Raw genomic sequence first — 51,835 nt, forward strand, 5'->3', positions numbered from 1 at the left:
TTATTTGATTGAAGCCACCAATTCAATAATTCGCTATGATCCAGTCTTTAAGAAGTACTTTGATAACAAGATGTCCGAGATCAAAAATGCACCACGTAAACGAGCCTTGTCTTTAACCGCTCGAAAACTAATCAGGGTGATCTACTACCTACTAAGCAGACACCAAATTTATCAATCGGAAGAAGTGGTCTAGTTCAAAAATAACTGTTTCAAGCTTTTAGATACACCTGCTTTAACCTCAACTTTTTAAAAATTATTCTTTTGAGGGTTGTTAAAGTGCGCCTAAAATCTGATTTTTTTAGAAAATTAATTGCAATTATTCATCACTTCCTCTTGACTTAAAACCACATGTCTTTAACTCGCCTCTTTATCTCATTTCCTGCCAGTATTGAACCAGCTGCGAAGAAAACAGCGGTGTTTCCTGTAAAATAAACTCAGCCACCTGCGAGTTTTCTAATGAGAGCTTGATCTGATCCAACTCACTGGATGCTAATAAGAGCAGCCCGAAAAAAATTATCACATAAGTCGCCAAGAGCCAAATTAAACCGCCTGCCAACGCATTAAACTGTGAGATCACCGGTAGTTTTGTGATGGAGAGAACTGAACGGTTAAAAATCCGTAAGGCGATCCCAGCCAGCAAAGCAACTATCCAAAAGGCCAGGATCTTATAGAAGATCCCCGTAATACCTCCCCCAGTCGCTTGCTGGCCTTGGCTTTGTTCCAAAGAAGGCATATATTTCGCTAAAAAATCTCCCAGCGGGCTGGAAAAATAGAGCGCTACAAGCAAGACAAGCACATAGCCGATCAAACTCACCAAAGTTTGAGCTAAACCTCGCTTGAGACCATAACGAAATCCCAAGACTAATAGCAGCAAAATTATCAGTGAAACCAGCATCTTCTCACCTACTGTTCTTGGTTGTCATTTTTTTCTTTTAATTTATCCAATTCATTTTGCTTTTTGATCTGATCAGACACTGCATTTAATGCTAACAAGACAGCTGCATCTTCTCGCTTGATCTGCGGTAAGGAATGCATGATCTCTTTGAGCTGTTCGTCAGTTAACCGAGCCACTGTTTGCATGTGTTCCGGTATACTGTCGCCGATCACAACATAATTTTTTCCCGCAATATTTAATTTGAATCTTTTTTTATCTGCAGACATTCGTGCTCCTCCATTCACCGCTATGGTTCACAAATTATATTTTAGCATAAAAGCCCCATTCTTTATGATGCCCACCAGCTTTTTTAGACAATATTCAACTTCATTTGGAGATCAAAGCGTGTAATCTAACCGGCAAAAGAAAAACAGCAAGCGCAATATTTGGCTTGCTGTCCTCTAATAGTTATCTTGCTTACTGCATGTTTTCATCGTTTAAGAACGTATCTAGAACATCCTCGACCATTTGCCATTCGGCGTCATCATCGATCTCATTTAAGTCGAAATCCTCGCCCTCTTCGTCTTGGTTAGGATCATAGGAAAAGGCTAGCACATCAACTTGTTCTTCAGGTTCAGCATCCGCTGGTACTAACAAGATATAGGACTTGCCATAATCTTCTGAATCAAATGTAAACAATATATCATAGCTAGTTTCGTTGCCATCATCATCGACTAAGGTAATTTTATTTTCATCGTTCATATCTTTTTCGCTCATTTTGTGTGCCTCGTTTCTTAGAGTGTTTTGACCAGTTTTCCCTGCCGATCAAGGTAATTTTGTAAAATCAACCCTGCCGCCAGTTTATCGATCACTTTTTTGCGTTTACGTCGTGAAGTGTCTGCTTGCTCAACTAACATTCTCTCGGCTTCAACCGTAGTTAAGCGCTCATCTTGGTAATCAACCGGAAAGGCAAACTTTTTGCGCAAGAGTTCCCCGTATGCCTGACTCGCTTCGACCCGAGGACCAAGGGTATTATTCATGTTTTTCGGTAAACCAAGCACAAAACCTTGGACTTGATATTTTTCCACCAGCTCAGCTACCCTGTCTAAGCCAAATTCTCCAGCCTGTTCATCGATCGGAATGATCTCAATTCCTTGAGCTGTCCAACCAAGTTCATCACTGACTGCGACTCCGACAGTTTTCGAGCCGACATCCAAACCCATAATACGTCCCACTAATTGTGATCCTCCTTGTTAAGGTACGAGCGAACTAATTCCTCAATGATCTCATCACGTTCATGCTTGCGGATCAAATTACGTGCATCATTTAAACGTGGAATATACGCAGGATCTCCTGACAATAAGTACCCCACTATTTGATTAATGGGATTATATCCTTTTTCTTCCAATGAACGGTAAACAGTCTCCAAGGTATCATGAACATCTTTTGGACTTTTGTCATCAAAATCAAAGTATCTTGTTTTGTCCAACGAACTCATTTCCCTGCACCTCCACTTTTAAAGTTACTCTTACAGTAATTCTACTAGAACAATGTAATGGTAACAATGAAGTGTAAACTTTTGTAATAAAGACGTAATCATTTAGAGATAAAAATGAAATTTAGTTTTGGCGGGCAGCTCATTTTTTCACATTATCCTTGTGAAGCGACCCAGTCAATTCCTTGTTTCAAAGCAGCGTTGATCCCCGCAGGCTTCTTTCCGCCGGCTTGTGCCAAATCTGGCCGACCGCCTCCGCCGCCGCCAACGCTAGGAGCGATGTGTTTGATCAGATCACCGGCTTTAATACCCTGTTTGATCGCATCCTGTGTAACAGCGGTCAGCAAGTTGACCTTGCCCTCGCCTGTCTGAGTAGCTAAAATCAAAACTTCTGAATATTGTTTTGCTTTCCACTGGTCAGCCAATTGCCGTAATTGATCCATCCCCGAAACATTAACTTCAGCTGCAATCACCGTGTGTGCACCGGCTTCTTGAACATTCTGCCAAATATCAGCCGCCTGCTGGCTGGCAAACTTCGCTTCTAAACTTTGGACCTTGTTTTCCAAGGTCTTCAAGTTTTCATGCAGGGCTAAGGCCTTATTTGGTGCATCTTGAACGTTGGCAGCCTTCAAATCAGCTGCAGTTTTCTGTAAGAGTTGATTTCTTTTTTCCAAATATTCGAAGGCTTCCCGTGCAGTGACCGCTTCGATCCGGCGAGTTCCTGCGCCGATCCCGGATTCAGAGGTGATCTTAAATAGGCCGATCTCGCTCGTATTGTCAACGTGATTGCCTCCGCAGAATTCACGCGAGTAGTCACCGGCTGAAACAACTCGGACCACGTCACCGTATTTTTCTGAGAATAATGCGATTGCGCCCATTTTTTGTGCGGTCTCAATGTCCGTGACCGTCGTTGTAACAGAGATATTCTCCCAGATCTTGTTATTAACGATCTTTTCCACCTGAGCGAGCTGTTCTGGAGTGACATTGCCCATATTGGTAAAGTCAAAGCGTAAATAGGTCGGTTCAACCAATGAGCCCGCCTGATGAGTATGTTCCCCCAAAACATCACGTAATGCCTGGTCCAGCAAGTGAGTTGCGGTATGGTTCTTTTTGACCTTATTATGCCGTTTAACATCGACTGCCAAACGGTACTCAGTTTCGGCAGTCATTGGTGCCTGAACTTTAACAGTATGCAGATTCTGACCATTTGGTGCATGCTGTACATCAACGACTTGAGCAACAACTTGACCGTCTTGGTCCTTGATCACGCCTTGATCAGCAACCTGTCCACCCATTTCCGCATAAAACGGAGTCTGTGAGAAGATCATCTTCGCTGTCCCGGCTGCAACTTGTTGATTAAGCTGGTCATCGACAATAATATCTTTTAAAATCCCGTCTGCTGCGAGTTTTTCATAACCAACATATTCACTGTCTGTTTTAATATCGATCAGCAATGAGTCTTGAACTCCCATTGATTTAGCCTGACTGCGAGCGGCACGAGCCCGTTGCTTTTGAGCTTCCATTTCCTTTTCAAAGCCTGCCTGATCAACTTTCAATCCGTTATCGGCAGCATATTCCTGAGTCAGTTCTAGGGGGAATCCATAAGTGTCATAGAGCTTAAAAACAGGTTTGCCAGGCAAAGTATCTTGACCTTCTTTTTTGGTCGAAGAAACTAAATTATCCATCAATTCTAAACCGTCTTTTAAGGTCACATTAAAACGTTTTTCTTCGTCTTTGACAACTTTTTCGATATATTCAGCCTGATCTAAGACTTCAGGGTAAGCCGACTGCATGATCTGACCCACGACTGGAACTAACTGATACAAGAAAGGCCCTTCGATACCCAGCTTTTTACCGTGCATGACCGCGCGCCTGATCAGTCGGCGAATGACATAGCCCCGGCCATCGTTTGACGGCAGTGCGCCATCACCGATCGCAAATGTAATTGCACGAATATGGTCAGCAATCACCTTAAAAGAAACATCATCGTTCTCTTCTTTTCCATATTTCCGCTGTGCTGAAAATTCAGCGGTCTTTTCGATCAGCGGCATGAACAAGTCTGTCTCAAAGTTGGTTTTAGCATGTTGGAAAACTGAAACTACTCGTTCGAGTCCCATCCCCGTATCAATGTTTTTATGCGGCAATGGCTCGTAAGTGTTGTCTGGTTTGTGGTTAAACTCTGAAAAAACAATGTTCCAGATCTCTAGGTAGCGTTCATTTTCACCACCTGGATAACTTTCAGGATCATCTTCTGCTAAATTGTTCATTGCTTGCCCACGATCATAAAAAATCTCTGAATCTGGTCCGGAAGGTCCTTGACCAATGTCCCAGAAGTTGTCTTCCACTTCATAAATATGATCAGGAGCGACACCGACCTTTTCCCACAACTTTTTAGCATCTTGATCCTTAGGGTAAACTGTCACATACAACTTTTGCGGATCTAAAGCGTACCAGTCTGGGCTGGTCAAGAGTTCCCAAGCCCAAGCGATCGCTTCTTTTTTAAAGTAGTCGCCAACTGAGAAGTTGCCTAACATTTCAAAGAGCGTGTGGTGCCGGGCGGTGTGACCGACGTTTTCGATATCATTGGTCCGAATAGATTTCTGAGAACTAGTCAAACGGCGGTTCTTAGGTACAACTGAACCGTCAAAATATTTCTTCATTGTGGCAACACCGGAGTTGATCCAGAGCAGAGTCGGATCATCTTGCGGGACAAGCGGAGCACTCTTCAAGACATCATGACCCTTAGTCTTGAAAAAATCCAAATACATTTGCCGAATTTGGGCACTAGATAATTCTTTCATTTAAAATTTCCTTTCTAATAAGCACAATGTGGGACTGAAATGGTTTAGTCTTTCTTTGAGCTGACATTGACAAACAGCTGGAAAAAGAGCAGACAATATTAGGACAAAAAACACCGTTGCAAAACAAGGACGCGAAATGCGCGGTACCACCTTGCTTGCAACGATGTTTATCGTATGCCTCTTTATGAGCTGATATTTAAATTTATTCCGGGCAGCACTCATTCAACGCGCATAGCCCCTTCCAGCAGCCGGAGCCTCTCTTTAATGCCTAGTTCAACAAGCATATCCCAATATGCATTCACAAATACAAAGTATAGTTATTTCTTGGTTAAAAGTCAATCTTGAACTACCACCCTTTAAAAAGGGTGGATTCTGGGAACACAGCAAACTTGTCAGTTAGATTTCTCTAAAAAGATAGCGGTCACTGCTATTTACCAAGGCACGTTCCATGCCTTATTTTTTTACGATCACTAGTTTATGCTAGTGCTTTAATTGGTGTGATTTGTGCTAGTCCACGTTGGAGGATATTCTGACTAGCATTAATGTCACGGTCTAAGTGAGTGCCGCAAGTCGGGCATTGCCACTCACGGACGGCTAACCATTCATGCTGACTTAGACCGTCAAATTGGTGGTTTTTCTGACCACAAGCACTGCATATCCTGCTAGTGTATTTCGGGTCAACCATGATTAGTTGCTTGCCGTACCAGTCACACTTATATTGCAACATGGTAACTAATTTTCCCCAACCAGCGTTGGAAATTGCACGAGCAAGGTGGTGGTTTTTCAACATACCCTGCGTATTGAGTTTTTCCACGACAATCACGTCGAAATCTTGGACTAATTGCGTGGTCAGCTTTTGCAGTTTATCGTTTCGACGATCACTGACCTGCCGTTTGAGTTTTGCCACCGTTCGTCGTGCCTGCTGGTAACGTGGAAACTGACGCAAGCTAGTGCGTGGGAACAGCACTTTGTCGTGCTTATCAAAGGCAATTTCCTTGAGTGCATTTCGTCGGCGACGTGCCATCTTGCGTTCCCACACTCTAATCTGTTTCCTTGCATCAGTGTCAAAATGTACCATGTTGACTTTCTGACCGTTGGACAAAATCATGAGGCTATCTAAACCAAGGTCAATACCGACAGCCTGCTTTGTTTTTGGTTTGAGAGCTTATTTTTCGCCCTCAATCAAAATTGTGGCGTAATATTGACCTTGCGAGTTGATCCGGACGGTTGCCCGTCTAACTTTGCCGGTCAAAATACGCCCGGCACGGAAATAGACTTGACCTAATTTAGGCAGCTTCAAGTGGTGCTCGTCAATGACCTTGATATTCTGATTAACCGCTTTAGAAGTGTAGCTTTGTGCGTAGTTTTTCTTGCTTTTAAAGCGTGGAAAGCCATTACTTAGTTCCTTGTTGAAAAAACGCTGAAAAGCGTCGTGCAAATTGCCGTTGGCTGCTTGCAGGGCAGTAGCGTCCACGTCTTTTAACCACGGATATTCTGTCTTGAGTGCTTTCAGCAGGTTATTCATAGCAAACTCATTTTGATAACTAGCATGAGAGTTGTTTTTGTGGCGAGCACTTTGCATAGCTAACATTTGATTTCACACAAAACGAGTTGAACCAAAGGTCTGTTTAATTTGTTTAATTGGCTTTTGATTTGGATATAGACGCACTTTAAAAGCTTTCAAAGTCATTGATTTCACCACCTTTTAATTTAAGATAGCACACTGTCAGTTCAAAGCAAGTCCTGACTATTTTTTTGTGAAATTAGCGTGCAAGCACACTACGGCTATCCATCCCCCGACTAAAGTCGAGAGTCTTTCGCCAAAAACTAAATAAAACGAACTGTGACAATTATTTTGAATAAGTTGACAGTGTGCAAACGGACCATTTCGACGCTTACTTGCGTTTTGCCTCACGCCGCTTGGCGCGGGACTCGATCCGCCGTTTTTGTTGTTGATCCTTCTTGATGGCATACTTAATGCGTTTTTTATAGCCAGGCTTATGCTTGGTTTTTTCTTTTTTAGCCATCCCACGTAAAGACGGATCCATGGCATCATGGCGATGTTTGCGTTTGACACGCCGTTTTCTATCATAGGAATCAACGATCTCACCGTTGCGCAAAGCCTTAGGCGCAAAAGTGATCCCCATCTCTTCTAGTTCGGCTACCTTACTGTCATCATCCGGACCATATAAGGTAATTGCTGTGCCAGGCATATTATTTCTTCCTGTCCGCCCAACACGGTGAACAAAGAATTCTAAGTCGGTCGGCAGATCATCATTGATGACATGTGAGACTCCTTCAATATCGATCCCACGTGCTGCAAGGTCAGTCGCCACAACAAACTGATAGTCAAGGTTATGGATCTTTTTCATGACCCGTTTCCGTTCTCTGGGCTGCAAGCCGCCGTGGATCTTAGCAACTTCCAAACCATGCTGACGCAAGTAATCTGTCAAGACATCTGCTCGTTCTTTAGTATTGGTAAAAATCAGGACCAGATACGGTTCACCCAAGGTCAAAAGCTGATAGATCAACTGATTCCTATCACGGCCTTTAGTCGACAAGAGCCAATTATCAACTGTCGGACTGATAATTGCTTGATTCTCAACCACAACTGTCACCGGGTTGCTCATATATTTTCTTAAAAATGGCTGGAGTTTTTCCGGGATAGTTGCTGAAAAGACCAGCATCTGCAGATTTTCCGGCATGGCCGAAGCAATTGCGTCAGTATCTTTCAAAAAGCCCATATCCAAAGTCATATCGGCTTCATCAACGACAAAGTGGCGCGTCAAGTGAATATCAAGGTCTCCGTTCTTGATCAGATCTAAGATCCGCCCTGGTGTTCCGATCACGATTTGCGGCTGGTGCCGCTCCAACTTAGCTGCTTGTCTTTTCTTGTCGGTCCCACCGACGTAGTTAGCAAGGCTGATCTCTTCTGGTGCTTGCGTTGCGATTTGTTTTGCCGCTGCATAGATCTGATAAGCTAACTCGCGGCTCGGGGTGGTAATTACCGCTTGAACTTCATGCACTTTAGGGTCGAGCTCATTAAAAATCGGGAGCAAAAAGGCATGGGTCTTACCGCTGCCCGTTTGCGCCTGCCCGACAACATTTTTTTGGTGCATGATCGGCGAAAGCAGGCGTTGCTGTGCGATAGTCGGCTCAGTAAAGCCTAATTCTTCAATGGCCTGCTCAATAAATGGTTTGAAATGATAGTCAGTAAAATTATTGGTCATTTTGTTCTCCTATTTCAGTGGCAGCAATCTGGTCGAGTTTTTGGACGAATTCTTTGATCTTTGAGCCATCCTTCAAGGTTGCTCCACTGGCCAGCGGATGTCCGCCGCCGTCATATTCCTTGGCCAGCTCATTGATAATAGCTTTTTTAGAGCGGATCCGCAAACGATAAGACCCGTCTTTTTGCTGCACAAAAATCGTCCAGCATTTGACCGTTGAAACCTTGCCAAGTAACGGTACGATCCCAGCTGTTCCAGCATCTCCCAACTCAAATTTAGCCAAGATCTCATTGGTCAAAATAATGTAGGCAGCATCATGTTCAGTAATTTGCATATTTTCCCAGACATATGCGGAAAGCCGTGCAACAGCGGGTTCAATATCATCTAAGCGCCGATTGATCGCCGCTGCATCAAAATCTCGTTCCATTAATGCAGCCGCAACACGCATCGTGTGCGGTGTAGTCGCATCATACATGAAACGGCCAGTATCCCCAACGATCCCAGCATATAACATGCGCGCCGCAGCCGCCGAGACTTTTAACTCTCCGTGTGACGCTTCAGCCAGGTCGAAAATCAACTCAGAAGTACTCGATGCTTGTGGTTTGACCCACTTCAAGTCGCCAAAATCATCATCATTTGGGTGATGATCGATTTTGATCATCATCTTGCCCTTGGTATAGCGTGGATCATCGACCCGCGGTGTATTTGCAGTGTCGACCACGATCACCAACGCATCCTGATAGACTTGGTCCTCGACCTGTTCTTCAGGCGCGATCCAGGCTAGACCTTTAGCCGCTGAACCAACTTGGTAAACTTTTTTATTGGGAAAACTTTCCCGCAAAATCGTAGCTAAACCGCACTGCGAGCCGATCGCATCTGGATCTGGCCGCTGGTGACGGTGAATCAGGATCGTATCATACTGACGGATCTGTTCAATTATTTTCTCTTGGATGGACATAAAAGTGCTCCTTATATTATCTATTAATTACAATTTCGTTGTTCTCAGATCGGCTGGCCGACCTGATCAAAGTGCTTAACAGTTAACTATACATTTTTTATCCGGTATTTTCAAAACAATCTTGTTGATATCCTGCTTTTTATTTCCACAAAGGCAAAACAATATTTTCATACTCCAAAGGATCAAGGTTAGTCACGGTCAAGCCTAAAAGTCGAATGTCATAATGTTCAGGATCTTGGATCTGCTCCAGCAAGCTTTTACCGTAAAATTCAAAAGTTTCTGTCTCATTAGGCAAATAATCATCTAAGGTGATCCGTTTGGTAGTCGTCTCAAAGGCAGAATTTCTGACTTTGAGGACTAAAGTTTTGCCGTGTTTTTGCCGTTGCTCCAACTCCTGTGCCAATCGAGCAGCACTCTTTTTTAAAAAATTGTCTACTGCCAGACTATCAGTCAGGGGCTGGTCAAAGGTCCTCTCATTGCCCAGTGATTTTCGTTCACGCTGCCATTCTACCGGCCGTTCATCAATGCCGCGGACCCTGTGATAAAAAACATAGCCCATTTTGCCAAAGTGTCCGATCAGCTCCGAGGCAGTCAACTGGTAAAGGTCCTTGCCCGTGAAAACTCCGAGATCATGCATTTTGGGAACTGTCTTTTTTCCGACTCCCCGAAATTTTTCGATTGGTAAAGGAAATAAAAATTCTTTCGTTTCATCCTGCCGGACAACCGTGATTCCAACTGGCTTGCGGTAGTCAGAAGCCAATTTGGCCAAAAACTTATTATAAGAAATCCCAGCCGAGCAGGTTAAAGAAACCTTGCTGTAAATTTCTTGCTGCAGCATGCATGCCAAATCTATGGCAGAATTGAGCTGTTTTTTATTTTCAGTGACATCCAGGTATGCTTCATCGAAGGCGACCGGTTCAATTTTATCAGTATACTCATGAAAAATTTCATGGATCTGTGAAGAAACTGCCCGGTATTTTTTAAAATCTGGATCTTTAAAGTAGGCCTGAGAGCAGAGTTTCAATGCTTCCTGACTGCTCATAGCAGAATGGATCCCATAACTGCGAGCAACATAGTTCGCAGTTGCAACCACACCGTGTCCGCCGGTTTTGCGCGGATCACGGGCAATGACCAACGGACGCTTGACCAAGCTGGGATCATCGCGCATTTCAATTGAAGCATAAAAAGCATCCATATCGATATGAATTATTTTTCGCTCTTTCACAGCTTGGCCCCCCTTTACCTTGTCATATTTTGTTGCTTGCAAAAACAAAAAAACAGCAGCAATATTCGCTACTGTTATTTTAACATTATTTAGTCTAATCAGCCTTGATCTGGACGGAAATGCCATTGATTGCCGTCTGCAGCCAACAGATCATCGGCTCCCTTGGGCCCCATCGATCCAGCCGGATAAAGATCGATCTGGCCTTCTGCTTGTTTCTGCCAGCCTTGACGAATTGCATCGACAAACCGCCATGAATAGTAAACCTCATCCCAGTGTGAAAAGCTGGCTGTATCTCCTTGTAAAACATCATAGAGTAATTTCTCATATCCAACCGGCATCTTAGATTGGATCTCTTCTCCATGTTCATGTTTCAAGTGCATGCTTTGAATGCTGTATTGGTCAAAATCGACTTTCTTGCCGTTCAAACGCAATTCCATGCCTGGATTCGGGTCAACTTTAAAAGTTAAAATATTACGTTTCAACTGATCTTCGCCGAAAATATTGTACGGGGCATTTTTAAAGACCACATCGATCTGCGTGTTCTTAGTTGTTAGCCGCTTACCAGTTCGAACATAAATCGGCACCCCAGCCATACTCATGTTGTCCACAAAGATTTTCCCAGCTACGAAGGTTTCCGTTTTGGAATCTGGTGCAACTTGATTTTCTTCCCGATAGGCAGCCTGCCCATTGCCGGCTCCATATTGCCCAAAAACAAAGTTCTGCTTAACCCCTGCTTGATCGTAGACACGCAAAGCTTTCAAAGCGCTGATTTTTTCTTTACGAATATCAGCGTCTGTATACATGGTTGGCGCGTTCATGGTCAGCAAAGCAACTGTCTGCAGGATGTGATTTTGAACCATATCCCGTAATGCCCCAGCATTTTCATAGTAACCAGCCCGTTCTTCGACCCCGAGTGCTTCACTCAAGGTGATCTGAATGTTATCAATGTAGCGGTAATTCCACAGAGCATTGAAGATATTATTGCTGAACCTTAATGCTGGAATACTTTGGATCATTTCCTTGCCTAAGTAATGATCGATCCGGTAGACATCATCTTCTGGGAAATATTGATTGATACTGTCATTCAACTCAACAGCACTTTTGACATCGCGGCCAAATGGTTTTTCGATCACGACACGATTATAGCCGTTGTCAGTTACAAGTCCTTGCGTCTTAACATGCTCGCAGATCGTTGAGAAAAATTGCGGCGACATTGCCAAGTAAAAGACACGGTTCCCGTTGATCGCATACTTTTTATCTAACTCATCAGCTAACTGACGCAAAGTCTCATAATGCTGTGTGTCATTAACGTTATGTGACTGGTAATAAAAATGACTCGAGAATTCATTGGCCTGCCGTGCAGTAATTTCCATGCCTGAAATCGAATTGCGTACGATCTGCTGATAACGTTCATTGGTCCAAGGCCGCCGTGCCGTACCGATCACCGCGAAATTTTCCTTAAGGTAACCTTGTTTGTATAAGTTAAATAAAGATGGATATAATTTGCGCTGTGCTAAATCCCCAGTTCCTCCGAAGATAATAAACAACGACTTCTGTTCACTTGTCATTTTGTCGCGCACCGCTTTCCTAATTTTTTTATCGTATTTTCATTATAGCATTTTTTAATTTATTCGGACTAATTTGGGGCTTATCTAATTAAAACTTTTTTATTTATCTTAAGTTCTCGCTTTTCTGCCATAAGAAAAACGCCTCACACCCGCAAAAAAACGAGTATCAGGCGTGATAGTATTTTACTAGATCAAATGAACACCCTTATCGACGTAGATCGTATCTCCAACTACACCAGTAGAGAGGTCGCTCATTAAGAAAGCACATGCTCCACCGATTTCTTTGGTTGTAACTGAAGCACCATCAACTGTCCGGTCTTGAGATTCCTGCAAAAGATTGGAATGATCTTTCACGCCTGTCACAGCTAAAGTCTTGACTGCACCGGCAGAGATCGCATTGACGCGCACGCCGTATTTACCCATATCCCGGGCTAAGTAACGCACGTTGGCTTCCAAAGCCGCCTTAGCTACACCCATGACATTGTAATTTGGGATCGCTCTTTCTGAACCAAAGTAAGTCAAGGTAACGATGCTGGCAGGATCATTTAACAGCTCTTGCCCATAATGAGCCACGGCAAGCAATGAATATGATGAAATATTATTAGCTAAAGCGTAGCCTTCCCGACTTGTATTTTGAATATCGCCGGCTAGTTCTTCTTTATTGGCAAAAGCAATCGCGTGAACGATCCCATCTAACTTGCCGAAACGATTTTTGACCTCAGCAAAGGCCTGCTCGATACTTTCGTCTTGAGCAACATCGCATTCGATCAAACGCTCTTCATCAGTAACTAGTCTGCTGACACTTTTTTTCATACGTTCATTTTGATAAGTATAAATGACAGTAGCGCCCTGTTCTTCAAGCGCATTAGCGCAGCCCCAAGCAATCGAACGCTTATTAGCAACACCCATGACTAAGATTTTTTTGTTTTCCAATAAATTTCCCATAAAAATGATCCTCTCTCATCATTATTTTTTTCTGCCGGTCTACCATAGCAATATCTTTCTTCGGCAAATTGATAATTATGTCTCTATAATAACTAAAACTTGCGATACCTAGCATGCCGCGTCTTTAATAACTCAGCCGTTGATAAAGCCTGTAATTTGCTCAGTTCCCTGTGCAAGACCTGATTGATATTGCGGCAAAAACGCTTCTTGGCTCCTGGTTCAGGAATAATTCCTTCGATCACGCCGGCTTTAAGCAGGGCTTCTGGTGTTAGCTGCATGACTTCTGCTGCCTCATCAGCTTTATTAGCATCTTTCCATAAGATAGATGCAAAGCCTTCTGGTGAAAGAACTGAGTACATCGAATTTTCACTCATCCAGACCTGGTCGCCGCAAGCTAAAGCTAAGGCACCGCCGCTGCCGCCTTCACCATAGATCACTGTCAAAAAGGGCACCTTGACGTCTGCAATTTCAAACAAATTACGCGCAATGGCTTCCCCTTGACCCTGCTCTTCAGCGCTAGCCGCGGGATAGGCACCGGCTGTATTCACGAAAGCCAAGACCGGCCGGTGAAATTTTTCAGCTTGCTTGATCAGCCGTAATGATTTACGATATGCAGCCGGAGTTGGACTGCCAAAATGTTTGGCGATCCGTTCTTTAGCCGATGTTCCCTTATCGATTATCAAAACCGTCACCGCTTGGCCATCAAAGTGAGCTAGACCGCCAACGATCGACGGATCATCATCGTTAGCGCGATCCCCATGGAGTTCCATAAAATCCGGAAACAATTCTGCTAATAATTCTTGACCGGTAATTTTTTTGGCATCACGTGCAGCGACAACGATTTCTCCCGCAGACCGCGGCTTCTTCTTTAACAAACTTACGATAACTTTTCACCGCCTTTTTCTTGGTTCATCTCGACCAGCCATTCGATCGTATCCTTCTCTTGTTTTCGGGCAACAATTGCATCGATAAAGCCATGGTCTAAAATGTTCTCTGCGTCTTGCAAGTTTTCAGGAACTTTTTGATGCATGGTCTGCTCGATCACCCGTTTACCCGCAAAACCGATCAGCGCATGGGGCTCAGCTAAGATTATGTCGCCTTGCATCGCAAAACTCGCGGTGACGCCGCCAGTCGTCGGATCGGTGAGTACGGTCAAATAAAACAGCCCTGCCTCAGAATGCTCTTTAACAACCTGCGAAACCTTCGCCATCTGCATCAAGGAAAATATTCCCTCCTGCATTCGCGCTCCGCCAGAAGCAGTAAATAACACGACCGCCTTGGAAGCCTGAGTCGCATATTCAAACAGACGAGCAATTTTTTCACCAGTGACCGTTCCCAATGAGCCCATGATAAATTTCGGATCCATGATGCCTAAATAAAATTCTTGCTCACCGATCCGAGCTTTCCCTGTTAAGACTGAGTCATTCAGGTCGGTTGCTCGCGCGGCTTTTTGCAATTTTTTATCATAGTCTGGAAAGTCTAATGGGTCTTTGGTTTGCAGGTCTGCATCAAATTCTGTAAAATCATCAACCAGCCACTCTAACCGGTCGCGACTGCTAATGCGAAAACCATAACCGCAATTGGGGCAAGTCGAATAGCGGCCTAAATCTTTATGGTAGACTGATTGCTGACATTTAGGGCACGCAAGCCAAACTCCGCTAGGAACACTTTCTTGCGCTTTTTTATCCGCCTTAATATGTTTCTGGCCCAGTGTTTTCAGTTCATCAAACAGCTGCATGACTATCCCTTCTCTTCCAATCTGGTAAAAATGTTTGTTCTACATATTCCGTAGTGACAGTTCCTTCTTTAAATGTCGGGTCTTCCAAGAGGTCTAAATAAAACTTCTGGTTGGTCGTGATCCCAGAAATAACCATTTCGTCTAACAGACGTTTGACCTTTTCGATCGCCTCGCGTCTATTTGGACCCTGTGCAATTAACTTAGCGATCATAGAATCGTAGAAAGGCGAGATTTGGCAGCCGGCATATAAGGCAGTATCCATTCGCATTCCTAAATTGCCGACTGGCACATACAAGTAATCAACTTTTCCGGTCGACGGAAAGAAGTTCTTGCTCGGGTCTTCGGCGTTGATCCGGCATTCGATTGCTGCACCCTGCAGCTTGATCTCACTTTGTTTAAAAGGCAACGCCTCACCGGCTGCAACTTTAACTTGCGCCTTGACCAGATCAATACCTGTGACCATTTCAGTCACAGTGTGTTCTACTTGGATCCGTGTGTTCATTTCCATAAAATAAAAATGCTGGTCTTGATCCATCAAAAACTCGATCGTACCGGTATTCAAATAATCAATTGCTGTGGCTGCACGTAACGCGATCTCCCCCAGCTCCTGCCGTTTTTGCTCCGTGACCAAAGAACACGGACTTTCTTCGATCATCTTCTGCTTACCGCGTTGGACCGAGCAATCACGTTCCGGGAAATAAACCGCATTTCCTTGCTGATCGCAAAAGACTTGGACTTCGATGTGCTTGACGTTATTCATGATTTTTTCCAAATACATTCGGCCATCGCCGAAAGCACTTGCTGCTTCACGGCTGGCTTCTTGATAAGCAGCCGTCAAACTTCCTTCATCATCTACCCGCCGAATTCCTTTGCCGCCGCCGCCAGCTGCAGCTTTTAACAAAACTGGAAAGCCGACTTTTTTGGCAACTTTTTCAGCTTCCTCAGCATCCTTTAAGAAGCCGGTCGAACCGGGTATCACCGGCACGCCGCTTTTTTGCATTTGCGTGCGCGCGTTAGCCTTGTTTCCCATCAAATCGATAGTTTCGGACCGCGGCCCAATAAAGGTGATCCCACAGTCTTCACACATTTCAACAAACCGGCTGTTTTCTGAAAGAAAACCAAATCCAGGGTGGATCGCCTGTGCTCCAGTTCCCACTGCAGCAGCTAAGATATTTTTCATATTCAAATATGAATCTTGCGGCCGCGCCGTACCAACACAAACCGCCTCATCGGCCAACTGCACATGCAGACTTTCCTGGTCTGCGGTCGAGTAAATCGCGACTGATTTGATCCCGAGCTCTTTTAAAGACCGGATGATCCGAACCGCAATTTCGCCGCGATTTGCTACCAATACTTTCGAGAACATTCTAATCGTTAATCCCCAATCATAAATGTGATCTCAGCGGTGCAGGCTTTTTTCCCGTCGACGGTCGCAACCGCTTTACCTAAACCAACACTGCCTCTGATTTTTTCAAGTGTGACTTCTAAACGCATTTGATCGCCAGGGCGTACCACCTTGCGGAATTTAGCCGACTTGATCCCGCCAAAGTACGCGGTCTTGCCTTTAAATTCATCTAAGGTCAACAGCGCAACTGCACCTGTTTGTGCCAGTGCTTCGACGATCAAGACACCCGGCATGACCGGATTGCCTGGAAAATGCCCCTGGAAGATCTCCTCGTGCACAGTCACATTTCTAAGTGCAACTGCTCTTTTCCCAGGCTCTAATTCATCGATCCGGTCGATCAAAAGCATCGGGTAGCGGTGCGGAATAATCTCTTGGATCTGGGTCGAATCTAATACTGTCATCTTAATCCTCCTCAACTCTGAAAAGCGGCTGATCGTACTCGACCAGTTCTTCATTAGCAACCAAGACTTCGCTGATCGTGCCGGCAACCTCACTCTTGATCTCGGTCATCATCTTCATTGCCTCAATAATACAGATCACATCGCCTTCAGCGATTTTTTGACCCACTGTCACATAGGATGCTTTATCCGGATCAGGCTTGAGATAGATGGTCCCAACCATCGGGGCTGTGATCACCGTACCCTGTTTCTTTTCAACCGGAGCTTCCTCTTCTGGCAAAGGCTGCGCGTGCTGCACGATCGTTGGTGCTGCAGCCGATGTAACTCCAGCTGCATTGTCGTTTTGAAAGGAATTTTCATTTTTACTCAAATGAATATGAAATCCTTCAGTCGAAATTTCCATTTCTCTGGTGTTGGAGGAATTAAATTCATTCATTAAATCTTTGATCTCTTTGAATTCCACTGATCAATCACTCCATTTTTTTAAAGCTAAAACTGCGTTGTGTCCGCCAAAACCAAATGAGTTGCTGATCGCATATTCCAAATCAGGCACCTTTTCGTTGGTAGCGGCTACGTTGACTGTACACTCAGGATCCTGTTTTGTCAGGCCAATATTAGGCGGGATCGTACCCGTCTGCAAAGCAGCGATCGTCGCGAGCGCTTCAATTGCTCCAGCTGCGCCTAGCAGATGACCTGTCATTGACTTAGTTGAACTGACTTTGACTGGGCTATCTTCACCAAAGACCCGGTTGATGGCATGTGCTTCGCTGGAATCATTACTTACAGTAGCTGTTCCGTGTGCATTGATATAACCAACTTGAGCCGGGGTGATCTGCGCCTCAGCGATCGCCTGCGACATCGCACGTGCAGCACCTTCGCCGGACGGATCAGGCGAGGTCATATGGTAAGCATCGGATGTTGAACCATAGCCAACCACTTCAGCTAAAATTTTTGCGCCGCGTTTCTGTGCGTGTTCCAGGCTCTCTAAGATCAAGGTTGCTCCGCCCTCACCCATAACAAAGCCAGAACGATGAGCATCAAAAGGCAATGAAGCTTTGTTTTTGTCTGCTTCCGTTGTTAAGGCAGTCAAGGCTGCGAAACCGGCGATGCCAATTTCATTGACCGAGGCCTCCGAGCCGCCCGTGATCATTACTTGAGCACGTCCTTCTTTGATTTGGCGATATGCTTCACCGATCGCATTAGTCCCGGAAGAACAAGCCGTGACGATCGAAGTCGAGATATTTTTAGCCCCTAAACGGATCGAGATATTACCAGCTGCCATATTCACGATCGAGGTCGGAACGAACATTGGTGAAACTCTTTGCGGTCCTTTGTCATGCATCTTGATAACTTGTTCTTCGATCGTTGTCAATCCGCCGATGCCGGAACCATAGATCACTCCCATTTCGTAAGGATCGGTATTTCCCTCAGAGATCCCTGCATTTTCAGCTGCTTCTAATGCACTATGCACGGCATACTGTGAAAACAGATCCATCCGTTTGCCAGCCTTTTTACCGACTCTTTCTTTAATGTCAAAGTCCTTGACTTCACCCGCAACATGCACGCCTGTTTCACTAGCATCGAATTTAGTGATCGCGTCGATCCCTAATTTGCCGGCTAAGACATTCTGCATAAAACTTGGGGCATCATTGCCCAGCGGGGTTACTGCACCTAAACCAGTGATTACTACTCTAGTCATACTTCACTCTCCTCGTCTGTTACTTCTATGAGCAGCGATTTGCTGCTCTTTTAAGGACAAAGACCATTTCACCGAAGTCTGTTAACAAATTCATCCCTAGACACTCGTGTAATGGCCTTCTTTTTCAAATATTTTTAATCTTGTCCTAAATCGACATGCCGCCATCTACACTGAGCACTTGACCAGTAATATAGTCGTTTTGAGCTAAGAAAATTGCCGTCTGTGCAATTTCTGTCGGATCGCCCAACCGTTTAAGAGGGATCTCAGTCAAAATTTCAGCTTTGACTTTTTCACTCAAGACTGAAGTCATGTCACTCTCGATCATCCCGGGAGCAATCGCATTGCAGCGAATATTGCGCAAGGCGCCTTCTTTAGCGACTGTCTTGGTCAAACCAATCACACCAGCTTTGCTGGCTGCATAGTTGGCCTGGCCAATGTTGCCGTGCAAACCGACCACACTAGCCATGTTAATGATCACACCAGATTTTTGCTTGTTCATTTTGCGTAAAAAGGCACGCGTCATCGCATAAGTTCCCACCAGGTTAACATCGATCACCGAGCGGAAATCGTCCTCTTTCATGCCGATCAGCAATTTATCATTCGTGATCCCAGCGTTATTGACCAAAATATCGATCTGTGGAAATGCTGCATAGGCTTCTTTGACCATTCGTTTGACATCTTCTGCTTGAGAAATGTCACCCAAGACACTCAGAGAATCAACCCCGTACGAGCGAATTTCACTTTCAAGTTCCGGTGAGATCTCAGTGCGGGCATTTAAGATCACATTCGCCTTGGCTTTGGCAAAAGCTAAAGCGACCTGCTTACCAATTCCACGCGAGGATCCGCTGATAAAGACTGTTTTTCCTGCTAGCTCCATTTAATTACCTCGTATTTCATCCAAAAAAGCCTGATAAGTCTCGTAGTTTTCTACTTGGTAGCGTACCAGCTTACGATCAACTTGCTTGGCAAACTGAGTTAACGTTGCACCTGGTCCTAACTCCAATGTTGTGTCAACACCTTCGTTTTCGATCAGATAAGAGAGACAGTCGGCAAAATGTGTCGGCGACACGATCTGATCAACAAGGGTCTGAGCAATATTTTGCCGGCTAAATGGCTGACCAGTCGTATTACTGATCACCGGAACGACCGGGTCAGCTACGTTGAGTTTGGCTAATACGGGCGCCATTTTGGCACTGGCATTTGCAAACAATGGCGTATGAAACGCGCCTGAGACTGGCAACTCAACCACTCTTTTAGCTGCTTTTTGTGCCTGGATCTCGGTCAAAGCTTCACTTACCGCCTGAGACTGTCCGCCGATCACAACTTGTTTGGGAGAATTGTAGTTAGAAACCGCTACGATTTTTCCTTTTGCCTGCATACTTTGACAGATCGCTTCGATTTGCGCAACGTCTGGTTTTAACAAGGCAGCCATTTTAGAGTCGCTTTCGTCGGCATCAAGCTGCATCAACTGAGCCCTTTTTTCCAGCGCCTGGATCCCTTGTTCCTGCGGGAGTGCCCGTGCCGCGATCAAAGCAGCATATTCACCTAAGGACAAGCCGACCATTCCGCCAATCTCTAGCTCCGGCAAGTCTCTGTGGACCATCGCGTACAATCCAAGACTCAAGGCCACGATCGCCGGCTGCTGATATTTAGTCAGCGCCAGTTGTCCAGCACGGTCTGCTAAAACATCCAGTAAGTCAAAGCCTGCGATCTGCTCGTTGATTTGGTCGAGTGTTTCTTTAAATAAAGGATCCTTGGCGTAAAGGTCAAGTCCCATCTCACTATACTGTGAACCTTGTCCGCTAAACAGGACTGCCGTTTTCCCCATCCTTATTCACCTCAGTTTATTCAGTCTTTGCGTCTACTTCTTTTTTGACGTAGTTAACAACGTCTTGAATGGTCTTAACATCTTCACTGGCTTCCAGCTTGATATCTAATTCATCCTCTAATTCGTTCATGATTTCAAAAACATCCAAACTATCAGCATCCAAATCATCTTTGATATCAGCAGTCAAAGTCACATCTGCTTCTTCAACGTCCAATTCATCAACCACGATCGCCTGTACTTTTTGTAAAATTTCTTGTTCTGTCATGATATTTTCTCCTTTAAATTACCTAAGTTTTATTTTATTTTTGTGAGCAAATTGCTCATTGTTTCAATATTTAATAATTTGTGTTCCAACTGTCAGCCCGCCGCCAAAGCCGCTTAAAACGATAATATCTCCGCGCTTGATCTGCTGACTTGCAACCAGTTCATCTAATAATAACGGCTCGCTTGCTGCTGAAGTATTCCCATACTTTTGAATGTTGATCGGAAATTTTTCAAGCGGCTGATGCAGTCGTTTGGCAATTGCCTTAATGATCCGCGCGTTAGCTTGGTGCAAAACAAAATGATCAACGTCTTCAAGACTAAGTTCAGCCTGTTTCAAAGCCGCTAAAATTGTTTTCGGGACCGCATGCGTTGCAAACTTATAGACTGCTTGTCCATCCATCTCAAACGGTGAGATCTGAGTAGCTCTTTGGGGTGGAAATTCCAATAAAGGCTTCGTCTGGCCAGCAGTTAATTTTGTATGCTGGTCACCATAGGTTTCAAGCACACTGGCTAACAGACCCGAGTCAGCTGAATATTGGTTGTCCAGCAAGACTCCTGCTGCACCGTCACCGAATAAAACAGCAGTCCCACGATCACTCCAATCGATGACCTTGGATAAAACCTCACCACCCAGCAGTAAGATCTTCAAGGGCCAATCCTGCTTTAAAAATTGAGCAGCTGTTTGCATGCCGTAGACAAAACCGGAACATGCGGCTGAAATATCGAAGCAAAAAGCATGGCTAGCGCCGATATTTCCTTGGACGATTGCTGCAGTCGCCGGAGTATATGAATCCGGTGACATTGTGGCGACAATGATCATGTCTAGCGATTCAGCCGACCAGCCGCTTTGCTTTAACAGCTTAAGTGCGGCTTTAGTACACAAGTCCGAAGTGTTTTCACCTAAACTGATCCGACGCTCCTTGATCCCCGTTCGTGCCGTGATCCATTCATCAGATGTGTCCATGATCTTACTCAAGTCATCATTGGTCACAACTTTGTCTGGTACATAGCTCGCGGTCTCTACGATCCTCATTTTTTCCATCGTGTCTCTCCATCATCAAGAATGTTCATTCATAAACTCTTCTAAATTTTTTAGTGCCCTTTGGATGACTTGAACTTCCTTTTCATCGAAGCCCTGTAAAAAACCTTTGACCAGCTTTTCATGAAAGGCGGCATGTGCACGGTACTCAACCCGGCCTTTCCTCGTCAAGCCCAACCGAACCACACGTCGGTCATCTTCGGACCGGATCCGTTCAACATAACCTTTTTTCGTCAAACGATCGATCGTGGAGGTCAGTGTCCCAGGAGTCAGGTGCAGCTCTTTAGCCACTCTTGATGCAGTCTTATGATCGTACATAGAAATCGCATTGATCGCGTGCATTTCTTGAATAGTCAGATTATTAAATTGACTCTTTCGCAAAGCACTTTCTTCGATCCGCAAGATGTTGGTATAGATCCGAACAAGAGAATCACTGATTATTTGATTTTTTTCGTCCATCACATTACCATCCTTTTTGTTTGCCGTTCAAACATCTTGGCGTTCAAACTAAAATCCGCACGTTTGCTAGACTTTTTCACCAGTCTCCTCGACAACAAACATCAATTCCGCAGCAACGGCGGTTGCACCATCAACCTGGGCTGTTGTCTGAACGATCCCAACATTGGCCCTTTTCTTGACCATCTGAATTTCTAACTTCAGCACATCCCCAGGACGGACTTTTTGTTGAAAATCTGCATCGCGGATCGCACCTAAGTACGCGGTTTTTCCGGCGAACTCCGGTGACTTCAATATCAAAATCGAAGCAGCCTGGGCGAGCGTTTCAATAATTAGTGCGCTCGGCATGACCGGATCGCCAGGAAAATGGCCTCTAAAAAAAGATTCGTTGATCGTGACATTTTTGGTTGCCAAGATCCTTTCTCCCGGCTCCAACTCATCCACATAATCGATGTAGCAGATCGGATAGCGGTTGGGGATCATTTCCATGATCTCTTGGGCACCCATGATTTTCAATCTTGCCACCTCACTCAAAAAGAATTTCGAACATCAAACTATTCGATGAAAGAATAATATTACAGGTCAACAAAAGTGTCAAATATTTATAGATAAATAATATCAACGTTGCAAACCCCTCAAATTTAAGCGGATCTAGATGCCTATTAAATGTCTATAATCGGCATAAAATCCATAAAACAAAAGAGATTCAAACGTTTTTATCGTTTGAATCTCTTATAGTTGGATAAGCAATACCTAATCTTTAATCTTGCTTTATCTTTTTTTGCTCTTTCGAAATCATTTTGATGCTCAAAATTCTTATTGAATTTTAATCTTTGATAGTGCTTTTTTCACAGCTTTTGCTAAAATATTCGTTTTTACAGGGCGGAAATAAAGCCTAAAGCTGCTGCATAATTTGGCTCATGCGTCATTTCTGGCACTAATTCCTGGTAGACGATCGTTCCAGCTTGGTCAACGACCCAGATACTGCGTGAATCTACCCCTGCCTCAGAAATGTAGAGACCTGTCTTTTTACCGAAATCCAGCTCCTGATCGGAGAAAAGCTGCATATTAGCGACACCTTCTGCAGCACACCAGTCTTTTTGCTGTTCTGGTGTATTAGTTGAGATCGTCAAAAAGTTAATTTCAGGATACTGGTCAACTTCCTGGTTAAACCTCTTGGTTGAAATACTGCAAACACGGGTATTGATATCAGGAACAACACTGATCAAGGTAGGTTTATTTAGCAGATCCTTGGACGCTACGGTCTGCCCAACTGCATCTGTTAATGTGAATTCTGGTAATTTTTCGCCCACTTTTTGCGGGTCTCCGATTGTTTGAAGCGGTTCATCATGTCTTGTGATTTGCATTTGATTTCTCCCTTTCATAATTGAATCTGTTGCTTAATTTTAGCAAATTATTAGCGGCAACTAAAGCAAAAGTACTTGTGAGCAATTACTCCCCCAATAAAAAAAGCTTTCCTTCTGCTGACAAAGCAGAAGAAAAGCCGTTAAGTGTTACTTATTTTTCAGGATCATCTGATTGTGAATCATCATTATTTGCTGATTCTTGCTCATCACTTGTCTGTTGTTCTGAATCTGTATTCTCCGTATCATCTTGAACAGGAGCCTGAGCTTGAGCTGCAGGCTGATCAACGATCCGGCCGATCGCAGAACGATTGAATACCAAGTAAACACCATCACAATCCAATGTGACAGTCTTATCTGCGTCATCGATACTATCGATCACACCATGAAGACCGCCGATCGTGACTACAGAGTCGCCTTTTTTCATGGAATCCATCATTTGTTTACGTTTATCTTGCTGCTTTTTTTGTGGACGGATCATCATGAAATACATCAACCCGATAAAGACCACAAAAATCAAAATTGTTGACAAGCCGCCACCAGCGCCTGCACCTGCACCCAACATATACATCTATTTATTCGCTCCCATCTTAATATACAATACTTACTGTATCAGAAAACTTGTTTGCTGACTAGCTATCTTGATAAAAAATTAAAAATTCTTGGGGTTTTCTCGATTTAGACCATATTGTTCAAAAAAAGCCTCTTTGAAATCAAGCAATTCATCATTTTTGATGGCTTCTCTGACCTGACGCATCAAATCCAACAGGAAGTACAAGTTATGGTAGCTCGTTAAACGCAGGCCAAAAGTCTCATTGGTCTTAAACAAATGCCGTAAATAAGCGCGGGTATAGTTGCGACAAGTATAGCAATTGCAGTTTTCATCCAAAGGACGAAAATCACGCGCAAACTTGGCATTTTTAACTACCAGGCGCCCATGAGATGTCATGCAGGTCCCGTTGCGTGCGATCCGTGTCGGCAACACGCAGTCAAACATATCGATCCCACGAATCGCCCCATCGATCAAGGCATCCGGCGAACCAACTCCCATCAGGTAGCGGGGTTTATTCTCCGGCAGCATCGGAGTCGTAAATTCGAGAACATGATTCATTTCAGCCTTTGATTCACCAACAGACAGACCGCCGATCGAATACCCGGCAAAATCCATAGAAGTTAAGGCTCTTGCACTTAACTGGCGCAGATCCTTGTGGCCGCCTCCTTGGACGATACCAAACAATCCCTGATCATTTGGCCGCTGGTGTGCTTTAAGGCCGCGTTCAGCCCACCGTGAAGTTCTTTCAACAGATTTTTTAATATAGTCATAACTTTCAAAGAAAGGCGGGCATTCATCAAAACTCATCATGATATCTGCCCCCAGATTGTTTTCGATCTGGATCGCTTTTTCTGGTGATAAGAATAACGGGGCACCATTTAAATTACTGCGAAAATGAACCCCTTCTTCCGAAATATCCCGCAGCTTGGCAAGCGAAAAGACTTGAAAACCGCCGGAATCAGTCAGGATACTCCGATCCCAGTTCATAAATTTGTGTAAGCCGCCTGCCTCAGCGACAATGTCATCGCCGGGGCGCTCCCAGAGGTGGTAGGTATTCGATAAAATGATCCCTGCATTCATTTCTTTTAATTCTTCTGGCGCGATCGATTTAACGGTCGCTTGTGTACCGACCGGCATAAAGATCGGTGTTTGGAAGGTGCCGTGCGGGGTCGTCACTTCACCCAGGCGCGCACCGGTATGCTTGTCTTTTTTGATCAAACGGTATTTAACTGCCGCTTCACTCATTAAATTTCCATCCTATTCCTAAACAAACGTCCCCCGTTAACTGTGAAACGCGAGTTGTATTTTTTGCCAAATAATCTTGCATCTAATTGACTAGTAAATAAACATGCAATCACCGAAACTAAAGAAGCGATATCTTTCTTCAACGGCATGCTTGTATGCATTTAAAATATTCTCCCGCCCTGTAAACGAAGCCACCAACATGACCAATGTTGATTTTGGCAGGTGGAAGTTGGTAATAAAGGCTTGAACAACTTTCCAGTCATAACCGGGCTTCAAGAAAATATCAGTCCAGCCGCTGTCTGCCTTGATCTCACCGTTAAACTTGGTCCCGATCGTCTCTAGTGTTCGAATCGTTGTTGTCCCAGTAGCCACGATTTTACCGCCGTTTTGCCGCACTTCGTTCAAAGTTTGCGCAGATTCCTCGCTTAAGCGATAAAATTCACTGTGCATCTTGTGGTCTTCGATGTTTTCTTCAGAAACAGGTCTGAATGTTCCCAGACCAACATGCAGGGTCAAATAAACTAATTTAACACCCTTATCTTCGATCTTTTGCAAAAGTTCTTTAGTAAAATGCAAGCCGGCTGTAGGAGCTGCTGCTGAACCAATTTCCTTAGAATAAACTGTCTGATACATTTCTGGATCATCCAACTTTCCTTTAATGTAAGGAGGCAGCGGAGTTTCACCTAAGCTCTCTAAAATCTCCATAAAAATACCATCATAATGAAATTCGATCATCCGGCCGCCGTGCTCCAGTTCTTCTGTGACAGTAGCAGTCAGCTCACCATCGCCAAATTTGATCTCGGTCCCAACTTTAGCCCTTTTGGCAGGTTTGACCAGTGTTTCCCACTGGTCGCCTTCGGTATTGTTAAGCAGCAGAACTTCTAAGTGACCGTTAGTTGCCGGCTTCTCACCATACAAACGAGCTGGCATGACCCGTGAATCATTCATCACTAAAGCATCCCCAGGATTAAGCTGATCGATAACATTATAAAAATGATCATCCTGATATTCACCGCTGACATGATCCAACAGCAGCATCCGTGACTCGTCTCGTTTCTTCAAAGGAGTCTGGGCGATCAATTCATGGGGCAAATCATAATCAAAATCTTCTGTAGTTAAATGTTTCTCTGACAATTCAAATACCTTCTTCTAAAATTTAATTTTTCTTTTCGTTGGGTCTAAGGCCCAGATGTTCATAGCCAGCCGGTGTCACCATCCGGCCGCGAGCCGTCCGCTTGATAAAGCCGCTTTGCATTAAATACGGTTCGATCATATCAGCAACTGTATCTGTTTCCTCACCGATATTAGCAGCAATCGTGCTTAACCCAACCGGACCGCCGCCATACAGCTCGATCATTGTCCGCAGCAGCTTGCGGTCAGTTTCATCCAAGCCTTGTTGGTCAACTTGCAGCAATTTTAAAGCATACTGCACGATCTCCTCGTCGATACTCTTTTTTTGCGCCACTTGTGCGAAATCACGCACCCGTTTTAGCAATCGGTTAGCGACACGCGGCGTTCCCCGTGAACGTCGTGCGATCTCTGCGGCCCCCAAAGGATCGATCTGAGAATCAAAGACTTCGGCGGACCGTAAGACGACCTGCGCTAATTCAGAATCTGTGTAATATTTCATGTGTTCCACGATCCCAAATCTTGCCCGTAACGGTGAAGACAATAACCCCGCACGTGTCGTGGCCCCCACCAAAGTAAACGGTGGTAAGGGAAAATGAACGGGATGCGCTGTGGCATCCTGACCAACAATAATATCGATATAAAAATCTTCCATCGCGGAATAGAGAATCTCTTCCACGTTTTTAGGCAGACGATGGATCTCATCGATAAACAAGATCGCACCCGGCTGCAGCTCATTCAATAAAGCCACCAGATCTCCCGGTTTTTCAATCGCCGGACCACTCGTGGTCTTAAAAGTAACCCCCATTTCATTGGCGATCACTCCAGCCAATGTCGTCTTGCCTAGGCCAGGGGGACCATAAAGCAGCACATGATCCAACGGTTCTTGGCGGTCCTTTGCGGCTTGAATGTAAACAGAAACTTCCTGCTTGATTTTATCTTGGCCGATGTACTGGCTCAAAGTAGTGGGACGCAAGCTCAATTCGGTTTGATCTTCATTTTCCCCGAAGCTTTCGCCTGAGACCAACCGTTCATCTTCATCCATCACAGCAGACCTCCTTTACTATACTATTTTTTCATCAACAGTTTCAATGCCTCACGCAAATACTGATCAGTCGAATCCCCCTCAAAAGCGCGCAGCTTCTTGGCGATCCGTTTGACTTCCGCTTTAGTATAACCTAAAGCCAGGAGTGCTTCCAAACTTTCTTTCAAATAAACCGGATCTTCAGCCTGGCTGAATTGCAGTTGATCATCGATCAGCGGTGTTTGTGTGGCTAAATCAGACATTTTATCCTTGAGATCAAGGATGATCTGCTTGGCAGTCTTTTTACCAATGCTCGGAAACTTAGTCAGATATGTTTCATCATTACCGTCGATCGCTGCAACTAAACCAGCATGATCATCCGTAGCCAGAATTGCCAGCGCACTCTTTGGGCCGATCCCAGACACAGAGATCAGCTTTAAGAACAATTGCTTTTCTTGCCGGTCCTTAAAGCCAAAAAGGCTGACATCATTTTCTCTGACTGCCTGGTAAACATAGATCTGCTGTTTTTTATCCAGGTCAACTTGATAACTGAAGGGATTAGCAACATTTACGCGGTAGCCGATCCCGTCAACTTCAAGCACAATGTAATGCGGTGTCACCTCTGTGATCAGACCAATAAAATATTCATACATATTTTTCCTCTGTTCTTTTTGTTTAGTTTCTCTTAGCTGCCCCTTGGTGAGGATCTTGGATCCGTTTAAACATTTTCTCCATATCGACATTCGTAAAATGGACGACTGTCGGGCGGCCGTGAGGACAATTATAGGGGTTCTGACAACCTTTCAGCTGCTCCAATAAGGAGCGTGCTTGCCGCTCATCCAAGTGATGGTTGGCTTTGATCGAACGTTTGCAGCTCATCATAATTGCAGTTTTTTCGCGGAATTTTGCGACGGTCAGTTTATTATCCTCTAAAACATAGTCGATCATTTCGCGGATCGTATCTTCTTCTTGACCTTTTTCAAACCAAGTCGGATGCTGCCTGACCGCAAAAGTGTTTTGTCCAAAGTCTTCTAACTTAAGGCCGACTTCTGCCAACTTATCCCTATTTTGCATGATCCGCAGGGCGTCATTGACCGGATATGACAAAATCAACGGTAAAAGCATGCTCTGCTGATCGTCAGAAACCTGACCGATCTGCTCACGGTAAAATTCATATTTGACTCTTTCCTGGGCGGCGTGCTGGTCAATGATATAAAAGCCGTCCGCCGCCTCGGCAAACAGAAACGTCCCATGCATCTGACCAATGTAATTTAAATTAGGAAAGGGTTCAGTCCGCGACTCCTCAGCTTGGAGTTGTTGCGGGACATTCGCATCGTCTGCTGTTTTAGAAGGATCAGCCTGATTTGTCTCGTCCTGCTTGTGCGCATACCTTAGATCCCATTCTTTGACCTCGGGGGAAGAAAGGTCTCGCACATCACTGATCATCAAAGGTTTCACGCTGGAAACTTCTGCGTGTTCTTTTTTCGGTGCAGAGGCTTCTTTGCCTAAGAGAGCATCAAGGACCTCGGTGGTCGTGACTTGGGGTTTAGCCCCCAATCCGTACTGAGAATTCGGCTCATTTAATCCAAAATCAAGTTGTTCTAACTGCGGTCGTTTCTTCTTTTGACCATGCAAATTGGACAAGGCATCCGGGATCAGATTCTCCTGGGCGATCCGTTGGTAGACACTGGCAGAAAGGAGCTCGCACAGCTGGTCTTCCTTACTGATCTTAACTTCCTGTTTGGTTGGGTGCACATTCACGTCGACCAAAAGCGGATCGAGTTTGATCTCGATAACTGCCAAAGGATAACGACCGACCATTAGTTTAGAGCCGTAGCCTGCAATCAATGCGCGGCTAAGCCGATTGTTTTTAACATATCTGCCGTTCAAAAGAAAACTGACATAATTGCGTGAAGCCCGGGTCAGCTTCGGTAAAGAAACAAAACCGCTGACCTTGAAGTCATTATCTTCCTTAGCAAAAGAAACCATCTGGCGTGCAGCATTAATACCATAAATCGCACTGATGACCTGCTTGAGATTTCCATTACCCGCGGTGTGCAATAATTCGCGTCCGTTGCTAGTTAACGAAAAAGCAATTTGGGTATGGCTTAAAGCCAGCCGATCCACGATATCTGTGATCGCTGCCAATTCCGTCTGGACAGAACTCAAATATTTCAACCGCGCCGGAGTATTAAAGAAAAGATCATTGACCGTGACCTTTGTACCTTGCCGGCTCTCAGCAGTCTTTTTGGCTAAAATCTTGCCGCCTTTAACGTGGATCCACGTCCCCGGCTGGTCCCTGATTGCTGTCTGCATCGTCACGTCAGCGACTGAGACAATACTTGGTAAAGCCTCACCCCGAAATCCCAGCGTGACGACTTGAAACAGGTCCTGACGCTTGGTGATCTTGCTGGTCGCATGGCGCAGAAAAGCAAGTTCGACTTCATCAGCGGGGATCCCATTACCATTATCGATCACCGTAATTTGTTTGAGTCCTGCATCTTCTACTGCGATATCGATTTGAGTACTGCCAGCATCGATTGCATTTTCAACTAATTCTTTCACGACAGAAGCCGGCCGCTCGACGACTTCGCCCGCCGAGATCTGGTCGGCTAGGACCGAGTCCAATTGGTGTATCTGTGCCATGACCTTGCTCCTTTCCGGTCTGGATCAACTATTTTTTGCGGTTCAAACGTCCCTGCCACTTGTAGACTGCATTCATGACATCCATCGGAGTCATCGCCATCAAGTTGGCATTTTCTAATTCACGAATAACCTTGGCTTGTGTCGTATCATTCTTAGGTTCGGGTTCGCCAAATAAAGAAAGCTGCTCATCTTCGAGCTCTTTTGCTGCGGAAACATTAGCAGCGTCCTCTTCTTCAGTTAACGCCTCTTGCTTTAACCGCGACTCAGGCAGTTTATTTTCTCCTTGCTCAAGCTGCTTTAAGATCTGATCAGCATTTTGGATCAGACTAGCCGGCAAGCCTGCCAACTTAGCAACATGAACCCCGTAAGAACGATCTGCCGGGCCCGCTTGCATCTTATGCAAGAAGACAAGTTCACCATGTTTTTCAACCGCACCGACATGGATATTTGTTAAATGGGGCAATTTATCTTCCAAAACCGTCAGTTCATGGTAATGAGTTGAAAACAGGGTCTTAGCTTGAACCTTGTCATGAACATATTCAATGATCGCCTGTGCCAGTGCCATTCCATCATAGGTCGCAGTTCCACGCCCAATTTCATCGAACAGCAGCAGACTATTTGGTGTCGCATTTTTCAAAGCCTGATTGGCTTCGATCATCTCTACCATAAAAGTTGATTCACCGCTGATCAAATCATCAGCGGCTCCGATCCGGGTAAAAACTTGATCAAACAAGGGCATCTTGGCACTTTGTGCGGGAACAAAGCAGCCCATTTGAGCCATGATCACCGTTAAAGCCAGCTGCCGCATGTAGGTACTTTTTCCTGACATATTCGGGCCAGTGATCAACAAAACTTCTAAGTCAGCCGGCATCTCAATGTCATTTGGAACATAGCTTTGCTTGCCCATGACCTTTTGGACAACGGGGTGCCAACCGCCCTTGATTTGGATCTCATGCCCAGAAACAAACTGCGGCAAAGTAAAGTGCCCTTCCTCACTGACAACTGCGAAGCTTTGCAAAACATCAAGTGTGGCAATTGCTTGGGCCAGCTTCTGCAATCGTGAAATTTGATCCTTGATCTGTTCACGAATATCGGTAAATAAACGATATTCCAAATCAGCTGCTTTGCTCTGAGCACCTAGGATCATAGCCTCTTTTTCTTTTAATTCAGGGGTAATAAATCGTTCAGCGTTCACCAAGGTCTGCTTGCGCTGGTAGCGTCCCTCCGGCAGATTGCTGATGTTGCCTTTAGAGACCTCAATGTAATAGCCGAAAACCTTATTGTAGCCGATTTTTAAATTATGGATCCCGGTTTCTTTGCGTTCTTTGGCTTCGAGTTCGGCGAGCCATTTCTGTCCGTTAGCCAAAGCATCATTATACTCGTCAAGTTCTTGATTATAGCCTGCTTTGATCAAGTTCCCATCTGTGACCGACAATGGCGGTTCATCCACGATCGCCTGCTCGATCAGATCAGCAACTTCTTCAACTGGATCAAGTTTTGACAGCAGATGATCTAAGCGCCCGTCATTGAGCTGTTCTAAAAGGTACTTGATTTGAGGGATATGCTGTAAAGAAGTCATTAACTGGATCAAGTCCCGACCATTGACATTTCCAAAGGCGACCCGACCGGCCAGCCGTTCCAAGTCATAGACTTGAGCGAGCTCATCTTGCAATCCGGCACGTTCAAAGTAATTTTCAAGCAAAATTGAAACGGTCCCTTGCCGTTCAGTGATCTGTCCTTTATTCAATAATGGCCGGTCGATCCATTGCTTGAGCAAGCGTCCGCCCATAGCCGTTTTAGTTTTATCCAGCAGCCACAAAAGAGTCCCGGATTTTTTATGTGTCCGCGAATTTTCTAATAGTTCGAGGTTTCTTTTAGCACGGTGATCTAGCTTCAAAAATTGTGCAGGTTCATAGTGGACCGCTTTTTGAATATGTGCTAACGCCCTTTTTTGCGTCTCTTCCAAGTAAGAAACCAAATGCCCGACAACAGTGATCTCCAGCTGATCACTCAATTCTTGAGTCGTAAAGGCGACCTCAGATTTTTCAGTGCTCGTTTCTTGGGTCGAAACCAGCACCTTCAAATCTGTCAGTGCCTGCAAAGTTGCAGACGTCACACTATCATCAACAACGACTTCCTTAGTTCGCAGACTGAGCATTTCATTGATAACCGCAGAAATACCATCCAAAGAAGCAGTTTTTAGTTCACCCGTTGACAGATCAGTGTAAGCAAATCCAAACTGCTGCCCTTCTTGATGAACCGCGGTCAAATAATTATTCTCCTTGGCTTCACCTGCTTTGTTATCGATCAGAGTCCCAGGAGTCACAAGTTGAATGACTTCTCGTTTGACCATATCTTTAGTTAACTTTGGGTCTTCCATCTGTTCGCAGATAGCAACTTTATAACCTTGCTCAACCAAAATATCGATGTAATTTTGTGCAGCATGATGCGGTACCCCGCACATCGGGATCGGATCGCTAGCATTACGATTGCGCGAAGTCAAAGTCAACTCTAAGATTTGCGAGCCCTTGATCGCATCTTCATTAAACATTTCATAAAAATCACCCAGACGGTAGAACAAGAAGGCATCCGGATACTGCTCTTTAACTTTCAGGTACTGTTCCATCATGGGGGTATTTTTTGTCTTCTGGGGCATGGGTCCATCCCTTTCTCTGCAATATTTTACTGCCTAATTCTAGAGTACAGATCGATTTTTTAAGTAGACGGTCTGCCTGACTGATGCTTATTATTCAAAGTACGGATGATCTGGATCGATCCGCAAATTACTAATTTTCTGTGCCCGTCCGGTTTTTTCATCAACATCGATCACCACTGCGCCCAAAGTCTGACCACCGGAAGTTTCAACCTCAAATCTAGTTGGTAATTGATTTTTAAACCTGCCGATCACACTTTCACGGCGCATGCCTAAGATCCCATCGTATGGTCCGGTCATCCCAACGTCAGACAAAAAAGCCGTTCCTTGCGGCAAGATCCGGGCGTCGTTGGTTTGAACATGGGTATGAGTCCCGACTACCGCCGAAACACGCCCATCAAAATTCCAAGCAAAAGCTTCTTTTTCGCTGGTTGCTTCTCCATGAAAATCTACAAAAATGATCGAAGTTTCTTTCTCAAGTTGAGCTATTATTTTCTCTCCAACTGCGAAAGGATCATCCGAGGGCGACATAAAAACCCGCCCTTGGACGTTGAGCACACCGACAGAGACAGAATTGACCTTAACGATCGTATAACCGATCCCTGGAACCTGTCCGGCGGAAAAATTTGCCGGTCTGATCAATTTTTTGGCAGTCCCAATGAAGTCTTGGATCTCACGGTTATCCCACGTGTGATTACCCATAGTGATCACATCTGCCCCGGCCTTCTGTAATTTTTTAAATACTTTTTCGTTGATACCGCGGCCGCGAGTAGCATTTTCACCGTTGGCGATCGTTAGCTGGGGATGGAGGTTTCTCTTTAAAAGAGGAACTGTCTTTTCAAACATTTCCTGCCCTGATTCACCCATCACATCTCCAATAAATAAGATCCGCATTTTCTGTCTCCTCTACCTTTTCTTTTATACATACAGTTAGTTTTAATTTTACCATTTTTAGGGTCCATTGTGCAGTCCCAGACTACAACCTCCAACAGACCACTTATAATATCAAAAAAGCCGAAAGCTTTACCTCTGACGGTAAACTTTCAGCTTCCAGAGTCTTACTTAGCATACTCGATCGCACGTGTTTCACGGATCACCGTAACCTTAATGTGGCCAGGGTATTCCATTTCGTCTTCGATCTGATTTTTGATATTCCGAGCCAAAATTGTAGTTTTAGCATCATTGATCTTATCAGGTTTAACGATGACGCGTACTTCACGACCAGCTTGGATCGCATAACTCTTCTTAACGCCTTCAAATCCATTCGAAATCGTTTCGAGTTTTTCCAAACGATGAATATAGTTTTCGAGCGATTCACTCCGAGCCCCTGGACGAGCAGCAGAAATGGCATCTGCAGCAGCGACCAAGACCGCAATGATAGATTCTTGCTCAACATCACCATGATGAGACGCGATCGTATTGATGACAGTCTTGCTTTCCTTGTACTTCTCAGCCAACTCAACACCGATCTCAACGTGAGATCCTTCAACTTCATGATCGACTGCTTTGCCGATATCATGCAAAAGACCTGCTCGTTTCGCCAGCGAAACGTCTTCGCTAAGTTCGCTAGCCATCACGCCGGCTAATTTAGCGACTTCAAGAGAATGATCCAGAACATTTTGGCCATAAGAAGTGCGGTAGTTCAACCGGCCGACAATTTTGATCAAATCAGGATGCATCGAATGTACCCCCAAATCAAAAATTGCTTCTTCACCAGTTTCGCGAACTTTAGCATCCATCTCTTTCGTGGCTTTTTCAACCATTTCTTCGATCCGGGCTGGATGGATCCGACCATCTTGGATCAATTTTTCTAAGGCAAGTTTTGCGATTTCTCGCCGAATTGGATCAAAGCCGCTCAAAACGACTGCCTCAGGCGTATCATCGATGATCAGATCGATCCCCGTTAAGGTCTCGAGGGTCCGGATATTGCGTCCTTCACGACCAATGATACGTCCTTTCATTTCATCGTTAGGCAGATTGACGATTGAGACTGTGGTTTCCGAAACTGTATCGGCAGCACTCCGCTGGATCGCCTCTGCAATTAAGACTTTCGCTGTTTTATCAGCACTTGCTTTTGCCTGCGCTTCACTATCTTTGATCATCACTGCCATTTCATGGTCTAAACCGGCTTTAGTCTGATCTAGGATCACCTTTTTTGCTTGGTCCTTGGTCAGAGCAGCAACTTCTTCAAGTTTTGCTTGTTGTTGTGAAATCAGTGATGAAACTTCTTGATGCTTTTTATCAAGGCTGCTTTGTTCAGAGCTAATGCGCTTTTCTTTTTGTTCAAGCGTATGTTCACGTTTCTCTAAATTTGCATCTTTACGATCCAAATTTTCTTCACGTGCCAGCAGACGGTTCTCCTGCTTTTGAACTTCTGAACGTCTTTCCTTGAGTTCATTTTCTATTTCACTGCGATATTTATGGCCTTCCTCTTTTGCTTCCAAAAGAGTTTCTTTTTTCTGAGCTTCTGCTTCTTTCCGAGCATTAGCTACAATTCCTTGCGCCGTTTGTGTCGCAGCATCAAGAGATCTCTCATATTCTTTCTTGCGTCTAAGATCTCCTGCTAGAAAACCGATCAATAAAGCTAAAATAGCGATCACGAGGATGATTAAATATAAAATAATTCAGCACCTCCGCATCGTTAAATTTTATTCTTTAAAATTCAACAATTGCGTCTTAATCGATGCTTTTGGTCATGCACACAATACTATTTTAAGGTTACTTGACTGTTGCTGTCAATAAGAATCAACAGCTGAGATTATTTTTAATTCAATTGACCTGCGGTTCATGTTCAATGTGACAAATTCAATAAAGCCCGCTTCTTTCATCAGAAATCAGTGGGCTTTATCCTGTTATTCTACCTTAAATCAAAGATTACTTTTTAGCTTTCTTTTTAGTTTTGGAGTCATCAGACTGCTTTTGGTCACCGGCTGTCAGGTCAAGATCTAATTGATCTTTGCTGACTTTTTCTTCTTCACCGCTGATCCCGTATGCTTGCCGGACTTTCTTAGTCACTTCTGCCATCATGTCCGGATGATCAGCCATATACTTCTTGGCATTTTCCCGTCCTTGACCAATGCGTTCCTCACCATAGGAGAACCAAGAACCGCTCTTATTAACGATATCTTTTTCAACGGCCATATCGATCAATTCACCAGTCTTGGAGATCCCTTCGCCATACATAATATCGACTTCAGCTTTTCTAAAGGGAGGAGCGACCTTATTTTTAACGACCTTGATCCGGACACGGTTCCCAATGATTTCTGACCCGTCTTTGATCTGTTCAGCACGTCTAATTTCCAAACGGATAGTCGCGTAGAACTTCAAAGCACGACCACCAGGAGTTGTCTCAGGGTTGCCAAACATAACTCCGACCTTTTCACGGATCTGGTTAATAAAGATCGCGATCGTTTTAGTTTTGTTGATCGTTCCTGAGAGTTTCCTCAAAGCCTGTGACATCAACCGCGCTTGCAAACCAACGTGCGCGTCGCCCATTTCCCCTTCAATTTCTGCGCGAGGGACCAAAGCTGCCACAGAATCAACGATCACAATATCCACTGCTCCGGAAGAAACCAGAGCATCGGCAATTTCCAAGCCTTGTTCTCCTGTATCCGGCTGGGATAAAAGCAGTTCATCGATATTGACTCCTAGCGCCTGAGCATAAACGGGATCTAAAGCATTTTCAGCGTCAATATATGCTGCCGTACCCCCATTAGCCTGAACCTCTGCCACGGCATGCAAAGCAACGGTCGTCTTCCCAGAACTTTCTGGGCCGTATACCTCAACGATCCTGCCGCGAGGGTAGCCGCCAACACCTAAAGCTTCATCCAATGCCAACGAACCGCTAGGGATCGTTGAGATCTTCGTATCGGCTTTATCACCCATCCGCATGATCGAACCCTTACCAAAATTCTTTTCAATCTTCTTTAATGCAGCATCTAAAGCTGCTTGTCTATCATCAGCCACGGTGATGTTCCTCCTTAATTGCAAGTCAATTCTCCCTGCTTTTCGCTATAATCAATCATACTGATAATTTTGCAAAAAGGCAAGAAAAATCGAACTAGCGTTTGAAATCTATTTGAGCTAAAGCTTGGTACAACTGAGAAAATCCGGTCATAACGGCGCTATTGCGGACGCGAGAGCGGTCATACTGGAAAGAATACAAGCGAGCTGAGGTCGGGATCTGTTTGCCCGCTAAGCCGATCCAGACCGTGCCTGCAGGATGACCTTCCAGTTCCTCAGGTCCAGCGACCCCGGTAAATGAAAGCGCGAGATCCGTGTCTGTCAAGGCCAATGTCCGTTCGGCCATTGCCCGTGCTGTTTGTTCACTGACCACGCCATAGCGTTCGATCAAATCTGCATCGATCCCCAGCATTTGTTCTTTTTGTTTTGCGGCATAAGTCACGAAACCGCCGGGAAAAACTGCTGAAGCACCAGGAATGGCAGTAACAGCGGCTTGAAAACTGCCGCCGGTCAAGCTTTCCGCGGCTGAAATGGTTAAGCCGCGCTGCTTTAACTTCTCTACTACTACTGCCGGCAGGCTGTTATTTTCTCCATAGCCGTATAAATACCGACCCACACGAGCGCTTATTTTTTCTTCCAGATCATCAAGCAGCTGTTGATTCTCTGCTTCTGTCTGGCCGGTTGCTGTCAAACGAAGTGTGACTTCAGTTTCCTTAGCATATGGTGCGATCGTTGGATTGACCTGCTCATCTATTAAGTCAGCTAGTTTGGTGACGAGGTTAGATTCGCCAATCCCGTAAAAACGCAACAGGCGTGTACTTAAAATCTGTGAACGTTGATACTGGCTGGCTAATAAGGGCTTGGCTGTCTGATCAAACATCGTCTCCATCTCGTGCGGCGGCCCTGGCAGCAGCAAGAAATCTGCCCCTTGGTCAGAATGGTAAAAATTGCCCACAGCCAACCCAACTTCATTGGGCAAAGATACAGCTCCATCGATATACATCGCCTGTACCTTATTATTCGGAGTCATGGTCCGTTTGCGCGCTTCAAAGAAAGCAGAAATTTTTCGCAGCGCGACCTGGTCCACAACTAACTTTCTCTGTAAAAAGCGGGCCACCACTTGCTTGGTCAGGTCATCTGGCGTCGGACCCAGCCCGCCGGACAAAATTACCAGATCACTGCGTGCAGCCGCCAAGGAAATAACCTCTTCCATCCGGGTTTCATTATCTCCAACTAGACTATGATAATAGACATCGATCCCCAGATCAGCTAAACCCTCACTGATGTATTTCGAATTAGTATCAACAATTTCACCCAGGAGCATTTCTGTCCCGACAGCAATAATTTCTGCATGCATGTTTTATGCCTCCACTTTATAATACGCAAAAAATGCTAATTTCTTTCTAAAACTTGATAATTTTTTTACCGGCAGCAGATCAGCTTACTAAAAACAGCTCTCCTCTCTAGGAAAGCTGTAATTTTGAAAGAATATGTCTAATGCTAATCTTGTTTGCCAAATGAATCCGCAAAAACGCTCCGGGCGTTGTAAAAATACTCTGCACCAGAATAAATCGTAAAGAATAAACAAATATAAAGCAAAATTTCACCCAATGGAATATGGATGTTGCTGAAAAAGATGTTGTTTAAAAACAAGAAAATAATTGCAAACATCTGTGAAGTTGTTTTGATTTTACCCGGCATTGCCGCAGCCATGACCTCGCCATTGTTTTCAACCACGATCAAGCGCAAGCCAGTAACAGCCAACTCACGGCAAACAATGATCGCAACGACCCATGCTGGTGCTTTTCCAAGCTCGACCAAAAAGATCAATGCAGTCATCACAAGCATCTTATCAGCTAATGGATCGGCGAACTTGCCGAAGTTAGTCACTAAGTGGTTGCGGCGGGCGATCTGCCCATCGGCAAAGTCTGTCAGCGAAGCAGCTGCAAAAATGATCGCAGCAATTAACTGAGTCACAGGGATCACCGTCCCCGCTGCATTAACACTGCCCCAATCCGGCGGCAGAGCCAAACATAAGATAAAAACCGGGATCAAAATAATGCGGATCACTGTTAATTTATTAGGAAGGTTCATTAACGTTCACTCCTTACTGTTGATTTGAATCAGTTACTTGGCTTGAAACACTTGAGCCAGTCGAACTGCTGACAGTATTGCCGTTATTATCGGCAGCTGTGGTGTCGCTTTGTCCAGCATTCGAGCTGGAAGCAGTCGAATCAGATGCTGTATTCGAGCTTTCACCTAGTTGAATTGTCAGAGAACGCACAGTCAGTGTTGAATTATCTTTCAAGAAGTCAAACTTCTTGCCATTGAGCTTCAAAGTCGTAGCCTGTGAATTGCCTAACTGGATCGTGATCGAGCCGGCGCCAGAAGGAATAGTAACTGTATGGTCCTGACCATCAGAAAGTGTTCCCTGCCAAGTCTGTGTTCCATCGGCTGAGACTGAACTCCAAGCACTGCCGCCGGAAATCTCCAAGGCAACCTTATTGCTTTGCGGAGCATTTTTCATCACATAACTATAATTCGTCCCCGAATTACCAGTCAAACTCAAAGACTGCTTTTTCTTTTTAGTTGTCTTTTTGGCCTTCTTCTTAGTAGTAGAACTGCTCTTGGCAGAACTAGAAGTATCTTTGGCTTTTTTCTTCGCAGTTTTCTTAGTGCTGGAAGAATCAGAAGAAACCTGCACATCGTTTTCGACCGATTTTTGGGCTTGATGCCGGTTATTATAAGAAACCCCAAAAATCGTCCCGATGATCGCGACCACTATAACCACGATCACGATCGTGGGCAGATAATTCAGGATCTTTTGCCCATTGCCTCCCTCAGGGTGAGCATTCTTCTCGCGTAAATTCATTCTTGAGGTTGCTTCTTCATGGACCGGACTTTCATCTTGTGTTTCGATCTGGTCACCGAAAGAAGACAAGAGCTCATCTGCGTTTAAGCCCACGGTTTCGGCATACTCTTTAATAAATGCTTTCACATAAAAGTCGCCGGGTAATGCTTTGAAATCCTCTTCTTCAATGGCGATCAAATACCGTTTTTGAATTTTAGTTGTTTGCTGCAGATCGTCTAAAGTCAGTCCCTTATCGACCCGCGCTTTTTTTAGTGTTTGTCCAATTTCACTCACTTTTTATTACTCCATGTCTTTTCAAAGTTTAATGTATTCACCTTTAGCTAGTATAGCATATAGCGTTAAACCATTTCATTAAGAAACAATTATTTTAGCCAGCCGCCCGTAACATAGATCGTTTGTCCCGTTAGGTAAGAGGCATTTTCAGCTAACAAAGAACAGATCCAGTAACTGATCTGTGTCGGAGCTGCGAAATGCCCGGCCGGGATCTCTTGGGCAACGGCTTCTTGTTCTTCGGGTGTAAAAGTCTGGTTCATTCGTGTTGCGACCGCACCGGGGGCAACAACATTCACCGTGATCCCAAGCGAAGCAACTTCCTTGGAATAAGCCGAAGCAAAGGCACTTAATGCCCCTTTGACAGTACTATAACCAACTTCCATTGCACTGCCGGCTCCCCCGTAAACTGAGCCGACAAATACGATCCGTCCTTGACCGGAACGGGCCAATTTATCTTGCACCTTTTGCACCAAAGTCAACGGCGTTTGCAGCTGCATTAAAAGCATCTGCGCCATGATAACTGGATCTTCATCCGCGAATAAACCATAATCAGTTGTCCCTTGGGCAAAAATCACGGCATCCAGTGAAAAAAGCAGGCCCGCAATAGCACTTGCGCTCTCAGTTTGAGACAGATCAGCTTGCAGGAGTAAAAAATCCTGCCATGGATAGTCGTGCTGGAGTTTTTCCCGCAGTGCGTGTGCTTTTTCTTGGTTATTAAAATAATGCAGGTATAAAGACCAGCCTTGTTGCGCGAGGTCCACTGCAGTCTGGGTGCCAATATCTCCTGATGCACCAATGATCAATGCCCATTTCATGTTTTTAATTCCTCCGATCAAAGCGGCTTTTGGTCCGCCAACCCTGCTTTAGCCTTCAGGCAAGATCCGGTAGATACTGAGTACTTGCGGGTCACATAACTGGCTGATCGCAGCAAGTACATCAGCTAAACTGATCTCTTGGATCAAAGCTGCCTGATCAAGCACCGTTGTCTGTCCAAAAAGATTTCCTTCATAACTGTTAGCAATACTTTCCAGAGAATTTTGCGCCTGAATGTACTGTCCCAAGTACTCCTTCTTGGCTAGTGCCAGCTGCTTGACGGCATTTTGCAATAAATCAGCAGCATGCTTGAATGTTTTGACGACTGCCTGTTCCATTTCCTGATAATGCGCTGTATCGGCTGAAACCACCGCGAAATGGTAGCCGCGTTCAATTTCTAATTCATAACTGAACGAATCATCGACGATCCCTGCTTGATACAACTCCTGAAAGAGCTGCGAGGACTCGCCAAAAAGCAGGTAGAGTCCTAATTCCAACGAAAGTTTGTATTTCAGACCGGCTTTGCCGGGCGAGACCGGCTGTAAGCCCTTGACCCCAACCATCGATTTCGGTCGAGTGACATTCATCTTTTTAGAGGTCAAACGTTCGATCTTACTCCCTGATGCTGCCAGAAAGTTATTTTGCACCGGCGGCTGCGGTGAATTATGCTGCTCCTTGCCAGCTTGGTTGCTAGCGATAGTCTCAAGCACTTCTGCCGGATCAAATCCGCCGACAACAAAAAGATCCATGTTTTCTGGCCGGTAGAATTCACGATAAACATCATAAAGAGTTTGTGCGTTGATCTGGGCGATCGTTTCCTTGGTCCCCGCGATATCTGTGTTTAAAGGGTCTTGGGGATACAAATTACGCAACATCCCAAAGAATAACTGCCAGTCAACATCATCATCATACATCGAGATCTCTTCGCCGATAATCCCCTTCTCTTTTTCGACAGTTTGCTCCGAAAAATAAGGTTCTTGTACAAAGTCCAACAACACATTGAGACACTTTTTCAGATCAGAAGTCGTCGAAAACATAAAGCTAGTTTTCGTAAAGCTGGTAAATGCATTAGCATCAGCACCATAATCGCCGAAAATATCAAAAGCATCGTGGTCTTCTTTTTCAAATAATTTATGTTCCAAAAAATGGGCGGTGCCGGCAGGGATCGCATGTTCTTTTCCCTGTTGATCATGATATACAGTATCGATCGCCCCATAATTGATCGTCAAAATTGCATAATTTTTATGAAAACCAGTTCGCGGCAGCAAGTTAACGGTCAGCCCGTTGTCAAGTTTGGTTCGAAACAGGGTTTCTTTGAACTGCGGATACGCTATTTTCTTCATGCAGGTTCATCTCCTCCGCTCAAAAAATAAACTGCTTGCAAGTCTGCACCTTGGGCAATTTGAGCCACATCAGCAACTTGGACAGCTGCTACTTGCGCGACCCATTCACTTTCAGAAACTTCCTTGCCCAGGAGTCGGGAACTTAATGCCCGGGATAAAGCCGTTGATTGATTATCCGTTCGACTAATATAACTGTTGATCAAACCGAGTTTAATTTTTTCTAATAGTCCTGCATCAAGCTGACCGGCTTGCAGCTGCTTTAACTGTTCATTAACTAAACGTAAAACCTGGTCCTTATTTTGAGCCTGGATCCCCGTTTGGACCCATAATTCCTGACGAAAGAGGTCAAGGTCGCTTTCAGCGTAGTAAGCTAAACTATTCTTTTCGCGGACATTCTGGAAGAGCAGCGAAAGAGCCGAACCGCCAAAAGCTTCGTTAAAGACCATCGCCGCATAACGCTTGGCAGAATTTAATTCAACGGGCAGATTATAGGCTAAGTTGAGCTTGCTTTGACTGACTTTTTCGTATTCATTTCGAATTCTGATCTCATGTTCACTTTGCTGCGAATACAGTAAAGTCAACGGCTTAACTTGCCGCGCGGCAAACGGCAGTTCAGCAACCGCCTCTTTGACCTGTGTTTCAGTTACGTCACCAGAAACAACAATTTGGACTTGATCTTCATTTAACATTTTCTGGTAGTATTCAGCCAGCTTAAATTCATCCAAGCTGGCAACATCGTCAGCCTGGCCGACGGGTGGGATCTGCTGCAGCTGATCTCTAAAATAAAGAGCATTCATCTTGGTCAGTGCCTTGCCCTGCTTGTTATCTGTCAGTGAATGCAGATAATCTTTCAAATTGCTTTTTTGGATCCCAAAAATCTCACTGTCAAACTGGCCATTCTTGATCTGAGGGGCAAAGATCAACTCCCGTAAAAATGCAAAGGCCTCTTGCAATAAATTGGTCTGCCCAGGCAAAAAGTTGTCATTAACAACATTGATAATAAAATTGATCCCATAAACCTGACCATAGCGGCTAACAGAAGTTCCAAAACTTGCACCATACAAGTCGGATAATTTCATCGCAACATCTCTTTGGGTCGGCCATTTTTGACAAGTACTTTCCAAAAGGTCTGCCAGCAGTGTGCGGGCAGTGATCTCTTGTGGGGTCGAAATATTAGTGGTAAACGAAACAAGTATCCGGTTAGTTTTAAATTTTTTAGTTGGTTTCAGCGTCAAATCAACGCCATTGCTTATTTTCACTGCTTAATAATTCTCCTTCAAAAAAATAGGAAGCTAAACTATATCATAGTCGAAATGAACCAGAAAGACAACGGTCCATCCGCTGAAGTATGCCTAAAATCAAACCAATGATTGCCATAATACTCTAGCCGACAAAAACACCACTAGGATAAATCTAAAATTGAGTAAAGATCAGCTGAAAATTAGGTAAAATTTTAGGTACGCAAATACCGCACATTTCCAAAAATGTGCGGTATTTTAACCGGTGCGCCTGCAAAAATATTTACAAGTTGTGCTTATTGCTCCTCTTTTTTTAGATAGACCTGCCGGGGTTTGCTTCCTTCTTGGGGTCCAACCATCCCCTTGGCAGCTAAATTATCAACGATTCTTGCAGCCCGGTTATAGCCGATCTTAAATTTACGCTGCAGCAACGAGATACTGCATTTCTGTTCTTGAGTAATAAATTGGACTGCTTGCGCAAACAATTCATCCTCTTCGTCGCTGTCTTGGTCGACTTGAGCTTCTTCATCAGTGACTTCCATTGTTTCATCATAGGAAGCCTCTTGTTGTTTCTTAACGAATTCCACTACATTTTCAACATCTTCATCAGAAATGTAGGCGCCTTGAACACGAACTGGCTTATTCATCCCCATCGGCAAGAATAACATATCACCTCGACCCAGCAGCTTTTCTGCCCCTGAGGAATCAATGATCGTCCGCGAATCGGTACCGGAGGAAACCGCAAAGGCCATCCGGGATGGAACATTAGCTTTGATCAGACCAGTAATAACATCCACTGAAGGCCGCTGAGTAGCTAAAATCATATGAATGCCCGCTGCCCGAGCCATTTGGGCCAGCCGAATAATTGCATCTTCAACTTCATTCGAAGCAACCATCATCAGATCTGATAATTCATCGACAATGGCGACAATATAGGGCAAGGCAGGTTCTGCGGTCTTTTGCGCCGCGTTTTGTCGTTTGACCATCTGATTATAGCCATTAATGTTGCGTTGTCCGGTGTTAGCAAAAAGCTCGTAGCGCCTTTCCATCTCGGCTACCAGTTTGTGCAAAGCACGTGCTGCTTTCTTCGGATCCGTGACCACAGGAGTCAGGAGATGCGGGATCTCATTGTAAACTCCCAGCTCGACTTTTTTAGGATCGACCAGCATCATTTTGACCTGGTCCGGAGTATCATTCATCAGCAGACTGGTAATGATCCCGTTGATCGCCACTGACTTCCCGCTCCCAGTTGAACCAGCAATGAGAAGATGCGGCATTTTAGCCAAGTCGGCAGTGACCAGATTGCCCGAAACATCTCGTCCGAGCGGAACTTGCAAAGGTTTAGCCGGGTCCGGAGTCATTGCTGAAACAACATCTTTAAAAGAGATCGTCGCTACTTGCTGGTTAGGAACTTCGATGCCAATTAGCGACTTGCCTGGAATCGGTGCTTCGATCCGAATATCTTTAGCTGCCAAAGCCAGTGCCAGGTCATCAGAAAGATTGACGATCTTAGAGACTTTGACCCCGATTGCCGGGTGCAGTTCATATTTAGTCACTGATGGTCCCAAAATCGTATTCCTTAATTCGACGTCCACGCCAAAACTTTTAAAAGTCTTCTTCAAGACGTCCTGATTCCGACGTAAAGCCTTCTTTTCATTGGATTGATCGGTTGGGGCAACGTCTTGGAGCAATTGAGGTTCCGGCAGCTGATAATCAGGGTTCGTTGTCTGCACCGGGACCTTTTTAGCAGCTGGTTTCTTTGGTGCTTGCGAATGTTCACTCCACAAGGCAGGATCATCAGTCGCATGTGCAGCGGGCAGGTGCTTGTCGGTGGTAATGTCATTTTCAATCGTAACTTGTTCTTGCGCCAGCCCTTCATCGGATCGCTCTTGTCCCTCTTGGTCCCCGATATCGTGCACAGATCGATCTTGCTTTTCTTCTTCATCCAAGTAATCTTTTTTCACTTGTTCGTGCAGCTTTTGCCGTCGCTGCTGCAGCCATGGCTTAGTTTTGGACCATGCCCGCGCCAGCTGCTGGAGACCTTTTTTGCATAATTGCAGTAATTGGTAAAGCAAAGTTCCAGCAAAATCAACAACTTGTCCTAATCTGACTCCAGCAATCAAACAAATTCCTAAAACCAGTAAAAAAACAGCCAAAACATAACTGCCAATTTGGGCAACCAAAAAGTAGGTCCCTTGATACAAGGCAGCACCAATTAAACCGCCGCCCAACGCGCTGCCGACACTATTTGACACTAAATCCGCCTTGAGATATTGCCAGGTAACAGCAAAAAATTCAGAATGGAGGTCTAAGCGTCCAAAAAGATATGTACTTAGAAACAATAGCATGCCAAATAAGGCAGACAAGCTGCCCCACAAATACCTGCTCTTAACCTGAAGATCTTTACCCGTGACCAGCATCATTAGGCCCCAAAAAATCAAGAGCAGTGCAACAATCGAATAGAAATCACCAACGAACAATCGAAAACAGTTGGCTAAAAGCATCCCTAAATTACCTAAATGGATGCCGGCGATCAAACTAATAAGTGCCAAAATCGTCCCCGAAACCCGTGTAGCGATGATCTGCTGTTGTTTTTTAGTTGGCTTACGCCCTGTCTTTTTCTTTTTTGCCAAGACAAAATTCCTTTCTGAAAAGTTGCGTTTGAGCGGCAGAAAGCTCTCTGCTTAAACGCAGCTAAATCATTTTTCTTGTTCCACTAGTATAGCATTTTTTAAGTAAAAAGAACATTTGTGCGAACAAACTTCGACTGGGCAAAATTAGTTGGTCGTCCGCTTATTTTAGTTTATCGTTTTCGTAGAGATGGGTCGTTTCGAGACCTGGAAAACTTTGCTGACGAACGGCTTCATAGATCACGATCGCGGCAGAATTAGACAGATTAAGCGCACGAATATGTTCGTCATTTTGCGGGATCCGAATACACTTATCAGGATATTGCTGCATCAGCGGTTGCGGCAAGCCAGTCGTCTCTTTACCAAACAAAAAGTAATGGTCTTTAGTCTGATCAGAATAATCAACATCTGTATATGCATGATCAGCGAATTTAGAAACAAGGTAAAGCTGCTCTAGGTCAGGGATACTTTCAATAAATTCAACCAGGTTTTCGTGATATGTAATTTTGACATGCTCCCAATAATCAAGTCCAGCCCGCTTGAGATACTTGTCATCCGTCGAGAAGCCTAAGGGCTTGATCAGATGAAGTTCCGTGTTGGTTCCGGCACAAGTCCGGGCGATATTGCCGGTATTAGCCGGCATTAATGGTTCAAATAAAGCGATATGGTTCGTCATTTCGTTCTCTCCTTGGACTCAAATTGTCCGCTTAGTTTTTAATTAGCTTAAAAAGCTCAAAAAAACGCAGCTATTCGGTGCAAGCACTGCGACTAGCTACGTTGATGAAGTATCTTACAGAGCTGCTGACGCTTGGACATCAACTCTTAAAACATTCCTCACCATCACTCTAACATTGATACACCGGACTTGCAAGCCTCTAAGCCTGTCCTTTTTGACTTAGTTAGCGGCGCTAAGTAAGGTCACATCAACTGTGATCTGCTGCAAGGGGTGTGCGAGCGCCTGCTGCTTGATTTCCTCTGATGCTCCCCAATTCAAAGGAGTCATCATTAACAGGGACGCAAAATCTTCAGGTGCAAAAGCAAATTGATACTTGATGCGCTGCTGAGTAAAGTTGGGAAAGTGCTGAGCAAATAGATCTAAGACAGCGGAATTATCATAGTTATGGTGGACGTTGTCTTCGGCATACAAAAGCTGCCGTAATTCTTGAAGGTAACCGCCGTTCGGGATCACCTTGCAGATCTGGCCACCAGGAACAAGTACACGTTTAAATTCCTGGTAAGCGGCCGGTGAAAAAATATCCATTAAAACGTTAAAAGCTTGGTCCGTAAATGGCAATGCTGCTAAATCTGCTACGCAAAAGAAATTCTGGTCCCCGTATGAGGTTGCCAGATTGACAGCACTTTTTGAAATATCGATCCCCACTGTGACATCGTTTTGTTTAGCCCGCAAACTGTGTAATTTAGCTAGGGGTGTCCCCTCACCAGAACCGATGTCAAGGATCCGCGCTTGGGCAGAATTGGGGATCTGGGCCGCAATTGCTTCAACGATCGGATCAAACAACCCTAAAGTCAGCATCCGCCGCCGGGCTTGCCACATCTGCGCGCTATCATACTCGCTTTTAATTTTATGCGGGATCATAAACAAAGTACCCTTACGCGACAGGTCAAAACTATGTCTTTGTGGGCAAACAAGTGCCCTGTCAGCGACTGCTGTAAACGGCTGGCCGCAGACTGGACATTGAAATAATTGCCGATTTTGCTCTAGAAATTGAGCTGCTTGTTCGATTTTTTTCATACGTTCTCCTAATTATCCACTTACTGAGCTGCGACCTGGATGAATCGTCCCTCGACCAACTGGACTAAATCGCTGAGCTGCATCCGGACCGAACGTCCAACTTTGCCGGCCGAGACACAAATTTCTGACTGATCTTTGATCCGTTGATCGAAATAGATCGGAAAGTCCTTTGCAGCATGGATCCCAATTGGTGTATTGGCACCGTGAATGTAACCGGTGATTTTGATCAATTTTTTATTATCCGCCAAGTGGATCTGTTTTTTACCAAGTTCTCGTGCAACCATTTTTAAGTCGATCTCAGAGACAATTGGCAGGCAGATTACTAAATAATCCTTTGGACCATCGCTGCCTAAACAGACAATAGTCTTTAAAATACTTTCTTCGCTGATTCCCTCAGCTGCAGTCGCCTTGAGGGCTTCCTCTTTGCCTGCGAGCCAATTAAACTGCAGCTCTGAATACACCAAGCCGTTTTCATCCAAGATCCGTTCTTCATTAGTTTTTTTCAGCTGCTTTTTCTTCTTTGACATTTAGCCGTTTCCACTCCTATCTGTATCATTGTATTATATTTATTCTGAATTTCAAACACCGGTCAAGCAAGCCCCAAGTGTTCCTCAGCTGCCCAATCATCCTAGCAGACAGCTAAAATCTGTCGACTCCCACTGTTTTTTGATAAAAAGACGAACATTATTGTGCAGATACAACTTTTAATTTGACTTTTTTTGTTAAGTTAGGTAAAATTCAACTGTTTTTGGAAAGAATAAAAGTTTAAGAACGAATATTTTTAATAAATGAACCACAAAGCAGAATGTGAGGGGTAAACATGCCAGTTTTTGATTACGAGGATATTCAGCTAGTTCCCAATAAGTGTGTTATCGAAAGCCGTTCAGAAGCAGACACAACGATCAAGTTTGGACCGATGACTTTCAAGATCCCGGTTGTTCCAGCCAACATGGCAACAACAATTGACGAACAATTAGCTGTTTGGTTAGCCCAAAATGGCTATTTCTACATCATGCACCGTTTCGACGATCAAGATCAGCGGCTCCAATTTGTCAGGAAGATGCACGACCAGGGCTTATTTGCATCGATCTCTGTCGGCGTTAAAGCAGAAGAATATGCGCTGATCGATGAGTTAGCTAAGGAAGATTTTGTTCCTGAATATGTAACCATTGACATCGCGCATGGTCATGCCGATTCGGTGATCAAGATGATCCACTATATTAAAGAAAACTTGCCAGGTTCATTCGTAATTGCTGGCAACGTTGGGACGCCCGAAGGTGTACGCGAACTAGAAAATGCAGGTGCTGATGCTACGAAAGTCGGGATCGGCCCAGGAAAAGCCTGCATCACGAAACTTAAAACCGGCTTTGGGACCGGCGGCTGGCAACTCGCAGCAGTTCGGCTCTGTGCCAAAGCCGCCAGCAAGCCGATCATCGCAGATGGCGGGATCCGCAATAACGGCGACATTGCCAAGTCAGTCCGTTTCGGCGCTTCCATGGTTATGATCGGTTCATTATTTGCTGGTCATGAGGAAACTCCTGGTGAAATCGTGATCGAAAACGGCGCTAAGTACAAGACATATTACGGCTCAGCTTCCCAATATCAAAAAGGCGAATACAAAAACGTCGAAGGCAAAAAATTACTCGTTCCTTACCGCGGCAGAATCGCTGACACCTTGCGTGAAATGCAAGAAGACCTGCAGTCATCCATTTCCTATGCTGGGGGCAAGGACTTGAATTCGCTGCGAAAAGTTGATTATGTGATCGTAAAAAATTCGATCTTTAACGGTGACAGTTACTAAACAAATCACCATCAAAATCATGCAGATACTAAAAAACGCTATTCGATCGGATAGCGTTTTTTAGTTGCCATAAATTGATCTTGGCCTATTTGCCGCCAAAAGTGACGATCGTGCCAACGTGGACATCTGGTTCACCTTGTGGACGCAAATAAATTGCATTCGACCGCGGAACTGCAGGTACTGCATGAAAATCTAAAATTGTATGGCCGATCGACATCAAGTTGCTCTCAACCAGTTCCCCAATAAATGTGATCTCATAAGCCTGCTGATCAAAGTACACTTTTTGCCCGACCGCTAAATCGTATTTTTGGTCAAAATCAGGGACCAGCTCATGGATCAGCGAAACGTCGCGTAATTTAGCGGAAGCGGTATCGTTAAACATGATCATCAGACCGTCTTCCTTGGAATCGGCATATTGTCCGATCTCAGTAATTTTTGTCCGCAACATTAAAACAACCTCTTTCTTAAAACGTTTTTTCTTTTATTGTAGCATATCAACCATTGAAATTAACCTGGCTTAAGTCCCCTATGCTCCAAACTCCGCTTCCCTATCAACAAATCCAAGACGGTTGTCCCTTTGGATGCTATACTTATACTTGTATAGATGAAAGGAGTGCAGCATTTAGTTATGAAAGAAAAAATCTACTTTGGAACTTATACGAAAAAAACGAGTCAAGGAATTTACCAAGCAACGTTAGACACCAAGACAAAAGAAGTTTCAACACCTGAAGCAGCTATCAGCATTGGCGGCCCAACCTACATCCGGTTGACCGCACAAGGAGACTTGCTCGCCGTTGAATCAGCTGACAATTTAGGTGGGATCGCGAGTTATCAGACAGCAGATAGTGATTTCATCGATAACAATGATGTTTTGCATGAGGGCGCAAGTCCATGTTACATCGGGATCGATAATCAGAGAAAGCTGGCCTTTTCAGCCAATTACCACAAAGGCGAGATCTTGGTTTATCGCATCAATGCCGACCATACTCTCACGCAGACCGACCAAGTAGTCGTGACCGGCAAAGGTCCCCGTGAAGAACAAGACAGCGCCCATGTTCATTTTACGGATCTAACTCCAGACGGGCGTTTAGCAGCTGTTGATTTAGGCAGTGACCGGATCTACGTCTTTGATATCTTAAATGATGGTACCTTAAAACAGGTCAGTGTCCTTAAATTAGCTGCTGGATACGGTCCACGGCACTTAGTCTTCGCACCCAACGGTCAATATGCTTACCTGGCAGGAGAACTTTCCAGTCAGATCAGCACCTTAAAGTATGATCAAAGCAGCGGTTCTTTTTCTGAGATCCAAACTTTACCAACTATTCCAGCTGATTGGACCGAACATAATGGAGCTGCTGCAATTAAGATTTCTAGTGACGGTAAATTCGTCTATCTTTCCAATCGCGGCTACAACTCGATCGCGGTTTTCGCAGTCCAGGCTGACAACCAGCTGCAGTTAGTTCAGCAGATTTCGACTGAGGGCGATTTTCCCCGCGATTTCTCCCTTGATCCAAGCGAAGAATTTGTGCTTTGTGCTAACCAAAATACAGACAACGCTACGCTTTATTCACGTAACCAGGAAAATGGCAAGCTGACCTGTATCCAACAGGACATTCCACTTCCAGAAGGTGTTTGTGTTTTATTTGCTGGCGAAAACGACAACTCAAACTAAAGACCGCGATCGGAGATGAATAATTTGTTATTAAAAGAAGCCTGCGTTGAAAACTTTACTGACATTCCGGCCGTAATTGCGAACGGAGCTGCCCGGATCGAATTATGCGATAACCTGGCAGTCGGCGGAACCACCCCCAGCAAGGGCGTGATCGCTGAGGCGGCTAAATACTGCCATGAAAAGAATATCCCCTTGGTTGTTTTGATCCGACCACGCAAAGGCAATTACGTTTATTCCGACACTGAGATCAAAATCATGGAAGCCGATATTTTCGAAGCTCAAGCACTTGGTGCCGACGGGATCTCTTTTGGGGCATTAACCAATGACGGAAAGCTCGATTACGAGGTCATGGAACAGCTCGGTGCCGCTGCTGGCGGGATGCAATTGGTTTTACACATGGCATTTGACGAAATGGACTTGCCAGAGCAGAAAAAAGCCATCGATTGGGCAGTCTCAGAAGGCTACGAGCGCATCTTGACTCACGGCGGCCCCTTATCTGCTTCACTTGCCGAAACCCAGGACCATTTAAAAGAGCTGATAGAATATGCTGCTTCCAGAATTACGATCCTGCCGGGCGGCGGTATCACTGCGGATAACTGCCAAGAAATCGCTGCTGATCTAGGCGTCGTCCAGGTTCATGGTTCAAAAATAGTGCCCCTCAAAAATTAAAAAACTGTAATTTAATAGGCATCCGCGGGTATACTCCTTCTTAGGTAGACAAGCTAAATAATTAAAGCTTGCCTACTTTAGGGAGGAGTATTTTTATGGGGAAAAATGGATTCAGATATACGTTAGAGGAGAAACTCTTTTATATTAATCTGGTTCAGGCTGAATCTATGACCGCATACGCTATTCAACATCAATACGGGGTTCGCCATTCCCATGTTACACATTGGGTGGAACTCTACCAAAGTGGTGGGATTGATGCATTAAAACCACAAACT

The 51,835-nt window shown here is 44.7% G+C and carries 49 protein-coding genes and 2 pseudogenes; 5 read left to right on the forward strand and 46 right to left on the reverse strand.

Going from position 1 to position 51,835, the window contains the following annotated elements:
* A pseudogene (locus LFYK43_RS12820) lies at positions 1-193 on the forward strand (IS110 family transposase); the annotation flags it as partial.
* Positions 194-367: 174 nt separating this feature from the next.
* Here LFYK43_RS12820 and LFYK43_RS05130 read toward each other — a convergent pair.
* The 45 genes and pseudogenes from LFYK43_RS05130 to LFYK43_RS05350 all read right to left on the reverse strand — a co-directional run bounded on the left by LFYK43_RS05130 (position 368) and on the right by LFYK43_RS05350 (position 47,945).
* Entirely contained in the window at positions 368-895 is a 528-nt protein-coding gene (locus LFYK43_RS05130) for a CvpA family protein (RefSeq protein ID WP_124976079.1), read from the reverse strand.
* Between the two features lie 8 nt (positions 896-903).
* Positions 904-1,161, reverse strand: a complete 258-nt coding sequence (locus tag LFYK43_RS05135) for a cell division protein ZapA (RefSeq protein ID WP_124976081.1) — start codon at positions 1,159-1,161, stop codon at positions 904-906.
* Positions 1,162-1,351: 190 nt separating this feature from the next.
* Positions 1,352-1,651 carry a DUF1292 domain-containing protein gene (locus tag LFYK43_RS05140; protein ID WP_124976083.1) on the reverse strand — a complete coding sequence of 100 codons (300 nt, stop codon included), beginning with the start codon at positions 1,649-1,651 and terminating at the stop codon, positions 1,352-1,354.
* A gap of 17 nt (positions 1,652-1,668) precedes the next feature.
* The gene (gene ruvX, locus LFYK43_RS05145; protein ID WP_124976085.1) at positions 1,669-2,109 is read right to left on the reverse strand and encodes a Holliday junction resolvase RuvX; all 441 of its coding nucleotides are present in this window, start codon (positions 2,107-2,109) and stop codon (positions 1,669-1,671) included.
* Positions 2,109-2,372 carry an IreB family regulatory phosphoprotein gene (locus LFYK43_RS05150; RefSeq protein WP_124976087.1) on the reverse strand — a complete coding sequence of 88 codons (264 nt, stop codon included), beginning with the start codon at positions 2,370-2,372 and terminating at the stop codon, positions 2,109-2,111. Before LFYK43_RS05150 ends, ruvX begins: the two co-directional genes overlap by 1 nt.
* Positions 2,373-2,524: 152 nt before the next feature.
* Positions 2,525-5,170: an alanine--tRNA ligase gene (gene alaS / locus LFYK43_RS05155; RefSeq protein WP_124976089.1), complete on the reverse strand. Its 2,646-nt coding sequence runs from the start codon at positions 5,168-5,170 to the stop codon at positions 2,525-2,527.
* Positions 5,171-5,645: 475 nt separating this feature from the next.
* A pseudogene (locus tag LFYK43_RS05160) lies at positions 5,646-6,860 on the reverse strand (RNA-guided endonuclease TnpB family protein).
* A gap of 205 nt (positions 6,861-7,065) precedes the next feature.
* The gene (locus tag LFYK43_RS05165) at positions 7,066-8,400 is read right to left on the reverse strand and encodes a DEAD/DEAH box helicase (RefSeq protein WP_124976091.1); all 1,335 of its coding nucleotides are present in this window, start codon (positions 8,398-8,400) and stop codon (positions 7,066-7,068) included.
* Positions 8,390-9,355 carry a DHH family phosphoesterase gene (locus LFYK43_RS05170; protein ID WP_124976093.1) on the reverse strand — a complete coding sequence of 322 codons (966 nt, stop codon included), beginning with the start codon at positions 9,353-9,355 and terminating at the stop codon, positions 8,390-8,392. The genes LFYK43_RS05165 and LFYK43_RS05170 overlap by 11 nt, the downstream gene beginning before the upstream one ends.
* Before the next feature lie 139 nt (positions 9,356-9,494).
* Positions 9,495-10,580 (reverse strand): DNA polymerase IV, encoded by a 1,086-nt coding sequence (dinB, locus tag LFYK43_RS05175; protein WP_124976095.1) that lies wholly within the window; start codon positions 10,578-10,580, stop codon positions 9,495-9,497.
* Between the two features lie 98 nt (positions 10,581-10,678).
* Positions 10,679-12,148 (reverse strand): glucose-6-phosphate dehydrogenase, encoded by a 1,470-nt coding sequence (zwf, locus tag LFYK43_RS05180; RefSeq protein WP_124976097.1) that lies wholly within the window; start codon positions 12,146-12,148, stop codon positions 10,679-10,681.
* A gap of 186 nt (positions 12,149-12,334) precedes the next feature.
* Positions 12,335-13,093: an enoyl-ACP reductase FabI gene (gene fabI, locus LFYK43_RS05185; RefSeq protein WP_124976099.1), complete on the reverse strand. Its 759-nt coding sequence runs from the start codon at positions 13,091-13,093 to the stop codon at positions 12,335-12,337.
* A gap of 92 nt (positions 13,094-13,185) precedes the next feature.
* A complete protein-coding gene (accA, locus tag LFYK43_RS05190; RefSeq protein WP_124976101.1) occupies positions 13,186-13,968 on the reverse strand; it encodes an acetyl-CoA carboxylase carboxyltransferase subunit alpha in 783 nt (260 codons plus the stop codon).
* Positions 13,969-13,970: 2 nt separating this feature from the next.
* The gene (gene accD, locus LFYK43_RS05195; protein ID WP_124976103.1) at positions 13,971-14,831 is read right to left on the reverse strand and encodes an acetyl-CoA carboxylase, carboxyltransferase subunit beta; all 861 of its coding nucleotides are present in this window, start codon (positions 14,829-14,831) and stop codon (positions 13,971-13,973) included.
* On the reverse strand, positions 14,818-16,197 hold the full coding sequence (gene accC / locus LFYK43_RS05200; protein ID WP_124976105.1) for an acetyl-CoA carboxylase biotin carboxylase subunit: 1,380 nt from the start codon (positions 16,195-16,197) through the stop codon (positions 14,818-14,820). The genes accD and accC overlap by 14 nt, the downstream gene beginning before the upstream one ends.
* Positions 16,198-16,205: 8 nt before the next feature.
* Positions 16,206-16,637, reverse strand: coding sequence for a 3-hydroxyacyl-ACP dehydratase FabZ (gene fabZ / locus LFYK43_RS05205; protein ID WP_124976107.1), 432 nt, complete (start codon positions 16,635-16,637; stop codon positions 16,206-16,208).
* A gap of 1 nt (position 16,638) precedes the next feature.
* A complete protein-coding gene (accB, locus tag LFYK43_RS05210) occupies positions 16,639-17,097 on the reverse strand; it encodes an acetyl-CoA carboxylase biotin carboxyl carrier protein (protein ID WP_124976109.1) in 459 nt (152 codons plus the stop codon).
* Between the two features lie 3 nt (positions 17,098-17,100).
* Positions 17,101-18,333: a beta-ketoacyl-ACP synthase II gene (gene fabF / locus LFYK43_RS05215; RefSeq protein WP_124976111.1), complete on the reverse strand. Its 1,233-nt coding sequence runs from the start codon at positions 18,331-18,333 to the stop codon at positions 17,101-17,103.
* Between the two features lie 145 nt (positions 18,334-18,478).
* Entirely contained in the window at positions 18,479-19,210 is a 732-nt protein-coding gene (fabG, locus tag LFYK43_RS05220; RefSeq protein WP_124976113.1) for a 3-oxoacyl-[acyl-carrier-protein] reductase, read from the reverse strand.
* Positions 19,211-20,161, reverse strand: coding sequence for an ACP S-malonyltransferase (locus tag LFYK43_RS05225; RefSeq protein WP_124976115.1), 951 nt, complete (start codon positions 20,159-20,161; stop codon positions 19,211-19,213).
* 16 nt (positions 20,162-20,177) lie between these two features.
* Positions 20,178-20,426 (reverse strand): acyl carrier protein, encoded by a 249-nt coding sequence (locus tag LFYK43_RS05230; protein ID WP_124976117.1) that lies wholly within the window; start codon positions 20,424-20,426, stop codon positions 20,178-20,180.
* A 63-nt stretch (positions 20,427-20,489) separates the two neighbouring features.
* Positions 20,490-21,467 (reverse strand): beta-ketoacyl-ACP synthase III, encoded by a 978-nt coding sequence (locus tag LFYK43_RS05235; protein WP_124976119.1) that lies wholly within the window; start codon positions 21,465-21,467, stop codon positions 20,490-20,492.
* Positions 21,468-21,482: 15 nt separating this feature from the next.
* A complete protein-coding gene (locus LFYK43_RS05240) occupies positions 21,483-21,923 on the reverse strand; it encodes a MarR family winged helix-turn-helix transcriptional regulator (protein ID WP_124976121.1) in 441 nt (146 codons plus the stop codon).
* A gap of 66 nt (positions 21,924-21,989) precedes the next feature.
* Positions 21,990-22,436 (reverse strand): 3-hydroxyacyl-ACP dehydratase FabZ, encoded by a 447-nt coding sequence (fabZ, locus tag LFYK43_RS05245; protein ID WP_124976123.1) that lies wholly within the window; start codon positions 22,434-22,436, stop codon positions 21,990-21,992.
* A gap of 359 nt (positions 22,437-22,795) precedes the next feature.
* On the reverse strand, positions 22,796-23,287 hold the full coding sequence (tpx, locus tag LFYK43_RS05250) for a thiol peroxidase (protein ID WP_124976125.1): 492 nt from the start codon (positions 23,285-23,287) through the stop codon (positions 22,796-22,798).
* A 151-nt stretch (positions 23,288-23,438) separates the two neighbouring features.
* Positions 23,439-23,855, reverse strand: a complete 417-nt coding sequence (gene yajC, locus LFYK43_RS05255) for a preprotein translocase subunit YajC (protein WP_439957206.1) — start codon at positions 23,853-23,855, stop codon at positions 23,439-23,441.
* A gap of 81 nt (positions 23,856-23,936) precedes the next feature.
* Complete coding sequence (gene tgt / locus LFYK43_RS05260) at positions 23,937-25,082, reverse strand: tRNA guanosine(34) transglycosylase Tgt (protein WP_124976127.1); 1,146 nt, start codon at positions 25,080-25,082, stop codon at positions 23,937-23,939.
* Positions 25,083-25,172: 90 nt separating this feature from the next.
* Entirely contained in the window at positions 25,173-26,216 is a 1,044-nt protein-coding gene (gene queA, locus LFYK43_RS05265) for a tRNA preQ1(34) S-adenosylmethionine ribosyltransferase-isomerase QueA (protein WP_124976129.1), read from the reverse strand.
* Between the two features lie 22 nt (positions 26,217-26,238).
* A complete protein-coding gene (ruvB, locus tag LFYK43_RS05270; RefSeq protein ID WP_124976131.1) occupies positions 26,239-27,255 on the reverse strand; it encodes a Holliday junction branch migration DNA helicase RuvB in 1,017 nt (338 codons plus the stop codon).
* A gap of 23 nt (positions 27,256-27,278) precedes the next feature.
* On the reverse strand, positions 27,279-27,887 hold the full coding sequence (gene ruvA / locus LFYK43_RS05275; RefSeq protein WP_124976133.1) for a Holliday junction branch migration protein RuvA: 609 nt from the start codon (positions 27,885-27,887) through the stop codon (positions 27,279-27,281).
* A gap of 22 nt (positions 27,888-27,909) precedes the next feature.
* Positions 27,910-29,880, reverse strand: a complete 1,971-nt coding sequence (gene mutL / locus LFYK43_RS05280) for a DNA mismatch repair endonuclease MutL (protein WP_124976135.1) — start codon at positions 29,878-29,880, stop codon at positions 27,910-27,912.
* 28 nt (positions 29,881-29,908) lie between these two features.
* Complete coding sequence (gene mutS / locus LFYK43_RS05285; RefSeq protein ID WP_124976137.1) at positions 29,909-32,536, reverse strand: DNA mismatch repair protein MutS; 2,628 nt, start codon at positions 32,534-32,536, stop codon at positions 29,909-29,911.
* Between the two features lie 90 nt (positions 32,537-32,626).
* Positions 32,627-33,427, reverse strand: coding sequence for a TIGR00282 family metallophosphoesterase (locus LFYK43_RS05290; RefSeq protein ID WP_124976139.1), 801 nt, complete (start codon positions 33,425-33,427; stop codon positions 32,627-32,629).
* Positions 33,428-33,591: 164 nt separating this feature from the next.
* Positions 33,592-35,157: a ribonuclease Y gene (gene rny / locus LFYK43_RS05295; RefSeq protein WP_124976141.1), complete on the reverse strand. Its 1,566-nt coding sequence runs from the start codon at positions 35,155-35,157 to the stop codon at positions 33,592-33,594.
* Between the two features lie 250 nt (positions 35,158-35,407).
* On the reverse strand, positions 35,408-36,499 hold the full coding sequence (recA, locus tag LFYK43_RS05300) for a recombinase RecA (RefSeq protein ID WP_124976143.1): 1,092 nt from the start codon (positions 36,497-36,499) through the stop codon (positions 35,408-35,410).
* A gap of 94 nt (positions 36,500-36,593) precedes the next feature.
* Positions 36,594-37,853: a competence/damage-inducible protein A gene (locus LFYK43_RS05305; protein ID WP_124976145.1), complete on the reverse strand. Its 1,260-nt coding sequence runs from the start codon at positions 37,851-37,853 to the stop codon at positions 36,594-36,596.
* 143 nt (positions 37,854-37,996) lie between these two features.
* Positions 37,997-38,590 (reverse strand): CDP-diacylglycerol--glycerol-3-phosphate 3-phosphatidyltransferase, encoded by a 594-nt coding sequence (gene pgsA / locus LFYK43_RS05310; protein WP_124976147.1) that lies wholly within the window; start codon positions 38,588-38,590, stop codon positions 37,997-37,999.
* 13 nt (positions 38,591-38,603) lie between these two features.
* Positions 38,604-39,641 carry a helix-turn-helix domain-containing protein gene (locus LFYK43_RS05315; RefSeq protein WP_124976149.1) on the reverse strand — a complete coding sequence of 346 codons (1,038 nt, stop codon included), beginning with the start codon at positions 39,639-39,641 and terminating at the stop codon, positions 38,604-38,606.
* A gap of 89 nt (positions 39,642-39,730) precedes the next feature.
* Positions 39,731-40,456: an elongation factor P 5-aminopentanone reductase gene (ymfI, locus tag LFYK43_RS05320; protein WP_124976151.1), complete on the reverse strand. Its 726-nt coding sequence runs from the start codon at positions 40,454-40,456 to the stop codon at positions 39,731-39,733.
* Positions 40,457-40,504: 48 nt separating this feature from the next.
* The gene (gene yfmH / locus LFYK43_RS05325; protein WP_124976153.1) at positions 40,505-41,797 is read right to left on the reverse strand and encodes an EF-P 5-aminopentanol modification-associated protein YfmH; all 1,293 of its coding nucleotides are present in this window, start codon (positions 41,795-41,797) and stop codon (positions 40,505-40,507) included.
* Positions 41,794-43,056, reverse strand: coding sequence for an EF-P 5-aminopentanol modification-associated protein YfmF (gene yfmF / locus LFYK43_RS05330; protein ID WP_124976155.1), 1,263 nt, complete (start codon positions 43,054-43,056; stop codon positions 41,794-41,796). Before yfmF ends, yfmH begins: the two co-directional genes overlap by 4 nt.
* Positions 43,057-43,331: 275 nt before the next feature.
* Complete coding sequence (locus LFYK43_RS05335; protein WP_124976157.1) at positions 43,332-45,668, reverse strand: DNA translocase FtsK; 2,337 nt, start codon at positions 45,666-45,668, stop codon at positions 43,332-43,334.
* Between the two features lie 160 nt (positions 45,669-45,828).
* Positions 45,829-46,341, reverse strand: a complete 513-nt coding sequence (trmL, locus tag LFYK43_RS05340) for a tRNA (uridine(34)/cytosine(34)/5-carboxymethylaminomethyluridine(34)-2'-O)-methyltransferase TrmL (protein ID WP_124976159.1) — start codon at positions 46,339-46,341, stop codon at positions 45,829-45,831.
* A 219-nt stretch (positions 46,342-46,560) separates the two neighbouring features.
* Positions 46,561-47,418, reverse strand: coding sequence for a methyltransferase domain-containing protein (locus LFYK43_RS05345; RefSeq protein WP_124976161.1), 858 nt, complete (start codon positions 47,416-47,418; stop codon positions 46,561-46,563).
* Positions 47,419-47,438: 20 nt separating this feature from the next.
* A complete protein-coding gene (locus LFYK43_RS05350) occupies positions 47,439-47,945 on the reverse strand; it encodes a YbaK/EbsC family protein (RefSeq protein ID WP_124976163.1) in 507 nt (168 codons plus the stop codon).
* A gap of 293 nt (positions 47,946-48,238) precedes the next feature.
* Between LFYK43_RS05350 and LFYK43_RS05355 the strand changes: the two genes are divergently transcribed.
* Positions 48,239-49,219 carry a GMP reductase gene (locus LFYK43_RS05355; protein WP_124976165.1) on the forward strand — a complete coding sequence of 327 codons (981 nt, stop codon included), beginning with the start codon at positions 48,239-48,241 and terminating at the stop codon, positions 49,217-49,219.
* 85 nt (positions 49,220-49,304) lie between these two features.
* Here the strand turns inward: LFYK43_RS05355 and LFYK43_RS05360 are convergent, their stop codons facing one another.
* Positions 49,305-49,667, reverse strand: coding sequence for a PTS glucitol/sorbitol transporter subunit IIA (locus LFYK43_RS05360; RefSeq protein WP_124976167.1), 363 nt, complete (start codon positions 49,665-49,667; stop codon positions 49,305-49,307).
* Between the two features lie 180 nt (positions 49,668-49,847).
* Between LFYK43_RS05360 and LFYK43_RS05365 the strand changes: the two genes are divergently transcribed.
* The 3 genes from LFYK43_RS05365 to LFYK43_RS05375 all read left to right on the forward strand — a co-directional run.
* Complete coding sequence (locus LFYK43_RS05365; protein WP_124976168.1) at positions 49,848-50,891, forward strand: lactonase family protein; 1,044 nt, start codon at positions 49,848-49,850, stop codon at positions 50,889-50,891.
* A gap of 24 nt (positions 50,892-50,915) precedes the next feature.
* Positions 50,916-51,560, forward strand: a complete 645-nt coding sequence (locus tag LFYK43_RS05370) for a copper homeostasis protein CutC (protein ID WP_124976170.1) — start codon at positions 50,916-50,918, stop codon at positions 51,558-51,560.
* Positions 51,561-51,655: 95 nt separating this feature from the next.
* The coding region (locus LFYK43_RS05375) for a helix-turn-helix domain-containing protein (protein WP_148095604.1) at positions 51,656-51,835 on the forward strand (180 nt) is incomplete at its 3' end.

The sequence above is a fragment of the Ligilactobacillus salitolerans genome (genome assembly GCF_003864415.1).
In the GTDB taxonomy this organism is placed as follows: Bacteria; Bacillota; Bacilli; order Lactobacillales; family Lactobacillaceae; genus Ligilactobacillus; species Ligilactobacillus salitolerans.

Coding starts and splice junctions, on each gene's coding strand:
- fabF (WP_124976111.1), bottom strand. CDS start 18,333: ATGACTAGAGTAGTAATCACTGGTTTAGGTGCAGTAACCCCGCTGGGC.
- LFYK43_RS05140 (WP_124976083.1), bottom strand. CDS start 1,651: ATGAGCGAAAAAGATATGAACGATGAAAATAAAATTACCTTAGTCGAT.
- LFYK43_RS05130 (WP_124976079.1), bottom strand. CDS start 895: ATGCTGGTTTCACTGATAATTTTGCTGCTATTAGTCTTGGGATTTCGT.
- LFYK43_RS05350 (WP_124976163.1), bottom strand. CDS start 47,945: ATGTCAAAGAAGAAAAAGCAGCTGAAAAAAACTAATGAAGAACGGATC.
- LFYK43_RS05150 (WP_124976087.1), bottom strand. CDS start 2,372: ATGAGTTCGTTGGACAAAACAAGATACTTTGATTTTGATGACAAAAGT.
- LFYK43_RS05365 (WP_124976168.1), top strand. CDS start 49,848: ATGAAAGAAAAAATCTACTTTGGAACTTATACGAAAAAAACGAGTCAA.
- yajC (WP_439957206.1), bottom strand. CDS start 23,855: ATGTATATGTTGGGTGCAGGTGCAGGCGCTGGTGGCGGCTTGTCAACA.
- fabI (WP_124976099.1), bottom strand. CDS start 13,093: ATGGGAAATTTATTGGAAAACAAAAAAATCTTAGTCATGGGTGTTGCT.
- ruvB (WP_124976131.1), bottom strand. CDS start 27,255: ATGGATGAAGATGAACGGTTGGTCTCAGGCGAAAGCTTCGGGGAAAAT.
- LFYK43_RS05165 (WP_124976091.1), bottom strand. CDS start 8,400: ATGACCAATAATTTTACTGACTATCATTTCAAACCATTTATTGAGCAG.
- LFYK43_RS05235 (WP_124976119.1), bottom strand. CDS start 21,467: ATGGAAAAAATGAGGATCGTAGAGACCGCGAGCTATGTACCAGACAAA.
- LFYK43_RS05360 (WP_124976167.1), bottom strand. CDS start 49,667: ATGTTGCGGACAAAAATTACTGAGATCGGACAATATGCCGATTCCAAG.
- tgt (WP_124976127.1), bottom strand. CDS start 25,082: ATGAGTGAAGCGGCAGTTAAATACCGTTTGATCAAAAAAGACAAGCAT.
- mutS (WP_124976137.1), bottom strand. CDS start 32,536: ATGCCCCAGAAGACAAAAAATACCCCCATGATGGAACAGTACCTGAAA.
- LFYK43_RS05225 (WP_124976115.1), bottom strand. CDS start 20,161: ATGGGGAAAACGGCAGTCCTGTTTAGCGGACAAGGTTCACAGTATAGT.
- LFYK43_RS05305 (WP_124976145.1), bottom strand. CDS start 37,853: ATGCATGCAGAAATTATTGCTGTCGGGACAGAAATGCTCCTGGGTGAA.
- trmL (WP_124976159.1), bottom strand. CDS start 46,341: ATGACGAACCATATCGCTTTATTTGAACCATTAATGCCGGCTAATACC.
- alaS (WP_124976089.1), bottom strand. CDS start 5,170: ATGAAAGAATTATCTAGTGCCCAAATTCGGCAAATGTATTTGGATTTT.
- tpx (WP_124976125.1), bottom strand. CDS start 23,287: ATGCAAATCACAAGACATGATGAACCGCTTCAAACAATCGGAGACCCG.
- mutL (WP_124976135.1), bottom strand. CDS start 29,880: ATGGCACAGATACACCAATTGGACTCGGTCCTAGCCGACCAGATCTCG.
- ruvA (WP_124976133.1), bottom strand. CDS start 27,887: ATGTATGAATATTTTATTGGTCTGATCACAGAGGTGACACCGCATTAC.
- accC (WP_124976105.1), bottom strand. CDS start 16,197: ATGTTCTCGAAAGTATTGGTAGCAAATCGCGGCGAAATTGCGGTTCGG.
- LFYK43_RS05170 (WP_124976093.1), bottom strand. CDS start 9,355: ATGTCCATCCAAGAGAAAATAATTGAACAGATCCGTCAGTATGATACG.
- LFYK43_RS05355 (WP_124976165.1), top strand. CDS start 48,239: ATGCCAGTTTTTGATTACGAGGATATTCAGCTAGTTCCCAATAAGTGT.
- LFYK43_RS05240 (WP_124976121.1), bottom strand. CDS start 21,923: ATGGACGAAAAAAATCAAATAATCAGTGATTCTCTTGTTCGGATCTAT.
- yfmH (WP_124976153.1), bottom strand. CDS start 41,797: ATGAAGAAAATAGCGTATCCGCAGTTCAAAGAAACCCTGTTTCGAACC.
- fabG (WP_124976113.1), bottom strand. CDS start 19,210: ATGGAGCTAGCAGGAAAAACAGTCTTTATCAGCGGATCCTCGCGTGGA.
- pgsA (WP_124976147.1), bottom strand. CDS start 38,590: ATGAACCTTCCTAATAAATTAACAGTGATCCGCATTATTTTGATCCCG.
- ymfI (WP_124976151.1), bottom strand. CDS start 40,456: ATGAAATGGGCATTGATCATTGGTGCATCAGGAGATATTGGCACCCAG.
- fabZ (WP_124976107.1), bottom strand. CDS start 16,637: ATGACAGTATTAGATTCGACCCAGATCCAAGAGATTATTCCGCACCGC.
- zwf (WP_124976097.1), bottom strand. CDS start 12,148: ATGACAAGTGAACAGAAGTCGTTGTTTATTATCTTCGGAGGAACTGGG.
- LFYK43_RS05135 (WP_124976081.1), bottom strand. CDS start 1,161: ATGTCTGCAGATAAAAAAAGATTCAAATTAAATATTGCGGGAAAAAAT.
- accD (WP_124976103.1), bottom strand. CDS start 14,831: ATGCAGCTGTTTGATGAACTGAAAACACTGGGCCAGAAACATATTAAG.
- LFYK43_RS05290 (WP_124976139.1), bottom strand. CDS start 33,427: ATGCGGATCTTATTTATTGGAGATGTGATGGGTGAATCAGGGCAGGAA.
- LFYK43_RS05345 (WP_124976161.1), bottom strand. CDS start 47,418: ATGAAAAAAATCGAACAAGCAGCTCAATTTCTAGAGCAAAATCGGCAA.
- LFYK43_RS05230 (WP_124976117.1), bottom strand. CDS start 20,426: ATGACAGAACAAGAAATTTTACAAAAAGTACAGGCGATCGTGGTTGAT.